This is a genomic window from Porphyromonas sp. HMSC077F02, from assembly GCF_001815465.1.
GTDB classification, from domain to species: domain Bacteria; phylum Bacteroidota; class Bacteroidia; order Bacteroidales; family Porphyromonadaceae; genus Porphyromonas_A; species Porphyromonas_A somerae.
The window spans coordinates 41,190-90,207 of sequence record NZ_KV820630.1; the positions used below are offsets into that span (position 1 = coordinate 41,190).

Sequence of the window (49,018 nt, forward strand, 5' to 3'; positions counted from 1 at the left end):
GGCTAACGCCCCTCCGACCTGTGCCTATTTAGCAGGGACCCCTCTGCCGGGGTCCTCAAACTATGTAAAAAGACGCCTTGAGATAGTCTATCCCAAGGCGTCCACTTTATTTCTTAGTTGATAGGTGGCTTATACCAATCCAGCAAAGCCCATAAAGGCCATCGCCAAGATGCCAGCCGTTACAAGGGCGATAGGAATACCAGCAAGCGGAGCAGGCACATTGGTCTTCGCCAGTTGCTCCCTAATCACTGCAAAGATCACAATCGCCATGGTATAACCAATAGCGGTAGCAATAGCATAGACGATAGACTCCCCTAGATTAAAGTCCTTTTGGATCACCGTAATCGCCACACCTAGGATCATACAGTTAGTAGTAATCAAAGGCAAGAATACACCGAGTGCTTGGAATAGAGCGGGAGAGATCTTCTTCAGAATCATCTCAAGCATCTGCACCACTGAGGCAATCACTAGGATAAAGGCAATATTCTGCATATACCCTATCTCGTAGGGGTCTAGCACCAGCTTCTGAATCGCATAAGTCACGAGTGTCGCAATGGTCACCACAAAGGTCACCGCAGCACCCATGCCCACCGCAGTATCCAGCTTCTTAGAAACACCCAAGAAGGGGCAAATCCCCAAGAACTGTGAGAATACGACGTTATTAACTAGGATCGCACTGATAAATAGTAGTAAATATTCCATAAGTCGTTAAGCTGTCTTATTGCGTTTGCGGTCAATCGCATTCTTAATTCCAATCACAAAGCCTAGCACGATAAAAGCACCAGGAGCCAGCACAAATACCAGTGCCCCATACTCCTCAGGGAAAAGGACGTGGTCAAAAGCACGGCCAGAGCCCAGCACCTCTCTCACAAATCCAATAATGGTCAGAGCGATAGTAAAGCCAAGACCGATACCGATTCCATCAAGTGCCGAATCAAACACATTATTCTTAGCTGCGAAAGACTCCGCACGACCTAGCACAATACAGTTCACCACGATCAGAGGTAAGAAGATACCGAGCGATGCATAGAGTGCAGGCACATAAGCCTCGCAAAGCATCTGCACCAATGTGGTAAAAGCCGCAATAATCACAATATAGGCTGGGATACGTACCGCATCGGGGATCAGCTTTTTCACCGAGGCCACCACCATGTTGGAGCAGATCAGCACAAACGTTGTTGCCAGCCCCATTCCCAGACCGTTATTGGCACTAGAGGTGGTACCAAGTGTCGGACACATACCTAGGAGCAATACCAGCGTAGGATTCTCCTTAATCAGTCCATTGAGTAATATCTGTAATTTCTTCATAGTCACTCACACATTTACTTTAGTTGACCATCGGCGATGGCTTGTTGCATCACACTGTAGGCGCTATTGAGGGTTTCCAAGAAAGCACGGCTCGAGATCGTTGCAGCACTAATGGCATCCACGCTACCGCCATCCTTCGACACCTTAATTGGCTCCGCTAGATTGGCACCTAGCACACTTCTCGCAGTTCCTTCCGTGCGGAACCACTCCTCCATCTTACTGCCCAGTCCAGGGGTTTCGCTCTGCTCCTGCACAGCGTAGTCGATGATATTGCCCTCCATATCCATTCCGACCAGCACGCTGATAAAGCCATCAAAGCCATTATTGGTAAAGCTCTTCACCGCCACACCGATCAATTGATCACCTTGGCGTGCAGGATAGAGGACATACTCATCCATCTCCACCCGCTCCTCGTAGGGGTCATTGTCATAGCCCTCGGGAAGTACTTTGGCGATACCAGCCTTGAGGGCTTCCGTCTTGGAGGCGTCAATCACCGGCTTAGTAGTCTCGTATACAAAGGCGAGCAAAGCTGCTGCCACTGCTGCTATAATCGTAAGCGATAGCAGCATATTGGGTAAGGTTGATTGTAACTTCTTCATCACTTTTTAGCTTTTCCAAAGAGGTGAGGTGGCATATACCTATTGATAATAGGCACGATACCATTCATAAAGAGAATCGCAAACGACATCCCCTCGGGGTAGGCACCAAAGAGACGGATCAGCATCGTAATGATACCTATCATCACTCCGTAGAGCAGCATACCGCTATTGCTCATAGGGCTGGTGACATAGTCAGTCGCCATAAAGATAGCACCGAGTAGCAAGCCACCGCTTAGGATATGGAAGAGAGGACCTGCATAGACCTCAGGGTTGGCGAGATTCATAATGCCAGCAAAGATAGCTACCGTAGCGATAATGGCTACTGGAATGTGCCAAGTGATCACCTTGCGAATCAGCAGGTAGGCAAATCCAATCAGCAGTGCCACCGCACTCACCTCACCTAGCGAACCACCCACAGAGCCGAGGAGGTTATCCACCAAGCTAGGGAGCTTATCCATCGTAAAGCCTTCCGACCCACGTACCACCCCCTTAGCAATCGCCAATGGAGTAGCACCAGAGGTAGCATCCAATGTAGCCTCCATGCCCCTAGGCATCGGATAGCTAGTCATCTGCACTGGGAAGGAGATGAGTAGCATCACACGACCCACGATAGCAGGGTTGAAGATATTACTCCCAAGGCCACCGAACGACATCTTGCCGATACCAATCGCCACCAAGGCACCGATAACGATGATCCATAAAGGAAGAGTAGAGGGCACGTTGAGCGCCAGTAGGAGACCCGTGAGGATCGCCGAACCATCCAAGATAGTTAGCTCCTTACGCCCCATCAAGAAGCAACTGATCAGCCACTCAAAGAGCATACAAGCGACCACAGAAGTAAGCGTCACCACAAAGGCGCCCCATCCAAAGAAATAAAAGGAGACCGCCAGTGCAGGAATCAATGCAATGATCACATCATACATATTGCGCTCAATCGAGTCGCCACTATGTATGTGTGGTGAGGGTGATACGAGTAGTTTATGACTAGTTGACATATCTCTATTACTTATATTCGTTTAGGACTTACGGCTTCGCATAATACCCATCACCGTCCGCTTACCTTGGCGGATATGGTCGAGCAATGGTCGATTAGCTGGACAGCTGTAGCTGCAAGAGCCACATTCAATACAGTCCACCACATGATTCTTCTCCAATACCTCCCAATCCTTAAATACCGTATCTCTCATCAAGAAGGCAGGATTGAGCCCCATAGGGCAAGCGTGTACACACTTAGCACAGCGGATACAGCTACGCATTGGCTTACGTGCAGTCTCCTCCTTCTTCAAAACTAGGATACCGCTACTACCCTTGGCAATAGGCACATCATCAGTCACCAGGGCTTTACCCATCATAGGACCACCACTGATGATCTTGCCACTCGACTCAGGAAGACCGCCGGCCGCCTCAATCAGCGTAGCCGAACTGGTGCCGATACGTACGAGGAAGTTGGAGGGCTTCGGAAGGTCCACTCCCGTTACCGTCACAATGCGCTCAAAGAGTGGCTTGTGCTTCTGTACCGCCTCATAGACAGCTAGGGTTGTCCCCACATTCTGCACAATGGCCCCCACCGTAATAGGTAGCTGACCACTCTTCACCTGGCGCTTCAGCACCGAATCAATCAGCTGCTTCTCGCCACCTTGTGGGTACTTCACCTTGAGCGGTTGGATCTCAATCCCCGCAAAAGACTTCGCTAGCTCCGTGAGGTGCTGTATCGCATCCTTCTTATTATTCTCAATACCGATCACACCTCTTGATACCCCAGCGGCCTTCATCAGGATAGAGAGCCCCACCAAGAGCTCCTCACCACGCTCCAGCATCAGCCGGTGGTCGGCAGTTAGATAAGGCTCACACTCCACACCATTGATGATCACCACCTCTGGTTGGCTTCCCTTAGGGGGCAGTAGCTTCACATTGGTTGGGAAGGTAGCACCTCCCATACCCACGATACCACACTCCTGAATACGAGCCACAATATCCTCAGGGCTCATCGTCACCTCTCGGATCACTTCGGGTGAGCGGTCAATAGTCTCCTCCCACGTGTCCTCGCCATCGGTCTTGATAGTGATGACGGTCTTGGGATAACCCGAGGCATCCACCACCTCCTCCAGCTTCTCCACCACGCCCGATACACTCGAGTGGATATTGGCCGAGATAAAACCGCCAGCCTTGGCGATAAGGGTACCTACCTTCACCGTGTCGCCTCGCTTCACAAGTGCCTCGGCAGGTGCACCAATATGCTGACCAAGCGGGATACGGACACGCTCTGGCATAGGTAGCTCCTCTATCGGACGGTCGCTAGAGAGCTTCCTCTCTGGTGGATGAATACCACCGATTCTAAATGTCTTCAACATACTCCTATATATATAAGGTATCTATATTTCGTACTGATCACGCCTCCGCTGCCTCCACTACAGGCTCCGCTTTAGGTTTGCGGGGAGGGAAATTGATCTCGTGGATCGCTCCAGTAGGGCACGCCTCTACACACTTGCGGCAGAGACGGCACTTATTGGGATCAATATAAGCAAGGTTATTAGCAATGGTGATCGCTTCAAACTTACACTCCTTGAAGCACTTCGAGCAGCCGATACAGGCATTATCACACGCCTTCTTAGCCACACCACCCTTCTCCTTATTCACGCAAGAGACAAAGACACGGCGGCCCTTAGGTCCCTTCTTGCGGAGTTCAATAATCATCTTTGGGCAAGCCTTCACACAGGCACCGCAGGCAGTACAACGCTCCTCATCCACCTCAGGCAGTCCCGTAAGCGGATTCATCTTGATCGCATCAAAGCCACACGCCAGAGTACAATCGCCTAGGCCGAGACAGCCAAAGGTACAGCCCGTCTCACCGCCATAGGTCGCTGCCGCTATCGCACAGCTACTAGCTCCATCATACTGATTGACCTTGGGGCGGGCATCGCAGGTACCATTGCACCTCACCACCGCTAGTTGGGGCTCCGCCTCTACCGCAGTACGCCCCAAGATGTCAGCCACCTTGAGCATCGTATCATTACCACCTACGGTACAAAATAGCCCCTCCATCGACTCCGCTTCCACACAGGCACGTGCAAAGCCAGAGCAGCCAGGATAGCCACACCCTCCACAGTTAGCACCAGGGAGCGCCTCATTCACCAGCTCAATACGAGCGTCCTCCTCTACGTGGAACTTCTTAGAGACCACGAAGAGAAGCAGGGCTGCAAGGGCACCTACAATGGCAAGGAACAGAATCGTCACTATCATAACTTATTGCTTATTGATATATATAATTCGCTGTGGCATACTACCGCCACCATACATTCACTTCACCAACTCCGCACGGAGCTTAAACGTCTGGTCGAAATAGCCACCCAACAACTTCAGGAGTCCCGCATAAAGCAAAAGCACCCCCACAAGCGATACCAATAGGATCTCTTCACTCACCCCCGCCATATTCATCCCGATGGAAAGCACTGCCAAGAGGATAATCGGTATCACAAAGGCAAAGAGCACCGCCTTCAGAGGGCTCCCCCCCTTAGCTGGGATCAAGCGAACCCGATCACCCACCTGCACTCCGAGGGGGTAATCCGAGACCTCAATCAACTGTTCGTCCTTATCCGAAGAGAGACAAGCGCCACGAGCGTGGCAAGCACTACAGGCCGAGCGACGCTCTATGAGCACCACGATCCTATCGTCCTTTATCTGACTAATTGTCCCCTCTTTGCAGTCCATAATGTAGGTGTGTCGTTATAGGTTGTTGTTAAGTCGCGTAGCCTTTTTATCTCTCCTCTACAAGGTCGGTGAGTAGAGGGTTCAGCTCTCCTTATGACCAAACTGTAGCAAAAGTACAAAAAAAATACAACGCCTCCTAAAATACAATGACGAATGATTTCCGTAATCACCCCAAAAGCATCGCAAAGAGCCCTTTAGGGAGTGCCTAATCGGACAAGTCGGACGCCGCACCGAATAGGGGGAGATAGGGTATTGTCCGACCTGTCCGATGAGGAAACCAACTATTGGAGGTGGCGGGGAAAACGGTCGGAGAAGAGCTTTTGTAACTCTCTGATAATCAGGACGCTCATCTGAGCAAAAACTGAGATGCAACTAAGCAATTGCTTTGTTGCATCTCGCCGTTTGCTTAGTTGCAACTCGCCAATCGCTTAGTTGCAACTCAACTTTTGCCCTGCTCCAAGGAGAAAATCTATGGGTGTGTTTATTAAGAAGAAAACCCCTCGGGAAGATGGGGATCTTTATCGGGGGCGTCTTATCGGACAAGTCGGACAGATCGGACAAGTCAGACAGGTCGGACGTCGCGCTAGATGGGGGTAGATAGGGGATTGTCCGACTTGTCCGACTTGTCCGACTTGTCCGACTTGTCCGATCTGTCCGATAAGGCACCCCCCCGACTAGGCCCCCCGACATGGGGCTTACTGGTGGTTGGCGAGGCGGTCGAGGGCGAGCTGCTCGAACTTGGTGCCGGGGCGACCGTAATTGGCGTAGGGGTGGATAGAGATGCCACCTCGTGGGGTGAAGATACCGGTCACTTCGATGTAGCGTGGGTCCATTAGCTTCACAAGGTCGTCGAGGATGACGTTGACGCAATTCTCGTGGAAGTCACCATGATTGCGGTAACTAAAGAGGTAGAGTTTGAGGCTCTTACTCTCGACCATCTTGATATCGGGGATGTAGGAGATGATGATCTCGGCAAAGTCGGGCTGGTGGGTGATAGGGCAAAGGCTGGTAAACTCTGGGCAATTGAACTTCACCCAGTAGTCTCGTCCAGGGTGCCTATTCTCGAAGGTCTCCAGAACGGTAGGATCGTACTCTGTAGGGTATTTGGTGCTGCCACTCCCGAGTAGGGAGAGGGATTGGCGTAGCTCTTGCTCTGTTGCTTGCTCTTTCATATATTTAATTGGTATATATAGAGCCACACCTCAGCTATCAGATTGAGGTGTGGCTCCTTGTATTACTTTATAGTGGAGATCTCCTCTCTATCACTTTTTCTCGGTGGTCTCCTCCTTCTTAGCAGGAGTGTAGCGGTCGTTGAGGTACTTAGTCACCTGAGTGGTGATGTCGTAGCTCTTATCGGCACAGAGGATATTATCGTGGGCCTTATTGCTCAGGATCATCTGGTACTTACCCACCTCATTATTGTACTGCTGTACATGTGCCATGATGGTGTCGGAGAGGGCTTGCATCTTATCGGCCTCTAGCTGCATCAGCTCCACCTGTAGCTTTTGGCTCAGCTCTTGGAGTTGCTGCTGTAGCTTCATGATGCGCTCCTGCTCGCGCTGTGCACGTCCTTGATCGAAGAAGGCATTATTCTCCACCTTACGCTGAAACTCCCTAGCCTCGCTCTCAAAGTTACGCTGCTTTTGATTGAAAGTAGCTTGGCGGCTCTCCATCTCGCGCATCAGCTCGTCCTGTACTTGATTGGCATACTTGTAATTGGCGAGCAGGCTATCAAGGTCTACATAAGCTATAGGGAGACGTGCAATGGTACCATCGCCTACTGGGGTAGCTGTAGCTTGGTTGTTGCTCTGCTGGTCACTCTTATTACAACTGATGGTGGCCAAAGCTAGCACGAGGGCTAGCGTGAGTGCTGATAGGGTGTTGGATTTGATCATCATTATTACTAAATCGGTAATTAAAGTGTGCAACTACTGTATACGCTCATCCTTGGCTACACGGTCGAAGAGATTCTGGTGCCGCACTGCATCTTTGTGCTGGTGGCGGTGGCAGGTGATCCCCTGCTCCTCAAGCTTTGGCTGGCCCTCTACGTGTGTATTTGGGAAGCCCCAACGCTTGGTGAAGAAGACCCTCACTCCAAGGAGTAGGACGCATATAGCAACGACTACGAGCGTTATGAGTAGTATCTTTATCATCATTTCTCAAAGATTTAACGGATACAAAGGTAAGTTATTTATCAACAGCCGCAAAGGTTTTAAGTCTTTTTACACATATCCGCTCCTCTATTAGGAGAGAAAAGGGTATCTTTACCACTGAAATGAATTATTGAACAATCATAATATAATCGTAAGACGTATGACAACACACGAACCAAAAATTGTCTTTAAGTACTTTGACGAGATCACCAAGACTCCTCGCCCAAGCAAGAAGGAGGAGAAGATGATCGCTTATCTTGAGAACTTTGCCAAGGAGCACAATATTGAATACCACAAGGATAAGGTGGGTAACATAGTGATGAAGAAGGGGGCTACCAAGGGGATGGAAGACCGCAAGAGCATCATTATGCAGAGCCATATTGATATGGTATGCGAGAAGAATAATGATGTGGAGTTTGACTTTGAGAAGGATGCAATCCGCACCAAGATTGTGGATGGCTGGCTCAAGGCAGAGGGAACGACACTGGGTGCCGACAATGGTATCGGCGTAGCTACTCAGCTAGCTGTATTGGCAAGTGATGATATTGAGCATGGTCCGATCGAGGCACTCTTCACTGTAGATGAGGAGACTGGGCTTACCGGTGCGATGAATGTGGAGAAGGGCTTCTTTGATAGCGATATCCTCCTCAACCTCGATAGCGAGGACGAAGGAGAGATGTTTGTAGGCTGTGCTGGTGGTATGGGTACCATGGCGGAGTACTACTATGAGCCTGCATATACCGACCCCAATCTCACCTATATTGAGATCAAGGTGAGCGGTCTGAGAGGTGGTCACTCGGGTGGTGATATCCACCTAGGTAGGGGCAATGCGGTGAAGATCCTTGCTCGTGCTCTCTATGGCCTGGCTGATGATGTGGACTATGTATTGGGTAGTATCCAAGGCGGTAACCTCCACAATGCGATTGCTCGTGAGGCACATGCGGTGATCGGTATTGACCCAAGTGACCGTGAGCCGGTAGCAGCTTGGATCAATACTTTCTCTAGCGAAATTCATAATGAGCTGAAGGCGGTAGACCCAGAGGTAGAGGTGCGTGCTTCTACTACGGAGCAACCTAAGTGGTGCATCGACGCTCAGACTTCTGCCAACCTGATCAATGCTCTGATCGCTTGTCCTCACGGCGTACTCGGCATGAGCCACACCATTGAGGGATTGGTGGAGACCTCTAATAACCTCGCTTCGGTGAAGATGATCGAGAGTGAGGAGGGATACCCTGTAATCTATGTAGAGACTAGCCAGCGTAGCTCGGTAGAGAGTGCTAAGCGTATGGTAGGGGATATGGTGACTGCGGTATTTGACCTCTCGGGTGCTTATGTATCGGAGCGTGACGGATATCCAGGTTGGGAGCCTAACCCTGAGTCGGAGATTATGGAGGTAGCAAAGAGAACTTACAACGACCTATTCGGCAAGGATCCAAAGATCATGGCGATCCACGCAGGTCTGGAGTGCGGTCTCTTCAAGGAGAAGTACCCACACCTAGATATGCTCTCCTTTGGTCCTACGATGCGTGATGTACACTCCCCAGAGGAGCGTCTGGAGCTGAAGACGGTAGAGATGTGGTGGAAGCATCTGCTAGCGATCCTCAAGAATGCACCACGCAAGGCGTAAACCGATATTTACAATTAGCTATCCAAAGCCACCACAAGCCTTCGTGCTGGTGGTGGCTTTGTGGCTATTAAGTGCTTTTGTAGTCCCTCCCCTATCAGCTCAAGAGGGGACGAATAGCAAGGAGACGATCGGGCGTATGATGTTTTATAATGTAGAAAATCTATTCGATACGATTGATGACCCACTCACCGATGATGATGCCTTTACCCCCGAAGGCGTCTACCATTGGACTGAGGGGCGGTACCGACGCAAGTGCGAGCACCTGGCATGGGTGATCAGCAATGTGGGGGAGTGGGGATTCCCCTCGCTGATTGGTATGGTGGAGGTGGAGAATAGTGACGTGATACGGGACCTCGTGAAGCATCCGACGCTTAGCTCGGTGGCGTACGACTATGTGGTGACGAATGGCTCTGACCCTCGTGGTGTGGATGTGGCACTCCTATGGGACCAAAAGCGGTTTGCCTATATTGAGGCATACGAGATTCCGCACTACGGAGCGACCGACTGCTTCCCTCTAGGTCAAGACCCTCGCACACCAAGCGAGGCAGGTGGAAGTGGACGAAATACGCTGTGGGTGACGCTGGAGCACAGAGCTACAGAGCGAAAGCTGGAGCTATTTGTGATGCACAACCCGAGCCGACGCGGAGGGGTACGAGCTACTTCGCGGAAGCGGGAGCGGGTGAATGCCAAGGTGCGGAAGCTCATCGACCATCTGCTGGAGGAGGAGCCTAGCCGCTATGTGGTGGTGATGGGCGACTTTAATGACAACCCCTCTGATCCCTCAATGCGACGGGCACTCAGAGCGGGGGGCATTGAGCACAACACCCAACCTAAGCAGCGCTTTCTCTACAATCTCGCCTATCCACTTTATAATGGGGGTAAGGGGACGCATCGCTTTGGGAAGGAGGTGTGGCTACCCGACCAAATCATCGTATCAGGGGGGCTTTTTCTCGGAGAGGAGCCACTACTGAGGGAGCGACGCCAGAAGATCTTTTCGCACCCGGAGCTACTGACGAAGGATGGGAAGCACCTCCATCGCACTTACCTCGGCATGCATTACACTGGGGGCTACTCCGACCATTTACCTATATATATAGACTTATACTGATGCAAGGGATCAAACTACTCTTTGTGGGCAAAACGGATAGCCCGGAGATACAGAAACTGATGCGGGAGTACCAGAGACGCCTCTCTCGCTTTGTGCCGATAGAGGTGGAGGAGCTGCCGGACCTGAAGAACCGAAAGCGGCTGAGCCAAGAGGAGCAGAAGCTGGAGGAGGGGCGGCTGATCAAGGCTGCGATAGGTCCGCAGGACCAGGTGGTGCTACTCGATGAGCGGGGCAAGGAGCCGACCTCCCTGCAACTCGCTAAGATGGTGGAGGGGTGGCAGATGACGGTGCCACGCAAACTGGTACTGGTGATCGGTGGACCTTACGGTTTTTCCGATGAGATCTACCAAGCTTATCCGGAGCGTCTCTCCTTGAGCCGTCTCACCTTTAATCATCAGATGGTGCGCCTATTCCTCATTGAGCAAGTCTACAGAGCCTATACGATTATCCACAACCACCCTTATCACCATGAGTAGATTTCTGATTGAGTTACAATACGATGGCACCGACTTTGTCGGCTGGCAAGAGCAACCCAATGGCCGTACGGTGCAGGGAGAGCTACAGGAGCGGCTCTCGACCATCCTCCGACAACCGATTAAGGTGGTGGGGGCGGGGCGAACCGATACGGGGGTTCATGCCACTTCAATGGTCGCCCACCTAGATGTGAGCGAGGAGATAGGGGAGCGACTTCCAGAGGCGATCTTTCGGCTCAATCGCTTCCTTCCGCCCGATATATTGATTCTGAAGTTGCAGAGTGTTGCCCCCGACTTTCACGCACGTTTTAGTGCCACCAGTCGGAGCTACGGCTATTACCTCACCCTCTACCCTAGCCCATTTCGGCGGAAGTACCATACGCTGGTGACCACTCCGCTCGACTTTGAGCAGATGAATCGGGCTACAAGTAAGCTCCTAGGTCGGCACGACTTCTCTTCCTTTGCCAAGAAGCACTCCGACGTCACCAACCACTTCTGCACCGTCACCCAAGCGGATTGGCAGGACTTGGGCGATGGGGAATGGGTCTTCAAGGTGACGGCCAATCGATTTCTCCGAAGTATGGTTCGGGCACTCGTAGGCACACTCCAAGAGGTGGGGATGGGCAACCTCACCCCCGAGGAGTTTGCGGCGATCCTAGAGCGTGCCGACGACGAGTACCCCTTCAATACCGCTCCCGCCACCGGTCTCCGCCTAGAGGCGGTCACCTACCCACCCCACCTCCTCGGCACCCTCCTCTTCCAAGCCACCTAATCAGGGGGGGGAGGGTGCCTAATCGGACGAGTCAGACAGGTCAGACAAGTCGGACGCCGCACCCTCGGGTGCTCTTTTTAGCCTTTGTCCGAAGAAAAGGGCCTCGCGGAGGTCATTATCTTGACCGAGTAGAGACTGTTGCACGAAGGCGTCGTCCTTGATTACTTTTGCCAAATAGTTGACATAGGGCATTAATTTTCTTATATTTGTAAAATTATTTCCCAACTCACTGTAGGTTTTCAATATAGCCACATTGAGAAGGGTCAATCCAGTATTAAGATATTCACATATCACCCACTCAGAATTAAAACATGAATAGAATGACAAAATGGAATGCTCCACGTGAGTTAATGGGCCTACTCTCAGTGGGTCTGCTACTCCTATTGCTACCTATTTCTCTACACGCTAGTAGCTCTGTGCTCCCCACTTCAGAGGAGCTAACCGAGCTACAGACCGATGGTAAGAAAGTGGTTAAGGGAGTGGTTTTGGACGATCTAGGCGAGCCTCTCCCTAGCGTCGGAATCCGCATCAAAGGGATGAAGGGCGCTTGGGGTACTAATGCCTCTGGTAGGTTTGAGATTCCTGTAACTAAGGAACGAGTAATCATGACCTTTTCGTTCGTGGGCTTTAAGACCGTAGAACAAGAGGTAAAAGCTGGTGCTGAGGTCACCATTCAGTTGGAGGAGGATGTGGATCTCCTTGACGAAGTGGTGGTGACTGGTTACATGACCAAGAATAAGAGCAGCTTTACAGGTTCGCAGACAACTGTGGATAAGAAGCAGATCATGAGCATCGGCACCAAGAACATTCTGCAGAGCCTTGAGGCGTTTGTCCCTGGTATGGTGACGATGGAGAATAGCTCTATGGGATCTAACCCTAACGCACAGCAGGAGATCAATATCCGTGGTCGTGCCACCTTTGAGGGGAAGGCCAATATGCCGGTCTTTGTGGTGGATGGCTCTATCGTCTCGAGCGAATTTGTCTTCGATATGGATATGAATGAGGTGGAGAGTGTGACGGTACTTCGTGACGCCTCCGCTACAGCACTGTACGGTGCTAAGGGTTCGGCTGGTGTGATTGTGATCACCACGAGAGCACTGGAGGGTGGTAAGCTGAAGCTCCGCTACAATGGAACGATACGTACCTCTTTCCCCGACCTTTCGGACTATCACCTCCTCAATGCATCGCAAAAACTAGAGTACGAAAGGCTAGCAGGGCTTTACAATGATGCGAACCCTGAGCGCCGCTATGAGCTAGATAAGAAGTATGCAGCCCTTGCTACAGAAGTGGCTAGAGGGGTGGATACCGATTGGCTCGCAAAGCCACTGAGGGTGGGAGTTTCGCAAAACCACAATATCAATGTGGATGGAGGTGACGACTATGCTCGCTACAGCCTTGGGCTTCGCTATGGTAAGGACGCTGGTGTGATGAAGGGCTCTGGTAGAGATCGTCTCAACTTCACCTTTAATCTCTCCTACAGTCGCGAGAATCTATTTTTCATCTCTAATCTAGCTCGTGTGAGCTTTGTGAATAGCTATGATTCGCCTTATGGTGACTTTACCAACTTCGTGAATGCCAACCCCTACGACAGTCCCTACGATCAGACTGGCGAATTGCGTCAGCTCCTGAATCATAATCTCCGCAACCCTCTCTACGAGGCGTCGGTGGGGAATAAGAGCAACTCTAGCAACTTCGACTTTTTCAACACCACCACTCTACGTGTGTGGCTTGGCGACTTCCGAATTGATGGTGATGCAACTTTCCAAAGAGGGCGCTCTAATAGTCTAAGGTTTGTCTCCCCACGGTCGGGCGAATTTGCGACGACTAAAAACTTAAGCCAAAGAGGTAGGCTCTCGGAGACTTTCCGACGCTCTACCGACTTTGCGGCGAAGCTACTGCTTTCGTACAATAAGAATGTGATTGACGACCTCTTCCTCAGCGTGATGGGCGGTAGCAACATCGAGTATCGCTCCTCTCAGCTATCGAGCTACTCCTCTATCGGTTACTTCTCTGAGAAGCTAGCCGACCCAGGCTTCTCCTCGGGATATAGTGCTGGTAGCCGCCCAGTGAGTAGTGATGAGATCGTGACGGGTGTGGGCTTCTTTGTCAACCTCAATACAATCTACAAGGAGCGCTACTTCCTTGACTTTATCTACCGCTATGAGGGCTCCTCGCTCTTTGGTAAGAACACCCGCTTCGCCCCATTCTGGTCGGCAGGTGCGGGATGGAATATCCACAAGGAGCCCTTTATGGAGGGGGTGAATGTAGACCTTCTGAAGCTAAGGGTGAGTACAGGGTATCTAGGAAATGTCTCCTTCTCGCCCTACCAAGCCCTTACTACCTACCAGTATGGTGAGCGATTTACCTATGTTAAGGGAGCTGGTTCGGTGCCTATTACGATTGGTAACCCAGATCTGAAATGGGAGCGGACCATGAATAACAACCTCGGACTGGACCTTAATATCTTCAACGGTCGCTGGGATATGTCGCTCGACCTTTACTGGAAGATCACCGACAACCTACTTCTAGATGTGACGAAAGCCCCATCAGTAGGTGTGCAGACGGCGAAGCAAAACGTGGGCGAGATAGAGAATAAGGGTATCGAGCTCAGCACTAGAGTGGTGCCTATCCGCACTAAGGATTGGAACTGGACCCTTTCTCTAACCGCTTCGCACAACCGCAATAAGATCCGCAAGATCAGTAATGCACTGAAGGCTCAAAACGAGAAGAATATGGAGAAGAATGAGGCTGGCAAGCCACTGCCAATCTATGTGGAAGGGGAGTCGCTCACCACTCTGAAGGTGGTACCTTCGGCTGGTATTGACCCAGCTACAGGTAAGGAGATCTACATCAAGCGAGATGGCTCACTCACCTTTGATTATGACCCAAGGGATAAGATCACTGTGGGAGATAGCAGTCCTGTGGTATCGGGTATGATGAGCTCTTACCTCACCTACAAAGGCTTCTCACTGACTGCAGGTCTGAGGTACCAGCTAGGAGCTATGGACTACAATACCACTCTCGCTAGCCGAGTGGAGGGTGCCGACCCTAGGAAGAATGCCGATGAGCGTGTATTTAATGACCGCTGGACAAAGCCTGGAGATAAGGCTTCGTACAAGGATATTGCTGACTCAAGGGTGCCTATGCAGACCACTCGCTTTGTGTCAATGCACAACTTCCTAGAGCTCAGTACGCTCTCACTGGCTTACGACTTTAAGCCTATTGACCTTAAGTACTTCAATATCCGCAATCTACGCCTCGAGCTGATGGCGAATGATATTTTCCACTACTCTAGCATCAAGCAGGAGCGTGGACTATCGTACCCTTATGCGAGGTCGGTGGAGATGACCATACGTTTTACCCTTTAATGAAGTTAGGATCGAATGATGAAAAAGAATAATATATACCTATTCGTCACCGCTCTGCTACTACTCTCTGGTAGCCTTGTGAGCTGCAATAAGTTTCTCGACGTCCAACCCAAGGGAACTTTGCCAGAGGATGTACAGTTTAGCGACGAGCAAGGATTCAAAGATGCCCTCTATGGAGTTTATGCATTGATGGGTGATCAGGCACTCTATGGTGAGAACCTCTCCTATGGATTTGTGGACAAGCTAGGTCAGATGTTTAAGTACATCAACACCGCCAATCTCGACAACGAGATCACCAAGTATGAGTACACGAACCTTAATGTCCGCCCTATCATAGATAATATATGGGCTTCGCAATATTCCACTATCGCCGCGGTCAATCTGATTATCAAGCATGCCGAAACGACCGACCTCACAGGTGAAACTATGGATATCATCAAGGGTGAAGCGTATGCACTGCGTGCCTTCCTTCACTTTGATCTTGTCCGCCTATTCTGCGTAAGGTACGCCGACCGCAGTGGCAAGAGTGGTATCCCCTACGCCTTTGAGGCTGACCAAAATAATAAGGAACTCTTTGATATCGAAGGGGTCTACAAGAATATCCTTGCCGACCTCGACAAAGCGGAGACCCTTTTGCAGAAGGATAATACCCTCAATGCACCACTCGGTCTATCAAAAGACCCCTATTATGATGAGCGCTATTCGGAGCTGAATAAGTATGCTGTGATGGCACTTAAGGCACGTGTCTACTACACTATGGGCGACAAGACCAAGGCTGCAGAGTATGCCCGAAAGGTCATTAATGCCGATGTGAAAGGTAATAGCGAATCAGAGGAGGTGAAAGGGCTAGCTCTGACCAAGCCCAATGAGTTTAAGAATATCAAGAACTTCCCAGGCACAGGGGAGATACTCTTTGGTATCTATGCCGATAAGCAGGCACAGAATATCTACGACCTATTCCTCACCAACCCTCAGTCGGGCAACTTCACCGAGGCACGTAAAGACCTCAAGGCTCTCTACGAGACCGATAAGTTTACCGCCACCAATACCGACCATCGTTATGCAGCCTTCTACAAGGAGGAGAGCAGAGGCACCTTTGTCTATACCCGACTTATAGAGTCTGAAAACGAATTGACTCAAAAGACCTTCAGGGGCATCCCTCTGATACGTCTGCCTGAGATGTACTACATCCTCTCGGAGAGTCTATATGACACCAATAAGGAAGAGTCCATCAAGCTACTTAATGAAGTACGTGCTAGCCGTGGGTTAGAGCCCATTACAGACAACTCTTTGGACACCAAGGAAAACTATATCCAGGAGATGCTACGGGAGCGGATGCGTGAGATGCCAGGCGAAGGACAGATCTTCTTTGCCTATAAGCTCTACAACCTACCTATCTTAGCTCACAGTAGCAATCAGAGTTTTGAGCCATCAGAGGAGATCTTTGTGCTACCATGGCCAGAGAGCGAAAAAGAGTTTGGTAACGTAAGCAAGTAAATATAAGCATATGAAAAGTACATTATATAAGTCACTACTAATCATCGGTGCCACAGGGGGCCTACTACTAGGTGGTTGCTCCACTCCCTTGTCACAAAAGACCGATGAGCTAGGGATATCCACCGATGGTGCATACCACGGTGAGGGTAAAATATACTTTGACCAACAGACCAAAGCAGATACCCTCATCAATTACTCCTTTGGCCCTAATCCGCTAGAGGAGCAATCTCACGAGGTGAAAATACCTCTCCGTGTACTTGGGGATAAGTCGGAGCAGGCTCGTAGCTACAAGGTCACTATCGTAAAAGATAAGACCACTGCAGAGGCTGGCAAGCACTTCACCCCACTCAAGGAGAGCTACCAGTTTAGAGCTGGTGAGTACACCGATACTCTCCGTATCGAGTTACTTCGTAGTGAACTATCTGCCGAAGTCGAAGAGCCTGTACAGCTTACTATTAAGTTAGAGGGGACCACGGATCTACAGGTTGCCTTTGAAAAGCAAAACCAATACACCATCACCTTCAATAACTACTTAGCTATCCCTTCCCCCTGGATCTACTTGGGACCATATTACCTTGGAGACTATCACACACTCAAGTACATCAAGCTATTAGAGGCTTATGACCACGATGAGAATAAGTTTTGGGCCGACGAGAACTTTGGTGCAAAGTTTGCCGAGTGGATGCTCAACATCAAGAATGTACGCGATTACTTCCTAGCTCACCCCGAGCTAGAGGTTCCTCCCATTCCAGATCCATCTGCCTACCTAACATTTGTAGAATAAACAGTCAACGATATGAGCAAAAGATATATTTTAATCGCCCTAGCTAGTATGCTAGCACTCTCCTCCTGCTTTAAGGATCACAGCACCGAAGCAGACGTGGCCATCACAGAGCTTGTTCCCAAAGGAGAGCTACAAGAGATCTACCGAAGAGGTCAGGGGCTACCCCTGACTATCCCTTGCCCAGAGATAGAGATGAAGGGGGTTGAGAAGCCACTCACCTACTCATGGGAAGTCAATTACAAAGAGGTCTCAAAGGAGAAAGACCTGGTATATCCCTGCAATGAATTCGGTATCTTCCCTGTACGCCTTAAGGTAACCAATGGAGAGACTACACTCTTCTTCACGAGCCAAATCGATGTACAGTACCGGTACCGCAAGGGGATTTACTTCCTTTGGGGTGATGCTTCAGAGGCAAAAGTAGGGTATATTGACCCGCTTCAGCCCAAGGAGGATATCGACCTCAACTCACTAGCTCTCAACAATCCCAAAGAGACCTTCAAGGGAGAGCCTCACGACCTTGCCTTTTATGCCAATGAGAAGTATGGCTACAAAGGCTTCCTCCTCGCCGCCGGCAAGAATCTATATAGCTTCAGCCCCGACGAGATGAGGTTTTTAAAGCCACTGAAGCTCTCCACCGACGTGGTAGGCTTAATGGGCGACCCTAATGATAAGCTAGGTCCTTTTTTCTACAATGGGCGCTTTGGCATTATGGATGCGGTACTTCTTTCCGTTAATAATCAAGACTATCGAAAAGTGCTGACCCCATTAACCAAGAAAGAGTTTGGGCAAGAGCCTTATCTCGCTCCAAGACTACTTTATTGGAGAAAGGTGGGTGAGGCTTCTACCGATGGTTATCTAGTGTACGACAATCAAAATGAAGTCCTCCTAGCTAAACACAAAAAGGCTGAAGTGTGGTTCAAGGATGAGACCAAGGGTTATGAGCTACTAGAGATGCTGTCGCTCGACCGATCGCAGCAGATGGTCCTTTACCTCCGCTCAAAGAGCGACGGTTCTATTAAGGAGCTAAAGCTCAAGCCGGGTCTGTATAAGGCGGGTAAGAAGTATAACCACGACAAGGAGCTTACCTACACTGGAATGGTACCTACAAATGTCAAGCTAGCAAAAGGGAGTATCCTAGTGGCTGCTTCACTTCGTAACCTGATTTATTACACCGACCCTGAGGGGAAAGATATCTATGGGTACAGCATCGTATCGGAAGGCAATTATCAAAGCTCACCACTTCTCAAGACCCCAGCCGGGCAAAAGGTGGTGGATATGAAGGTAGATAAAGAGAGTAAGTACCTCTATGTAGCCCTTACCGATGGCTCTAAGTCGACGATTCAGCGGATCGACCTTGAGAATCACCAGGTAGATATGGAGTGGACCGACCTTCAGGTCAAGATCGTGAAGATAGCACTCAGAGAGGACAACCCAACCAATCTATAAAATACAAACATACACAGAGTAAAGAATAATGACAAAGGAGATAAGAGTCCTTACGGCTCTTCTTCTATCAGTAGCACTTCTGTGGGGCAATCCCACTGAAGTGTCTGCTGGTGGAAAGAAGCGCAAGGAGGAGAAGTACGCCAAAGTATTTAAGGATGCCAAGGTAGAGAAAGCGGTTGATGGCTTCCTTGGACTATACAAAAAAGATGGAAAGCTCTACCTAGAGATCCCCAAGTCGGAGCTAGGGAGTGAGCTACTCCTCGGTGCCGCCCTATCGAGTGTCTCAGACGGCACCATCCTCACACTAGGCATGAAGAGCGAGGAGCCGCTCTTGATGAGCTTTGAGCTAAGAGATAGCACCGTAGTAGTCAAGAAAGCCAATACCATCGTCTATGATGAGGGAGCCGACGAACAACTAAAGAAGGCACTCTCTATCAGTTATCGTGACCCCTACGTACAGGCTTTCCCGATTGAGGCATACGCCCCCGACTCAAGCGCTTTTCTCATCGATGCCACCAATCTACTAGCTCGGGAGAATAAGCTCGTTAGCGTCATCCCCAAGCACTCAGGCGAATTCACCCTTTCCGCTACCCCCGAGAGCTCTATGTCTTTTATCAAATCACTGAGCTCCTTTGAGGATAACGTCCAAGTGCGCGTGGAGCTCAATTACAAGCTCTCCGCCACTATGCTGGGAATGGTCTCTGTAGCAAGTGATATGCCCACCACTGTAGAGGCCACCTTTACCCTCATCAAACTTCCCAAAGAGGCCATGCCGGTAAGGGTCGCCGATACACGGGTAGGCACCTACACCACTACCAAACTACAGTTCCGCCCCGACCTCGATAAGTCCTCAAGCCTCTACCTCGCCAATAGGTATCGCCTGATCCCCCGCGACCTAGAGGCCTATCAGCGTGGCGAGTTAGTAGCTCCGATAGAGCCGATCGTGCTCTACCTAGACCCCACCTTCCCCGAAGATTGGAAAGAACCCATCCGACAGGGGGTGCTACAATGGCAAGGGGCACTGGCACAGGCAGGCTTCAAGGATGCCCTTCGCGTGGTAGACTACCCGACTGATGTACCCGACTTTGACCCCGACAACCTTAAATACTCCTGCATCCGATATATCCCCAATGGAGATGAAGAGATTTATGCCCCTTCGTGGGTGGATCCTCGCACGGGAGAGATCATTGCCTCGAGCCTTCTTGTCTCCAATAATATCGAGAAGCTATTCTACAAGTGGTACTTTACGCAATCGGCATTGGTAGATCCTTCCATTCGTAATACCCCCCTTCCAAAAGAGCGTCGTGATGCCATGCTCACCATGGCAATTGCGCACGAGATAGGGCATATACTAGGGCTGCAGCACAATATGCTTGCCTCTAGTGCCTATCGCACCAAAGACCTACGAGACCCTGCATTTGTTGCTAAGCACGGTATCTCACCCAGTATTATGGACTACGTAAGGCTCAATTACGTAGCTCAGCCCGAGGATCGGGTTCCCTTTGTCCTCCCACAGGTAGGTCCTTATGATAAGTATGTAGTGGAATGGCTTTATCGCTACTTCCCCGAGCACCATGGCGATACCAATAAAGATTCCGAAGTGCTCCAAGCAATGGTCGACAAGAAGAGCCAAGAGCGTATCTACCAGTACCTTCCAGAGCAGAGCTATGCCTTTGACCCACGGGTGATTGCCAATGACCTTGGCGACGACCCGATAGAGAGTAGCACCTTGGCGATTAAAAACCTTCAGCAGATCTCTCACAACTTCCCTGCATGGATCAAAGATGATGAGGATAGCCGAAAGAAGGATGCGCTGGACCTGGTGATAGCACAGCAATTTCATCAGCTCCTCAAAAACGTGATGCATCAGATCGGTGGCATACAGGTCAATCCTGCAAAGCCCACCAAGGAGACCCCACTCTACACCGTGCTCCCTAAAGAGGTACAGCGAAGCTCCCTCCGTTGGTGCGTAGATAGAATCAAGGAATTTAAGAGCTACGGCAATCAAGATCTAGAGCGTATGAGCAATATCCGCATCAGCTACTACGACCAGCTCTTCGAATTCCTCATCAACGATCTCTACAACACCCGCATGAGAGTGCTCACCTCCTCTCACATCGTACCAGGAAGCTACTCTCAGGCAGAGTGGTTTGCCGATATGAGCCAAGAGGTCTTTCGGAACATCCGCGAGCATCGCGACCCCACGCATGCCGAGATCTTGCTACAGCGTGGCTTTATCAACCTAGGCAAGGCAGAGGTGAGTGGCACCACGATCCCTACCAAGATGATTCCTGCTGCACTCAAGGAGGAAAATACCCCTACCCTTACCTCCTTTGGCGACCCACAGCGTAGCCCCTACCCTATGATCCGGCTAGAGGATATCGACGAGTCGGGGCTCCACTTTATGATTGCCCTAGAGAAGCTGCTCCCTCAGCTAGAGCGCGCAGCGAAAGAGGCAAAGTCGGCCGAGGCCAAAGCGCACTACTCCGTATTGGTATTCAAGACTAAAAAAGCACTTGAAGGAAAGTAATGAAAAGTAATATGATACAGCACTCTAGGCTCCCCCTCCTATTGATGCTTCTCTTTCTGCTAGGGGGCCCAGAGGTCTCGGCACAGTGGCTCAAGTCCAAGCGTACCTTTGCTAAGGAACAACGTGAGGAGAAGGAGCGTGAAAGTAAGCTGAGCCCCTATGAGCGTTTCTTTGAAAAGGATAAGCCCAAGAGTAGCCAAGGAGAGTTCCTAAAGCTACATCAAAAGGAGCAAAGACTCTATATTGAACTACCCGTGGAGCAGCTACAAAAGGAGATGCTGATGGCCGCTACCGTCACCGACGTTTCCAATCCACAGCTCGCGCTCCCAGGCTTTAAGAATAATGGTCCCATCCCTATCCAATTTGTGCAGAAGGATAGCCTCATCACCATGGAGGTGGTGAATAACGACCTGATGCTCGACCAAGCCAGCCAGCACCTCCTGGAGGAGGTAAAGGGGAGCTACACCAATGTCACTCTCCACACCTTTAAGTTGGTCGGCTATGCAACGGATAGCACCAGCTTGCTTTTTGAGGTGACCGACTTCTTCCTCAAAGAGCAGCGTTTCTTTGACGGCTTGGTAAGCAACGTCGGCTCCTACCGCCTCTCCTCTAGCCCCAATTCAGGACTATCCTACATCGATCAGATCAAGTCTTTTGAAAATAATGCCGTCGTAACCGTTGAGCGCTCAGCTATGGTATCGCTAGCCAATCAGAGGGGTACCGCCCTCAAGGATTACCCCGTCACCTATCGCCTCACCTACTCCATTGTAGAGCTCCCCGAGGAGCCGATGATACCGCGACTAAGCGATACCCGTATCGGCTACTTCCTCACGGAGAAAAACATCCTACACACCGAGAGCGGTCAGATAGAGCCAGCTACCTTTGCACGACGCAGGAGGGTAGAGCCACTCCACCCCGAGGTCATTGCCCAGGGTGGCCTATCGGAGGTAAAGAAACCAATCGTCTACTACATAGAGGATACCTTCCCCGAGCGCTGGCGTGCTGCTATCAAGGCAGGGGTGCTCAGGTGGAATAAAGCCTTTGAGCGAATTGGGCTCAAGGATGTAGTGCAGGTAAGGGACTTCCCAAAGGACGACCCACAGTTCGACCCAGATAATATCAAGTACTCTTGCATCCGCTACATCCCTGTAGGGATTGAGAATGCTATGGGTCCATCGTGGTATGACCCCCGCACAGGGGAGATCATCAATGCCTCGGTGATGGTCTATAGCAATGTGATCAAGACCCTCAACAACTGGTGCTTTGTACAGACCGCACAGCTCGATCCTACCGTACGCACCAAGACGCTTCCCGACGACCGATTTATGGAGGCACTAGAGTATGTGATCGCACACGAGATAGGGCATACCCTTGGGCTGATGCACAATATGGCCGCTTCAAGTGCCTACACGGTAGAGCAACTCCGCTCTCCCGAGTTCACCAAGAAGTACGGTACCACCCCCAGTATCATGGACTATGCCCGCTGGAACTACGTGGCACAGCCCGAAGACAAAGGGGTCAACCTCAATCCTCCCTTCTTAGGCGTCTACGACTACTACGCCATTGAGTGGGGATACAAGGTGTTCCCTGAGCTAGGTGGCGACTTTATCAAGGAGAGCAAAGCACTGCAAAAGTTTGTAGCAAAGCATGAGAGCAACCGCCTCTATAAGTACGGTGCACAGCAATTGGGACTTCGCCTTGACCCCTCAGCGATTGAGGAGGACCTCAGCGATGACCCTGTAAAGGCAGGTGAGCTAGGGCTACGCAACCTACAGTACATCCTCAGCCACCTCGATGAGTGGATCCAAGACGACCCCGATGCCGACCACCGCAACGACCTCTATGAGCAGATCCTAGGACAGGCCTACGGCTATTACAATAATATCTTTGCCTTTGTCCCTGGCGTGATACTCACCCAGTCTTCGGAGCAGTCGGGAATACCCCGATACCAAGTGCTACCACGCGAGAAGCAACGCGCCGCAGCTCTTTGGCTACTCAATAATGTAGCCAACTTCCGCAAGCTAGGGGAGCAGGCACAAGCAACACACCTACAAGTGGCTGCTTTGAAACCTTTCGAACTGGCAGAGGGCGATATCATGAAGATGGCGATGCTCAATACCAGTAAGCTAGCTATCTCCAATTACTTCGACCCCACCTCCTACTCCCCACTAGAGTACCTTGAGGATGTCTACCAACACGTATTCCGTAAGACCCTTAGTAGAGACGAAAGAGTGAGTAGTTACGAGCGGCGTTTTCAGGAGATATTCGTGAGGTACCTAGTGGCAGCAATGGCCTACTCACTAGATAACATCTACCCTGTAGGCTTCAAAGGTAGTGACGACCTAGCACTTCAATTTGCCCAGAACTACCCCCACCTACGCCCCATATGCCCACATACCGAGTGTGAGGAAACATCCATCCAACTCCTAGGATTTGGCAATGACTACGGTATGGTGGACCACCTATGGGCACAGGCAATCAACCTCACCACCGACTATACACTCGACTATACCATCAAGGTGAGAAAGCTACTTGAGAAGGTCACAAAAACCACCAGCGACCCTACCCTCAAAGCCCACTACAAGCTACTTCTCAACACCATTAATCGCAGACTCGAGAAGTAGTCATCCCAACCTACATACAACCAACTGCGAAGCGAGGCATCTCCCAAAGGATGCCTCGCTTTTTATATATAATCCTCCAATTGGTTGTTGCTACTTCTTAATTTTTTTGACGCAGTAGCTTAATGGGAGCGCAATCTAATGGTTACTTAGAAACGATACTTTTGCACAAGTTATTTCAAATACAAACTAAAACGGTGGTAACCGCTTACTGTCACTAGCTACTGCATGTGTCTTAAGCGAAATGAATGATTACAGAAGTACAGATGAAGATGATTAATGATGAGATGAGGGCTGCGTGGGTACATCATTTATTACCTGTGTTGCTCATACTTCTATCCTCCTTTGGTATGGCACAAGGGCAAGAGATAGAGGTGCGTGGTAAGGTGGTGGATGAACAAAACCAACCACTTATAGGGGTGACGGTAACCCAAAAAGGTGCAGGGAAAGGGACCACGACCAATGCTGATGGTCTCTATAGGCTAAACGTCTCCAGTGACGCCCGACTGACTTTTACTTTTGTGGGCTTTCATACTGTAGAGGAGAAGGTCAATGGGAGGAGCGTGATTAATGTGGTTTTGAGGGAGGATAATCAGCTCTTGGGTGAGGTGGTGGTCATCGGGTATGGAACTCAGAAAAAGGTTAACCTAACTGGTGCGGTATCTACCATTAGCAGTAACGATCTGGAGGATAGGCTCTCACACTCCGTAGCCAATATGCTACAAGGAGCAGTGCCTGGACTAAATGTCACTACCTCTAAGGGCAAACCAGGCTCCTCAGGGGTACTGAATATTAGAGGCGTCAACTCTATCAACTCAGCTGATCCTCTCGTGGTGATAGATGGAATCACAGGGACAGCGGCAGATCTTGCACGTCTTAATCCTAGCGACATTAAAACGATCTCGATCATTAAAGATGCCTCAGCAGCAGCTATATATGGTGCCCGTGCTGCTTTTGGTGTAGTACTTGTAAGCACTAAGTCAGGCTCGGATAGCCAAAAGACGTCTGTGAGATATAGCGGCCGCTTTGGTTGGGACGAACCAACCACCTCCACAGACTTTGATAGCAGAGGATATTATTCGATACTCCACGTCAATACTTTTTGGCAGGCAGATAATGGTAAAAACTACATAAGGTATACCGACAAAGATATGGAGGAGCTCTGGGCGCGTGTCAATGACACCACTGAACAACCAGGGCGCCCTTGGGTAGTTGAGGAGATCCGCGATGGCAAGAAACAATGGGTTTACTACGGCAATAACGATTGGTGGCATCTATTATTTCGCGACAAACGCCCTGTGCAGCAGCATAATGTGAGTATCTCTGGTGGGACGGAGGCTGTATCTTATTTTATCTCTGGCAATTACAACCGTCAAGAAGGAATGCAGAGAACCTATCCTGATATATTTGATAGGTATACGCTTCGGTCCAAAGTGGGAATAAAAATCAATAAGTGGCTAGATCTTGAGAATAACACGTCATTCTACAAGTCGTCTTACTCATCCATAGGGGATGGAGATATTGAGGATTTAATTGCTTATAGTGCTAGGCATGCTTTGGCAGTTTACCCACTCAAGAATCCAGATGGATCGTGGCTCTACGGCACTCCCTATCAAAGCTATAAAGTAGGAAATGGGCGGCATATTATGCTCAATGAGAATACTCATAGACTTCTCGAGAAAGGGCTCAACTTGACGAGTACCACGAGGCTGGTATTTCATCCCATTGAGCCTCTCTCTGTGACAGCCGACTTTACCTACCGATTTAATCAGTCGCAGAAAAAGGCACGCTCCTCGGAGATGTGGTTTAGGCAGCGACCAGGTGACAAGCTGGAATCGTATAATACAGGCGCAGGGCAGAATAATCTGACTGAGACGATCTCCAACTCTGACTTCTACGCCACCAACGTCTTTGTCAATTACGATCAAAAGTTTAATGAAGTCCACTCCATCTCGGCTGTCGTTGGTATGAACTCTGAGTATTACTATCGGAAAAATATCAGTGCTTGGGGAAATGACCTCACATCAATAGACCTTGATGACCTTGACCTCGTAGGCATGAATGAGGATGGAATTACCGAAACTGGCGTAGGTGGAGGGCAAGTCGATTACGCTCTACTGGGCTTTTTCGGGAGAATCAACTACTCCTATATGGATCGGTACCTCATTGAGATAAGCTGTAGGTATGATGGCACTTCACGCTTCAAAGAGGGTCAGCGATGGGGCTTCTTTCCCTCAGCATCGGTTGGTTGGAGAGTCTCAGAGGAGCCATTTTTTAGACCCCTTAAATCGTGGGTGGATAATCTCAAACTAAGGCTATCTTTTGGTTCACTCGGTAATCAGAGTGTCTCCTCCTATTATCCCTACCTGAGGCTGGTAAAAATGGGCACACTCAGAGAGTATACCTTTGGGGAGGGTGGTTTGAAAGCTAAGTACTCAAAGCTTACAGACCCTCTCGCACCCGACTTGACTTGGGAGACTGTACAGCAGTGGAATCTTGGATTTGACCTAGCGATGCTCAATAATAGGCTAAATATTGACGCAGATATCTATCTACGCAATACGCTCAATATGCTCACCGAAGGCGTGGCACTGCCAAGTGTGTATGGAGCTAAATCGCCCGAAACAAATGCTGCAGATATGCAAACGAAGGGGTATGAAATCTCTATCGATTGGCGGGATCAACTAGTGCTTGCCGACAAGCCATTCAGATATTCACTAGGGTTTTCACTCAGTGACTACCGCAGCTATATTACTAAGTACGACAATCCCAATAAGACTTTTGCCAAGAAGTATTACGAAGGGATGAGACTAGGAGAGATCTGGGGATTTGTCACTGATGGGCTTTTCAAGACAGATGAAGAGGCAAAGCAGTATGCTAAGGAAGTAGATCTGAGCTACAGGAGCGGGCGATTGACTGGCGGGTGGCTGGCAGGCGACGTCAAGTTTGTAGACCTCGATGGTGATGGGCAATGGGGTATTGGTCAAAACACAGTGGATCACCCAGGAGATCGAAAGATACTGGGCAACTCTCTCCCCTCCTTATCCTATGGTATCAGCTCAAGCTTCAATTGGAGTGGCATAGATGTATCACTCTTTTTCCAAGGTACCGGCAATCATTACTGGTACCCTCATGGCCAGACGATGAGCTACTGGGGAGGTTTTGGTTATCCATATCTATCATACCTTCCAAAGGGGTTTATGGATAAAGTATGGACTGAAGAAAAACCCGACTCTTACTTCCCCCGCCCTCGTGCATATGGGGCAACAGGTGGTTACTTGGCCGTGGTGAATGATAGATACCTCTTAAACGCTAGGTATCTAAGGCTTAAAAACCTTACCATAGGCTATTCATTACCCCACAAACTACTCGAAAAAGTAGGCATAGAGAGCCTACGTCTATATGCTAGTGGTGAAAATATCTACTATTGGTCGCCATTAAAAAAGGTCACACAGTACATTGATCCTGAGGCAGCGTTCAATAGGTCGAGTGCCGTCAATAATAATGCCTATTACCCTTGGCCCAAAACGTATATGTTTGGAATCGATATAAAATTCTAATAAATAGGAAGTAAGTATGAAACGAAAAGATATATTGCTCGCAACTGTACTAACTCTCGTAATAGCTCTGACAAGCTGTAAGGGTCTGGACCTATCTCCGAAAGATAAAATGACAGAACCAGAGTACTTCAAAAATGCAACAGAGTTGGAGCTCTTTAGCAACCCATTTTACGATGATATCTTAGATAAGAGCCCCTATGATAAGCAGAGCGATATTATGGTACAATCTATCCTTAGCGAGGTGATGGAGGGTGGTAACCGTCGCACAGTGCCAGCCTCTGGTAAAGGGTGGAGCTGGGGTGTACTCAGAGACATCAATACACTTCTGGAATATATTGATCGGTGTGAAGATAAAGAGGCCGTTAACCATTACTCGGCCGTTGCTAAGTTTTTCCGCGCATTCTTCTATTATGATAAGGTGGTGAGATTCGGTGATGTACCATGGTATGATAAGCCTTTGGAAGATGGGGATGAAGGGCTATACAAAGCGAGAGACTCGAGAGAGCTTATCATGACCAAAATCATCGAAGACCTTGATTATGCCATTAAATACCTGCCAACCAAAAAGAGTGTCTACAGAGTGAATAAGTGGTCGGCTCTAGCACTTAAGTCGCGTGTCACACTTTTTGAGGGAACCTTTAGGAAGTACCACAATATCAATTTACCTGGGCACGATTATAAGTATTATCTAGAGCTCGCGGAGCAGTCTGCCTTGGAGGTCATCCAAAAAGGTCCTTATAAGATCTATAATACCGGACACCCCGAGCGTGACTACCTCATGCTATTTGCAACCCCCGATGCCAATAAAGAGGAGTACATCCTTGCAATTAAGTTTGACTATGCACTCGGTATTAGGAATAATACCACAGCCTTTACCATTCAGCCTTCCCAAGGCCTTCCAGGCATCACTCGTAAATTTATCAATACATTCCTGATGAAAGATGGGTCTCGATTTACGGATCAAAGCGGTTGGGAGACAATGACCTTCAATGAAGAAGTCCTTAACCGCGATCCTAGACTAGCTCAGAGTATACGCACCCCAGGATATACCCGTATCAATACATCGGAAATCCTCCCTCCGGATCTCAACGTTGCCCCAACTGGCTATCAACCTATTAAGTTTGTACAAGATCCAGCCTCCAATAGCGGGAATAACGACCGCACAGGCTCCTCGGACGTAGACCTACCCATATTCAGGCTAGCAGAGGTGATGCTGAATTATGCAGAGGCAAAAGCAGAGCTAGGCACTTTGGAGCAAGCGGACTTGGATAAGACGGTAAAAGTGATCCGTGACCGTGCAGGAATCCCCAATATAAATATGGCCGATGCCAATGCTATTCCCGATCCCTATCTCACCTCAGATATTACAGGATATCCTAATGTGGAAGGTGCAAATAAGGGCGTTATCCTAGAGATCCGCCGAGAGCGGACTATTGAGCTTCACCGCGAAGGACTGAGGTTTGACGATATTAGGCGGTGGAAAGCAGGGTACGTTATTGACCAAGCCATCACCGGCATGTACTTTCCTGGCCCTGGAGAGTATGACCTCTCTGGCGATGGAAACATTGATACCATCCTATATACAAGCCAACAAGGTAAGCCCAAGGAAAAGGAGGGGGTAGTCACCTTGGAAATCGGCAAGAAGATATTCCTAACAGGTGGTGACAAAGGGTATCTCAACCCTCATCATAATTCAGAGAGAAATGGCTTCAATGAGCAAAGAGACTACTTCTACCCTATTCCTATTGATGATAGGACACTCAACCCCAACCTGACACAAAATCCAGGATGGGTCGATGGACTAGATAAGTGACAAACTAATAAGATTACATAATAGATTAATAGACTGAGATATGAAGAAAATAACCCTAACCATAGGTACCTTACTGCTACTAGCCACAAGCACCGTAGCACAAGACAAGGTGACAGGATATGTATTTGAAGACCAAAATGCCAACGGACGCATGGATCGTAGCGAGAAAGGGATCCCTGGAATAGCTGTCTCTAATGGCGTGGACGTGGTACAGACGGATAGCAGAGGTTGCTATGAGCTACCTATTGGCGACGATACTACCATCTTTGTGATAAAACCGGCTGGCTACAAAGTGCCTACCGACCACCAATTTATCCCTCAATACTTCTATCATCACAAACCTATGGGCAAGAGTGATGCTTTTAAGTACCCTGGGGTACCAAAGACTGGGCAACTACCCAAGGAGGTCAATTTTGGTCTCACCAAGTATGATGAGCCGGTAGACTACTCCGTGATCCTATTTGGCGATCCCCAACCCTATACAGATACCGAAGTCAACTACTTCGGACGCTCCATAGTAGATAGAGTGGTCAAGAAAGAGGATACCTTATTCGGCATATCACTAGGCGATATCGTAGGCGACTCACTGCCACTAAATAAGGGGTATAAGGCCGAGCTAGCAGCTCTAGAGCTCCCATGGTACCACGTGATCGGCAATCACGATCATAATTACGATGCCCCCAATGAATGGCTCGCCGATGAGCGTTTTGAGCTTGAGTATGGCTTGGCCAACTCGGCATTCAACTATGGAAATACACACTTTATTATCCTTGATGATATCAGATACCCCAACCCCAATGGAGGGCGAGGCTATACCGCTGGATACCGCGAGGATCAGCTTAAGTTTGTGAAGAACAACTTACAATTCGTGCCAAAGGACAAGCTAATAGTCATTGCACAGCATATCCAGCTGAAAGACACCTCGGCCGACGATAAGCCCTTCGGCAATGAGGAGGAGAGACAACAATTACTGGATCTCCTGAAAGACTACCCCAAGGTACTCTTTCTCTCAGGTCACACTCACTTCCAAATGCAGCTGCCAATTACAGCCGAAGATGGGTGGAAAGGCAAGGAGACCATTTGGGAATACAATGTAGGCACCACCTCAGGCGATTGGTATAGTGGCGAGCTCGATGCCGATGGGCTACCCTGTGCTATGATGCGCGATGGAACACCCCAAGGATATGCCTACCTCAATATCAATGGTACCCAGTACTCCCTCGAGTATCGGGTAGCAGGCGCTCCATCCGAGTATCAGATCAATCTATTTATCCCGAAAGTAGTACCTCACAAAGGGCGTAGCAATTACCACTTTGTCGCCAACTTCTTTATGGGTCACGAGAATGACCTCGTAGAGTATCGCATCAATGGCGGAGCGTGGAAGAAGATGAGACATACCCCTATGGCCGATCCTTCTCTCACCGAAATGGTAATGAAATGGGATACAACCTCCGAAAAACTATCGGGAAGGCGCCCCTCCTCACCTATAGAATCCTCTCATATTTGGATCGGAAGGCTAGATAAATCGCTAGCTCCTGGACTATATGAGGTAGAGGTGAGAGCTACCGACCGATTCGGTAAAGTACATACCGCCAAAGGGCATTATAGCACCATGTAGGGGTCATAACGCCAGCCACCACACCTTTCGGTAACCAAGGATCAGACGATCATTTTCGGCGTATAGGTCAAAATGGTGGGCGAAGTAGAAGAAAAAAACAGATACCTTTGTTCGTTGACCTGAAACGTAGCCGGCTCTGCAGGGGTGCAACCGGTGAGGGATACGGTCAATGGAGTCAGAACAGTTTACACTGACAGGGGAGGGGTACTATTGCCCCTCCTCTTTTTTGGATGTAAACTGGGCGATATCCCTATGCCTAAAAAACCCATCCACGAATCGTTTCTTGTGAGCTTGGGACATTCCATTATGCGCTCTAAGACGGCTTTTGAGTGCAGTAAATAGCCCTTCAATGGCGTTATTGGTTTTAGGGATCTGTATATCCGGATGTTCCTCGTAAGTAAAGAGTGTAGGGAGGTATTGACGAAAGGAAAAGTGGGCTGATCTAAGTGATTTGTGCGTGTATTGCCATTTGCCGTTTTCATCATTTATTGTCTTCTCCTTGAGAAAAGTATCCCACTTGGTCTCCCACTTTTTGAGCTGCGAGCAGAATGTGATATGGGACATCTTTCCTACACTCATAGCAAGTGCCAGAAGCTCTTGAGACGCCGGTAGTTTGGGTCGAAGAGTAAGTTTTCGTCGGACGATTGCGATAAAGTGATACTGGCACATTTGTGTGGGAAAATGCTTCAGTGCCACATCAAGACCGACTCCTCCATCAGTTACCACTGCCAATATCTTATAGCCCCCTTCCTCTATCTTTTTAAGGGATGTTGCGTAGTCCACTTTGCTTTCGTGAGAGATCCACTCCCGATAGAGTACGCAACCACTTTTATCGTCCAACGCAACGATTAGTCCTTGGTTTCTACCCCAATACGTCTCATCTATGTGAATAACTCCATCGCTTAATATGGGCGTCTTAAAGTCAACTGAGACCTCCTGAAGTCTCCGTTTTATCGTGCTCGGACTTACTCCAAGTGCTTCCGCGATTTTAGCCTGCGGTAAGCCACTCTGGTACAAGTCCCATATCTGCTCCTTACTTATGTGCCTTTTTCCTGTGAACGATGAGCCACAGTTCTTGCACAAATATCTCTTGTGTGTACCCCTGCGTCCATGACTAATCACACTGAGGCTCCCACACTTCGGACATTTTTTGGTTCATTTTTTCGCCTTTTCAAATGCTCAAAGATACGATAAACACTGGCTTATCCCCCTGTATCACCCACCGTTTTGACCTATACATTCGCGTTGGCTCACTTTTAACACTTCAAAGCTTTTCAAACCCTTATTTGTCTCTCTATACCTAGAAAAGACCTTTAACTCACCCACCATTTTGACCTATAAGTCTCATTTTCGTTCAGCAGTGCCCTATTTTATCCATCTGCAGATGGACAAAATAGGGCACCCTCGTAGGTAAGGATTCCCTTGTGAAAATAGGTCATTGGGAATGGCTGAAAAAGCTTTCGGGATGGGATTTTGTAACTACCTGATAATCAATAGTATTATCTAATCAAAAACTGAGTTGCAACTAAGCATTTGCTTTGTTGCAACTCGTCGTTTGCTTAGTTGCAACTTGCCGATCGCTTAGTTGCAACTGGAATTTTACCCTACTATAGTGGCGGGTATTTTGTAGGCTCGGTGTTAAGATGAAAGGAGGGGGCTCCACCGCATTAAATGCGGTGGAGCCCCCTCGGGGTAAGTTAAAAGGGTAGTGGGTTAGCGGATTCTTAGTCGATAGTCCTCTACCTCTCCGTAATTGAAGACCTCATCAGGCATTGGATAGCCTTCGTTCATCTTCATACTTACTCTTACACGATAGAGCCCTGACTCCATTCTGTAAGGAAGGGTAAACCACCCGCTCACTTGCTGGTAACCGTATCTTGATGCTACCAACTCGTTATTGGTAAACTTACCGTCCTTATTGTAGTCGATCCAAATACGCCAGTAGCACCAATAGGTCTGCTGAGTTCCGAATGATGGGCTCAAAGAATAGCTAAGTGCTCGTCCAGGAGTACCAGTGATGTGATGGGTATTGATATAGGAGGCATAGTTATCTCCTCGTGAATTATTCTTCATATCGCCAATATACACACTGCTGATATAGCCATAGTTGGAGTCCTTACCGTAGGAAACTGGATAGGGGTCATCCTCTGGATCAGGAGTTGGATCGGGAGTTGGATCGGGGGTTGGGTCAGGAGTTGGCGTGTACTTATCCTTGATATTTACGAGATAGTCCTCTACCTCTCCGTGGTCAAAGACCTCGCAAGGCTCGGCCGCAGCTCCCCACTTCATGGATACCCTCATGCGGGTATTGCCCTTGGTAGCCCCTGCTGGGATAGAGATCCGCTTGGAGGCTGCCACATTGGACTGAGTGGTATTAAAGTCGGCAACTAGCTCATCACTCGAGAATACTTTATCACCATTAAAGTCGATCCATACTCTAAAGTACTCTGGGTAGCTACCATAGATAGAGCCTGGGGTAAGGGTGAGTGTATAGCTCTCCCCCTTCGTTAGCTCAATAGCCTTGCTACTAAAGTAATTGTAGCCACCAGTATCACCACGGGTAACGTTATTGACATTAGCAAGAGATACTTGTGCAATGTAGGTGCTCCGAGCATACCTACCCATAGACTTGCAGTAGTCACCCGAAGGGGTAGGAGTAGGATCTACACCGCCACCTTGGAGTAGTGCTTCTACATAAGGACGGAATATCTTGGCTCCACCTGCAGCATTAAGCCCCTTATCGATCACACCATTTTTGAGTACAAAGGTACCCTCTTTACTGATAAATAATAGGTCGGGTACCGTCTTGATACCTAGCTGCTGAGTGATGAAATCCCAATGCTCCCATTGACCACCTGGGTTCACGTCGAAGCTATAAAACTTCACCTTCCCCTTGTACTCACGGGCTAATAGCTCCACACTTGGCTGAGTATGCTCGCAGTAGCTACAATCAGTTGCCTTGAGATAAACGACCATAGGTGCGGTATAGCCACGACCAACATCTACACGATTGCCACCACGGAAGGTGAGCATCTGCTTGTATTGGTTGATGTTGAGTGGAGTGATGTCGCCAGTCTCAGGAGTAGGATCGGGATCAGGGTTGGGGTTAGGCCTCTGATTAGGCTCAATGCCGATCACGATATCCTGACCATAGTTAAAGCCTCCGCTACCGCCACCAGTACCGAGAGAGTTGGGGTCAAGGGCATGGAGTAGGAAGTATCCATCCGACATACCTCCCCACCCCCAATTGATATGGAAGTAGCCTCCGCTATAGCCATCGCAGACAAAGGAGTGACCACCACCATTGCCCGAGCCAGCATACTGTACTGGGCGCCCGTTGGCTAGCTCATTGTAGACGATATTGGTCCACTGAGCCGTATTATAATTGGAGCGATAGATATCACGGATGGTATTTTTGTAATAGAAGTGATCTCTCAATAACCCTGGCACGTAGTACTGCCATGTACCGCTACCATAAGCAGAGAACATCATATTAAGTCCCACTGCCACATCATAGGAGAGCTGTGCAATTTGGTGATTGCGTTGGCGAAGGGTAGCCGCTGGCATTTGATCCCAGAGGTACTCTTTATTAAAATTGGCATACTTTCCATCGTGGGTAGAGGTATGAGAGCCAGTACCACGAGGTGGATACTTCCAGTATCTCATAATCTGAGTAGTGGCTGTAGCAACACAGCCTACTGGATGACCGTATGGGATGTACTCATTGTAGTAGGGAGATTGATTCCAGCGGATATTGCCTAGCAATGGGGCAATATTATTATAAGCACGTAGCGACTCCTCTACCACCACGCCATTGATAGCTTGGTCGTAAGCTGCTCGGAGAGCCTTTGTCACAGGAGTTACCTGACGGAGAGAGTCAATGCTTCTGGCATAAGCTCCTAGGAAGCTAAGCACGTTGGAGGCCTCGGCTGGGCGCTCCTCTACGCTAGCATTGGCGAGCTCTGCTCCGAAAAAGCTACCATCCTCAGAATACCCTAAGATAGGGAAGGTGACATTCCACGCAGAGACCACCACAAAGCCTTTATTGATATTGAATACATAATAGGCTGGGAGAGATGACTGAGCATCGGTCTGTGCATCAGACGAAGCAGCCCGAAGAGCGGTGGAACTTGTCGGCTCGGCAAAAGCTAATTCTATTCCCGAAATCTGATCGGTATCAGTAGCCCCCTTTAGAGCACCATTTTCCGCAAAAAACCTAAGGGCAATCGCCTTGGCCTCATCTACGGAGAGGTGGCGTGCCTCAGTGGTAATGGGCTGGTCGTCACCATCGCTAGGCACTCCTCTTCCCTCCGACTTACAGCCTATCAATAGGCTGGCAGAGGCAAAGAATAGACCTGCGATGAGCAGCAGCCACAAAAAACTTCTTCTGTTCATAGTCAAAAGTTGTTTGGGTTAATTATTATTTAGTTCACATTAATATTACAGTTGAGAGATAGTGCCATCTACTTGGCGGATGCCGTTATCAGCTTGGATATCGAGCACTAGGTTAGCTTCGCGCTGGTTGGTTCGCTTCTCTTGGGTAAAGAAGTTGAATGCTCCCCTATTCGCCATCATGAGCAGCTCGCGAACGGTGCAGGTAGTGCTCTCAGAGCCGAGGTCATAAAGGTTGCGAGTACCATTGGCTACAGCATGCCCGAAGTATCCACTGATGGTCACCTCCATCTTTAGGAAGTCGGCCATACTCATACCCTGTGGACGCTTAAGAGACACCTCGAGACCCTCCGTATCAGGAAGTGCAACATCTTGCTCTGGGTCATCGATACGGATATAGTTATTCACTGGACGCTCAAAGATAGTCTGCTCGCGACCACCTGCTAGTGCGATAGTCACCTTACCATGTACATACAAAGGCTTGATATTATCCGACTTAGCTCTCAGCGTACGTGGAGTAAAGCGAAGGACTAGCTCATCCATATCTGGAACGAAGTAAGACTCGTTGCGAACAAAGTCACTCGTGAGGACTACTCTTGCTACTGAATTATCATGAACATACCTAAGAGTATAAGCCACTGGCTTAGCCGAAGAGGCGGAAAGTGGACTTGATAGGCTCTTCTTGAAACCTTCCCAACCCATAGACATACCATATCCGTGCTCTTGAGAGGTGCCACCGATGATACGAGACTTAGATACAGAGGCATCTAGGATCTCCTTGTACTTGGTTTGGAGATTGATATCAATATTCTCAGTAGGTACATTGAGGTTAAGGGCGGCTACCACATCGTGATACTCATGCTGGCTTGAGATAACAGCAAAGCCCATACGGCCGTAGAATACCTCGGATACATAGACAGGCATCACTCCGTCCATATCCTCTACATTGGCAGTCTTGAGGATAAACCCGTCAGGGATATCCACTGCGATGCTAAATACCTTTTGAATCGCCTTGACGAGCACGTGGGTCTTCATCTTTTGGTGTGAAGTGCTTAGGTTGAGCTTAGCAATAAGGTCCTCCTTTTGGTAACCGACACCCAGCTCTGCCCCGATCTCTGTAGAGCTAGAGAGTTCGTTGATTTCGTATACGGTGGTAGCTGCTAGTGGCATGTTTTGTGAGCCAAACCAACGCTGTACCGTAAGATTGTAGTCGCTAGCCTTAGGATTGATATAGCTGGCTACATAGTTATTCATAGGAGAGGCAGGGATAAGGTCTATGGCACTCCAAGTCACCTCACCAGTAGTCCCAGGAAGCTTTACATACCTACCATTGGTGATAGAGCTACCTACAAAGACACTTCCTGGGTAGATAAGGCTACCTGCTGGGTTGAATATAGAGAGCTCATCAAAGGCAAATCCCGAATTATACACCTTACGCTGGGTGATATAGATACCATGCAGACCACCGAAGGTACCTGGCTCGACTACCTCGCCATCAATCTGTGGAGCGATAGGATCAAGAGGTGGAAGATTTTGTCCAACTTCCCCTTGATCCATACCATCAGGTAGAGGCAAGGCACGTACCTGAGCCTTTAGATTAGAGGCATCTTGAGTCTCCTCTGGGGTGTTAGGCACTTCAATATTATCCTTTTTACAGCTAGCAAGTGCTATCACCATACCGAAGATGAATAGCAGTGAAATAAATATCTTTTTCATAGTTGCTTATCGTTTATTATTGTTATTTCTGATTAAAGTAAGACCGAGGCTGGCTACCTAGACACCTAGTAGTAATAGGCTCTCCATCACCAAAGGATACAGAAGTATAACCGTTGGGTACCTCTTCCACCTCCTTAACATCATGGAAAAGGTCAAATAGCACAGTAGCAGAGTAATCTCTACTAGCATTTTTGCGCGTTGTAACAGTAAGGGAGTGGTGAACTGCATTAAAGAGCAGATCCTGTAGGCGTATGCTGTACTTGCTCTCTCCGAGGTCGTCACCAGTAATGGTACCTGCTGCATTGGTATTATAGAAGTGCGTATCGATGTAAACCCTCTGATTGAGGAAGTCTTGCATACTCATTCCCTCAGGACGCTTAATGGTAATGGTGGTGTTCTCGGCACTTGGAAGCCCTGATTGCTTCTGCTTATCGAGCTTTATATACTTGCTCATTGGGATCCATACTAGTCGATAATCGGTGCTTTCCCCCGTGGTCGATAGCTCTCGTGGCACGGTAAGCACTGTGTGACCCCATACCTGGAGGTCGTCCTTGGTACCAGCATTGGCCTTGAGCTGAGCAGGGCGCAATGAGAAGGTGATCTCATCGCAATCCTTTACGAAGTAGCTCTCCGTGACTGGGTACTGACCACTCTGCACTACTCGAGCAACAGAATTATCATCGGCATACCTAAGGGTGATGGCTACGGGTACTGCCTCTGAAGGAAGGAGCTCGGTACTCATTCCTTGCTTAAAGCCTTCCCAGCCCTCCTTTACAGACAGACCGTGGTCGCCAGACTTACCGCCGGTAAAGACATACTGGGTAAAGGTCTCATCGAGAATCTTCTTGTACTTAGCAGAGAGCTCAAAGTGGAACTTAGGCACCATAATCTCTAGAGCTGCTAAGACCTCTCTATAATCATGGTCGGAAGAAATGAGTGCATACCCCATACGACCATAAAATACATCGGAGATGTATACTGGCATCACCCCACCAAGGGCGTTGGGGCTGGCACTGAGTAGATGCTGGCGATTGGGGAGGTCCATAGAAACGGAGTAGAGCTTCTGGACAAACTTCACCAATATGTGAGTGCGTAGCAAACCTCTCTTACCCTCAAATACAATTCCTGCCTTGGCATTTTCACTCTCAAAGCCCATCCCTAGTTTAGCGCTGAATTCACGGAGATCTTTGACCTCAGTCATCTCAAAGGTAGTCACTGCTGAAGTAGGCAATTGGGGTGTTCCACGCCACTCCTGCATAGTGCTCGCATAGTCGCTAAACCTTGGCTCATTCACCGTCTTAACAAACCGCATCTCCTGTGGATTGAGGGGCACCATATCGGGGCTGGACCAGGTCACTTCCCCTATTTTTTGCCCTCTTACTGGCAGATAACGGCCATTGTTGATCGAGTTACCTACTAGCACATTGCCCGGATAGATTAGGTTGCTCATAGGATTGAAGAGCAAGTACTCATTATAAACTACCCCAGCACTGTACATAGAGCTGCGACTAATGATGACCCCCTTGAGCCCGTCACGAACTGTAGGGATAACCTCACCGCCCTCCCCAGGCTCACCAATAGGCTCGGGTGGGGCGATCGGATCACCCCCTCTAAGCATACCAGGTGCTAGAGATAGCTGGCTAAGGTCTGTAGGAGCAACCTCGGGCTCCTCAGGAGCCACTTGATTCCTACTACACGACAACAGCAGTAGCACCGCAATAAACGGTAACCACCTCTGTAGACCTACAAAGGTCAGGAATTGTTGTGTTTTCATAACCAATAGTTGTTAAAATTGTTTTTAATAGCAAAGCCAACAATACGCCGTTATATACGAATTTACGTCATTATGTAAAACAATAAAGCGATAATATGGATATGATTAGCTTCGTGGCACAATATTACGAATTATTATTATAACCACAAAATAACTTGAATACATCTTTACATTAACTTTGTTTCTAACAACTTGTCATATTTAACACAACAAAAGGCGTCTTGCACTCCCTTTATTTATCAATTGCAAGCCAAACATTATAATTCCTAAGGCAAATCAGTAGGTAGTTTCTTGCAATAATCGTGAAAAATAGAGTAAAAATAGAGCTGATATCAAAGCACAAAATCGACCTTTGCAATCCACTGATATTCAACACCATATATAGCCGTCAACTGAGTTGCAACAAAGCAATCGCTTAGTTGCATCTCAGCAAAAGCTTAGTTGCAACTAAACTTTTGGCTTACTACCAATGGGATTTTTTCACGATAGAGACCAAGGAACTACCAGCTCAAAAAGTATACCTATCTACTTTACCAAATACAAATTTCTAAAGAGACACCTCAAATCACCTTCGTCTGACAGCCTATATATATTATATATGTGTAACAACTTACAAAAGGAAATAACTTGCGGTGTTTGGAAGGGCAGCTATTGGAAATATCGTAATAATTACGTAACTTGTGGAGCGGAAGGAAAAAACATCATCAAATAGCGGGAAGACCGTATATAATGACCGTTCGCAACCAAACTGAATACAGAAAACCAAGAATATACAAACCATCTAAAAAACGAACAACATGAAGGAATTTCAGACAAATGAGATCCGCAACATCGCTCTACTCGGTAGCTCGGGCTCTGGTAAGACCACGCTGATAGAGTCGATGCTCTTTGAGGCTGGCGCTATTCAGCGCCGCGGTACAGTAGAGGCTGGCAATACAGTGAGTGACTACTTCCCTGTGGAGAAGGATTATGGCTACTCAGTATTTACTAGTGTATTTTCTGTACCGTGGCAAGATAAGAAACTCAACTTTATAGACTGTCCTGGTTCGGACGATTTTATCGGCGGTACGGTAAGTGCACTCTACGTGACTGACTGTGCCCTGATGGTGATCAATGCTCAGCAAGGGCTAGAGGTGGGGACGATCAATCAATTTAGGCAGACCCGCCGTTTCCAAAAACCGGTGATCTTTATCATCAATCAGCTGGATCACGAAAAGGCCGACTTTGAGAATAGCTATCATCAGCTCAGAGAGCACTACGGCACCAAGGTAGTAGCAGTACAATTCCCAGTGACTACAGGGCCTAACTTCAATCAGATTGTGGATGTGCTGAAGATGAAACTCTATCAGTGGGGACCAGAGGGTGGCAAGCCTGAGGTGCTAGATATCCCTAATGAGCTAATGGATAAGGCGAAGGAGTATCAGCAAGCTCTGATTGAGGCGGCAGCTGAAAATGACGAGACTTTGATGGAGAAGTTCTTTGAACTTGGTACCCTCACAGAGGATGAGATGCGCGAAGGGATCCGCCAAGGCCTTATCAATAGAGATATGTACCCAGTATTCTGCGTGAGTGCGGGGAAGGATATGTGCGTTCGGAGGACGATGGAATTCCTAGGGAATGTAGTGCCTACTACAGAGAAAGTAAAGCCTATCGTAGCTAGTGACGGCACAGAGGTGAAGCCCGACTCTAATGCTCCTGTATCGCTCTACTTCTTCAAGAGTGCTATGGAGCCACATATCGGTCAGGTTGATTACTTCAAGGTAGTGAGTGGTACCCTTACAGAGGGTGTCGACCTTGTGAATCAAGACCGTAACGAGTCCAAGGAGCGACTCACCCAGTTCTTTACACCTCAAGGTGGTAACCGTACCAAAGTAAGTGTCCTTCATGCAGGAGATATTGGTGCGGTGGTGAAGCTAAAGGATGTACGTGTGGGGAATACACTGAATGCCAAGGGCGTTAGCTATACCTTCCCACCAATGGAGTACCCAGCTCCTAAGTATCGCCGTGCCATTAAGGCGGTGAATGAGGCCGACTCTGAGAAGATGAGTGAGGCACTGCACCGTATGCACTATGAGGATCCTACTTGGATCATCGAGCATAGCAAGGAGCTCCGCCAGTTGATCGTTTACGGACAGGGAGAGTTCCACCTACGTACGCTCAAGTGGCGCTTGGAGAATAATGAGAAGATTGAGATTGAGTACCTTGAGCCTCGTATCCCTTATCGTGAGACCATCACGAAGACAGCTCGTGCCGATTATCGTCACAAGAAGCAGTCGGGTGGTGCTGGTCAATTCGGTGAGGTTCACCTGATCCTAGAGCCCTATACCGAGGGTCAACCATTGCAGAGCGTCTATAAGTTTAATGGCCAGGAGTTCAAGATCAATCCTAAGGAGACTCAGGAGATTCCACTCGAGTGGGGTGGCAAGCTAGTCTTTGTGAATAGCATTGTGGGCGGTAGCATCGATGCCCGCTTTATGCCAGCTATCCTTAAGGGAATTATGGGGTGTATGGAGCAAGGGCCACTAACCGGCTCTTATGCCCGTGACGTGCGTGTGATCGTTTATGATGGTAAGATGCACCCTGTAGATAGTAATGAGGTCTCCTTTATGCTAGCCGGTCGCAACGCCTTCAATGAGGCATTCCGCAATGCAGCGCCTAAGATTCTGGAGCCGATTTACGACGTAACGGTAGCGGTGCCTGCCGACTATATGGGTGATGTGATGAGCGATCTACAGGGACGCAGAGGCATCATCATGGGTATGGATAGTAAGGCCGATTATGAGGAGATCAAGGCTAAGGTACCTCTAAAGGAGCTCTCCAACTACTCCACTGCCCTCAGTTCGCTTACCGGCGGTAGAGCTTCCTTCACCATGACGTTTGCAAGCTACGAACTAGTGCCTGGAGATATCCAAGAGGCACTCATCGAGGCTCACCACACCGACGAGGAGGAGTAATCCCCTTCCCTCAGGAGCATAATTAACAACTCCGCCACCTACAGGTCTAAGCCTACAGGTGGCGGAGTTTCTATATCTACCAGAGACTGTTGCACGAAGGATGAGATATAAGGCGCTGAGGATGAGGGCGAAGGGAGCGTACTCACGTACGTGACCTAGACCGAATTCCGAAAGCAACGCAGTAGATCGCCTTCGTGCAACAGTCTCTACCAGTTAATGTTTGATGCCGATGATTGAGATGCCTCCGGCTACGGCTAAGAGGGTGAGAAGTACGGAGAGGAGCACATAGAGGAGTGCCGAGAGGTAATGCCCTTCTGAGAGGGTGTGGAAGAGCTCTAGCCCGAAGGTGGAGAAGGTGGTAAAACCGCCACAAAAGCCAGTTATCAGGAGCAGGCTCCACCCACCCCACGTGGCACCCTCTTGCTGCGAAAGGGCATAAAACACCCCGATGAGGAACCCTCCAACTACATTGATCAGTAGCGTACCACTCCACGATGGAGCGGTAGTGATGTGCGTGGACCAAAGCGACGAAAGCCCATATCTCGAGAAGGCACCAAAGGCACCCCCTAAGGCAACTAATAGGTAATCCATCACCGAATAGAGTTAACTAATATGGGCAGAATTGCCTTCCCCCACCAACTGACTTTGGGAGAGGTAATTGGGATCTTCGGCATAGATAAAGAGAACACTGCCCCCTTTGATCGCATCAATTATCGGACGATTGAGTTGCTCCGGCAAGGCAGGGCAACCGAAGCTCCTACCCAGTCGTTGCCCCCCTCTGCAGATAGAGGGATTGGCATACTTGGCGCCGTGAATCACGATGGCTCTAGCTCGGGCATTGTCATTAAAGCCCTTCTCCAGCCCATCAAGCCGAAGTGAGTAACCATTACTCCCCCTGTAGGTCTCCCCTGTGAGGTAAAAGCCGAGCGAGCTTTGGTGGCTATTGCTTCGATTGGAGAAGTCAGTGGCATAGAGCGAACCGCTATTTCTACCGTGTGCCACCACACTCTCAAAGAGCATTGTCCCCTCCGCCATATCAATTACATAAAGTCGCTCACTATTGGAGGGCTTGGTGAAGTCAATAAGCGTAAGCAGCTCCTTGTGTCTTTGCGTCACTTTGTAGTAGCCGTGATAGGCGGTTCTAAAAGCCTTCGGACTCACCTTCCCCTCCAAGCCCAACTGACTATAGAGCAAGGCACAACTATCCACCTCAGCTACAGGCACCTCATCAGGAAGCTCGCGGCCTTGCCTACGAGGCTCTACCCCACTCATCATCACGAGCGAAAAGAGTAGAAGGGTGGAGAATACTATCTTCTTTTTCATATCGTTTGTCGTAGTAATGCCGGAATCTCATCAAGTCGAGTCACCTCGGTGACTGGATAGCGTAGCGACTGCTCTGGAAAAGGGAGCTGCTCTGGATTGAACCAGATACTGGGTAGCTTGGCATTCTGGGCACCCAAAATATCGGCGTCCCAGCTATCGCCAATCATGATCGCCTCACCCCGTCGCGTACCAGTTTTGCTAAGTGCTTGGTCAAATATCCCCTTGTAGGGCTTGCTGATCCCCACCTCCTCACTCAGCACTGTCACATCGATATAGGGAGCAATGCCCGACACCTCCATCTTACGCCGCTGTACCTCTGTAAAGCCATTAGAGACCACCACCACCTTATAGAGAGTTTTTAAGTATTGAAGCAATTCAATAGCCCCCTCTACCACCCCCTCCTTATGCGAAGAGAGGTGCAGAAAGCGGTCATTGAAGCGGAGAATCTCCTCCTCTGTAAAGTGTCGAATAGCCTCGAGGGGTCGGCGAAATCGCTCTATTGTAAGCTCGTACTTAGTAATCTCCGAGTGTCGATACTGATGCCACAGAGCTTCATTGCTCGGCCAATAGACCGACCAAAAATGGTCAAAGGAGGCATATCCACCAGCCCACCCCTCCTCGAGGTAGAGCTGATGGATAGCCTCCTTATTATTTTGCTGAGTGGCCCAGAGCGTATCGTCTAGGTCTATCAGTATGGTCTTGTACACCTTGGTTTATAGACTCACCTCTACCACTAAGTTGCGACCTAAGCTCCAGAAGCTATCGACGTCCTTAATCTTGAGGATCATATTCTTATTACCATCCTTAATCAATTCGTACGAGCTACTTGGGTGCTCGGTAAGCACCTTGGCCTTAGGCGCGAATAGAGGAATCTCCCTCACCTCACGGATATCAATGGTGATGAGATAATCCTTATTATATCCCTCAGGAAGCACCTTATCGGAGCGCAAGAAGCGACTACTGATGATGTTTTGCTCCTTCAGCTCCTCGTGAGTACCAAAGCAGTAGTGTGCTCGGTGCAGCTTACGGTCTTGATCCGAGATGGTCTTATCCTGTAGGGCAATCGTCGTCTCCTGAGCACCAGTGGTCTCATCTAGCTCACTGATTCGCTGACCCTGTTGCAAGATCAAGGAGTCCTTAGAGGCTAGCAACTGCGTCATGTGGGTAATGGCATTCTCCTTCTGTACAATCTGTTGCTGCAGCATATTGATCTTCTTATTAAGGGCAGAGATATTGATATCCTTGCGCTTCAGGTCCTCCAGCTTCCTTGCTAGTTCCTCTTTATTCTTCTCCAAAGAGGCAGTCATAGAGCGGACATCCGAGAGGAGTTGCTCCCGGTCGTTCTCAGTAAATTCACCACTTGCCTGCCCCATACGGAGTTTATTCTCAGCGTTCGAAACTTTATTGATCTCCTGCTCCACATCCATTACTAGTCCCAGCACACTCTCCAACTCCTGCTGGCTACGGGTGTTCTGAACTAGGAGCGAATCGTAGCTCTGCTGTAGCTTGGTATAGGACGAGCCCTTACCGTCACAAGAAGACAGACCTACCATAACAATTGCGGCGATAGTCGCCAATGAAAAAAGATGTTTCATACTGTTTGTTATCTAAAATTATGCTCTTTATACTTATTCACATGGACGCTCTCCTGCTTCTCTTGGGGGGCGACCATCACCACTATCTCGCCTAGTGGCTCATTTTCCTCAAAATAACTCTGAAGCTCCGACACACTTCCGCGGTGGAACTCCTCAAACTTTTTACTCAATTCACGAGCAACCACCACTTGGCGGTCACCGCCCACAATCTCTTGCAACTCCCCCAGTAGCTTCACCAAGCGCTTTGGTGATTCATAGAGGACCGTTGTCACATCACGCTCCACTAGAGCCTCTATCCGCGTCTTCCGCCCTTTTTTATTTGGCAAGAAACCTTCAAAAAAGAAGCGCTCACAAGGCAAACCCGAGCCCACCAAAGCAGGTACAAAAGCAGTTGGTCCTGGCAAACAAGTCACCTCAAGTCCCCGCTCCAAGCAGGCCCGCACCGCCATAAAGCCAGGATCGGAAATCCCAGGCGTACCCGCATCCGAGACCAAAGCTACCCGCTCGCCCCGCTCCACTCTACTTGCCAATTCCCCCGCTACAGAGTGCTCATTGTGGATATGAAAGCTCTTGAGCGGTGCCTGTATATCGTGGGCTTGAAAGAGTTTGGCAGTGGTCCGCGTATCCTCAGCATAGACCATATCCGCCTCCCTCAGCAGTCGCAACGCCCTCAGCGTAATATCCTCCATATTCCCCACAGGGGTAGGTATGACGACTAGTGGGTAGACCATAGGCTTGTTACTTACAACGATGCTCCTGAACAAACTCCAATAGGTGCTTCACCACCTCCTCATCACGCCCCAGCTTACGCACATCGTAGAGATAGCTCTCCACATGGGCCATACTGCTCAGAGGTTCCATCTCACGTAGCATATCCTCCAACGCCGCCTGATCGCCAAAAAAGAGCTCATTAGCAAAGAGGTAACGATCGGCAATGGTCAGATTGGAGAGCAGGTCAAAGCCCTTACGTGCCTCAAAGAGGTCCTCCATCGCCTCTTCCGAGCCAGCCTTAACGAAGAGATCGTCCAGAGAGTCGCTACTCTCCTTTTCGTTCTTTATCGGCTCGCCAACTGGTTCAAAAGCGATTGGCTCATGCTCCGTCGGCTCGTCATCACTCTCAAAGTCCCGAGCATAGAGCTCCTCAAGGCTCGAGATACAGGATATCTCACTTCGCTCACCACTAGGTGCTTCTGTGGAACCCGCTTCAGTCGACTCGCCTTTGGCACATAGCTCGGTATGCTTCACAAGGAGCTGAGCCACCTCTCTACGAAGTCGCTGCAAGTCGTCAGCCATCTTATCGATTCTCTGCAATATCCCTTCTGCCTCTTTATTGTACTCCATACGTTCAGTGACTTATCAAACTCCCTATTATACTGCACAAAAGTACACATAATTTTCCGAATACCCGCATTTCCACCGCCACCCCCTTCGTCCTCCTAATAAGGCGCTCCATTACTCCAATAAAGAAATCACTTAAATCAATTTAATAAGTTAGGACATTAATGTGTTCAATTTCCAAAAAAGTGGTGACTTGCACAAGGAAATAAGAAACACAAATCATATAATTAAGTACTTATGAGAAATGTATCGTATCGTGTATGGATAGTCTTTCTACTCCTTCTATCTGGAGGTCTACACCTCTATGGTCAAGAAAATGAAGGAAGGAGCTTAAAATGGAAAGTCGCTATCGGGAGGTTTTCTAATGAGACCCAATATGGCAAAGGCATCTTTTATGACCGTGAGAATGATCCAATCGCCAAGCAGGCTCAAGACATCTTAACCGCAAAATTAATTGCTTCAGGTAAATTCATCCTCGTTGAGCGCTCTGATGCCGAAGCAATCGCAAAAGAGATTGCCGATGGCAACAACGACAACAAGGTAACTGCCGACTATGTGATCCTCGGTTCAGTAACAGAATTCGGACGTAAGACTTCTGGCGAAGTAGGCCTTTTAACTGCCAAAAAGACCCAGCAGGTAGAGGCTGGAGTGAACCTTAGGCTGGTTGATGTCGCTACTGGGGTCGCAACCTATTCTGAGGAGGCTAAAGGGTATGCCAATACCACTAGCAAGTCCACTCTAGGAATGGGGGGCGTAAGTGGGTATGATGCTTCTCTAGCCGACAAAGCAATTTCTGCTGCTATAGATCAGCTAGTAGAGAACATTATCAATAAATGTGCAGACAAGCCTTGGCGTACCTATATAATCTCCATGGATGACGACGGAACTATCATTGCTGGGGGAGCCTCTCAAGGACTTGTTGCAGGCGATAGATTTGACATCTACGCAAAAGGAAAAAGGGTGAAGAACCCTCAGACAGGTGCTATGATTGAACTTCCAGGTAAAAAAGTGGGAGCCATTGAGGTGCAAATGACCTTGGGAGACACTCCGATGACTGAGTTCTCCATAGTCAATATCGTCGAAGGAGCTATTGACGGCTCTAAGCTCTCGGATTATTATATACAAGAAATAAGATAAAAAAATGAAGCATTTGAATTGGATTGGCCTCGCATTGAGTGCCATACTAGCAGTCGCTCTCCTTTCCTGTGGCACCGTAAATTCCGCAACAGGGGGCTTGGCTGATGAGGCCTATTTAAAGATAATTAGCGACAACAAGACCCTTGTTAAAGAAACCGTGGTAGTAACCATTAATGGTAGTAACCCCACAGAGACAAAGGTAATACAGACAAAAGGGAGCGAGGGGAAGAAGCCACAGTTTTATCTTAAGCCAGGCACTTATTCCATTGCTGTTAAGAGCAAAGAGGGAAGGGTGCTCTATAGTGGCAAGATATTTTTATCAACTAGAAAAACTAAATTGATAGAGCTACGATAAACATGAAACGTTTAATTCTTTTTTTGCTACCAGTAATCTTGACACTTTCCCTTTGTAGCTGTAGCACTACAAAAACCCTATATTCTTGGTACGGTTATGACAATGCTGTTCATACTTTCACTAAGGACAGAACGCCCAAAAGCGAAGAGCACCTTATTAAAGAGTACGAACGCCTTATAAACACCCCAAATGGCACTCGAAAAATGGTCCAGCCTGGAATATGTGCAGAATATGGGTATCTCCTTATCAAACAGGGGAAAAGAGAAGAGGGACTACAGCTCCTAAAAAAAGAGATTGAGCTATACCCAGAGAGCAAAGTATTTATTACAAGGATAATTAAGCAGTTTGAAAAATGAAAACTCACTACAATAGACTAGCCTTTTCAATAGCTTCGCTTCTGAGCTTGCTATTGCTACTTTCATCATGTGGGCTTACTGCCAACTATGGCAAGAAAGGGGAGGTATACAAAGAGCTATACGCCCAGAAACCTTTAAGCATACTAGTAATGCCTCCGATCAACAAGACAAATAAAGTAGAGGCTAAAGAGGCGGTGTATGCTTCACTTTTCCACCCTCTTGTAGAGAGAGGATACTACGTCTTTTCACCACTATTAGCTCAAGAACTTTTACAAAGTGAAAGCGCAGAAGATGCTGAATTATTTATTGACGGTAGCCTAAAGCCATTCAATAACGTGTTCACAGCTGACGCCGTGCTCTTTACTGTAATAAATAAGTGGCAGAAGATTGTGCTTACAAATACTATGGATGTGAATATTGAATACATCTTAAAATCTACCAAGGATAATAAAGTACTCTTTCAGAGAAGTGCTGATGTTACCGTAGATTGTAAGGTGGCTAACACCAGTAGTATGCTACTTAACTTGGTAGCAAATGCAGTAGCAACAGCCCTTTCCGACAACATAGTGGCTGCACGCAAAGCAAATGGTTTTATCCTTTCTGACATTCCTGATGGGAAATATGCTCCCCTTCACGACCAAGACCAAGATACCCCAGCAGGGCAAAAGGATATTACAGGTCGTGTAAAGCTCTAGCGACAGAGACACATTAACACTCGTAATAGGGTTCATAGGTTTCTATGAGCCCTATTACTTTTTACTGCCTGACCAAAAACCACTCGCAATACAAGGGCTACGCATTATAAGAGGTCATACCGTAGGGTATTCATAGGTGTGTCTAAAGGGGGAGGACCCCGGCTGAGGGGTCCGTGTTAAATAGGCACAGGTCAAGGCACGCAGTGCCGAAGACCTGTGTATAACGATGTACAAAACACCCTTACGACCCCGACTAAGGGGTCGGACAACCGAATCTAGAACACACCATTTTCCCTTAAAGTGTCTACATTTTCAGTAATAGAGGAGGCGGAGTGTCTACACTTTCAGGAATGCGATGATATAACGTCCACATATTCCGCATAGGGTGCGGAATGAAT

General features: G+C 48.7%; 38 protein-coding genes and 1 pseudogene. 18 read left to right on the plus strand and 21 right to left on the minus strand.

Features of this window, described 5'->3' with window-relative positions:
• Nucleotides 1-129 precede the first annotated feature (129 nt).
• The 10 genes from rsxA to HMPREF3027_RS01010 all read right to left on the minus strand — a co-directional run bounded on the left by rsxA (nt 130) and on the right by HMPREF3027_RS01010 (nt 7,771).
• Nucleotides 130-702, minus strand: coding sequence for an electron transport complex subunit RsxA (gene rsxA, locus HMPREF3027_RS00965; protein ID WP_018028413.1), 573 nt, complete (start codon nt 700-702; stop codon nt 130-132).
• 6 nt (nt 703-708) lie between these two features.
• Entirely contained in the window at nt 709-1,308 is a 600-nt protein-coding gene (gene rsxE, locus HMPREF3027_RS00970; protein WP_018028414.1) for an electron transport complex subunit RsxE, read from the minus strand.
• A 14-nt stretch (nt 1,309-1,322) separates the two neighbouring features.
• Entirely contained in the window at nt 1,323-1,907 is a 585-nt protein-coding gene (locus HMPREF3027_RS00975) for an RnfABCDGE type electron transport complex subunit G (RefSeq protein ID WP_070706379.1), read from the minus strand.
• Complete coding sequence (locus HMPREF3027_RS00980; RefSeq protein ID WP_070706380.1) at nt 1,907-2,902, minus strand: RnfABCDGE type electron transport complex subunit D; 996 nt, start codon at nt 2,900-2,902, stop codon at nt 1,907-1,909. Before HMPREF3027_RS00980 ends, HMPREF3027_RS00975 begins: the two co-directional genes overlap by 1 nt.
• Nucleotides 2,903-2,923: 21 nt before the next feature.
• Entirely contained in the window at nt 2,924-4,258 is a 1,335-nt protein-coding gene (rsxC, locus tag HMPREF3027_RS00985; RefSeq protein WP_021903815.1) for an electron transport complex subunit RsxC, read from the minus strand.
• Nucleotides 4,259-4,295: 37 nt separating this feature from the next.
• On the minus strand, nt 4,296-5,147 hold the full coding sequence (locus HMPREF3027_RS00990) for a Fe-S cluster domain-containing protein (protein WP_018028418.1): 852 nt from the start codon (nt 5,145-5,147) through the stop codon (nt 4,296-4,298).
• A gap of 57 nt (nt 5,148-5,204) precedes the next feature.
• Nucleotides 5,205-5,615, minus strand: a complete 411-nt coding sequence (locus HMPREF3027_RS00995; RefSeq protein ID WP_070706381.1) for a SoxR reducing system RseC family protein — start codon at nt 5,613-5,615, stop codon at nt 5,205-5,207.
• 695 nt (nt 5,616-6,310) lie between these two features.
• Nucleotides 6,311-6,787, minus strand: coding sequence for a preQ(1) synthase (queF, locus tag HMPREF3027_RS01000; protein ID WP_070706382.1), 477 nt, complete (start codon nt 6,785-6,787; stop codon nt 6,311-6,313).
• Between the two features lie 90 nt (nt 6,788-6,877).
• Entirely contained in the window at nt 6,878-7,513 is a 636-nt protein-coding gene (locus HMPREF3027_RS01005) for an OmpH/Skp family outer membrane protein (protein ID WP_070706383.1), read from the minus strand.
• Nucleotides 7,514-7,543: 30 nt separating this feature from the next.
• On the minus strand, nt 7,544-7,771 hold the full coding sequence (locus HMPREF3027_RS01010; RefSeq protein ID WP_246830499.1) for a hypothetical protein: 228 nt from the start codon (nt 7,769-7,771) through the stop codon (nt 7,544-7,546).
• Between the two features lie 157 nt (nt 7,772-7,928).
• Here HMPREF3027_RS01010 and HMPREF3027_RS01015 point away from each other — a divergent pair, with 157 nt between their 5' ends.
• The 13 genes from HMPREF3027_RS01015 to HMPREF3027_RS01075 all read left to right on the plus strand — a co-directional run bounded on the left by HMPREF3027_RS01015 (nt 7,929) and on the right by HMPREF3027_RS01075 (nt 30,985).
• Nucleotides 7,929-9,395, plus strand: a complete 1,467-nt coding sequence (locus tag HMPREF3027_RS01015) for an aminoacyl-histidine dipeptidase (RefSeq protein ID WP_021902523.1) — start codon at nt 7,929-7,931, stop codon at nt 9,393-9,395.
• The gene (locus HMPREF3027_RS01020) at nt 9,376-10,503 is read left to right on the plus strand and encodes an endonuclease/exonuclease/phosphatase family protein (protein WP_246830500.1); all 1,128 of its coding nucleotides are present in this window, start codon (nt 9,376-9,378) and stop codon (nt 10,501-10,503) included. The genes HMPREF3027_RS01015 and HMPREF3027_RS01020 overlap by 20 nt, the downstream gene beginning before the upstream one ends.
• A complete protein-coding gene (locus HMPREF3027_RS01025) occupies nt 10,503-10,979 on the plus strand; it encodes a 23S rRNA (pseudouridine(1915)-N(3))-methyltransferase RlmH (RefSeq protein ID WP_070706385.1) in 477 nt (158 codons plus the stop codon). Before HMPREF3027_RS01020 ends, HMPREF3027_RS01025 begins: the two co-directional genes overlap by 1 nt.
• Nucleotides 10,972-11,748 (plus strand): tRNA pseudouridine(38-40) synthase TruA, encoded by a 777-nt coding sequence (gene truA / locus HMPREF3027_RS01030; RefSeq protein WP_070706386.1) that lies wholly within the window; start codon nt 10,972-10,974, stop codon nt 11,746-11,748. The genes HMPREF3027_RS01025 and truA overlap by 8 nt, the downstream gene beginning before the upstream one ends.
• Before the next feature lie 311 nt (nt 11,749-12,059).
• Complete coding sequence (locus HMPREF3027_RS01035; protein ID WP_070706387.1) at nt 12,060-15,116, plus strand: SusC/RagA family TonB-linked outer membrane protein; 3,057 nt, start codon at nt 12,060-12,062, stop codon at nt 15,114-15,116.
• A gap of 15 nt (nt 15,117-15,131) precedes the next feature.
• Entirely contained in the window at nt 15,132-16,613 is a 1,482-nt protein-coding gene (locus HMPREF3027_RS01040; RefSeq protein ID WP_246830501.1) for a RagB/SusD family nutrient uptake outer membrane protein, read from the plus strand.
• Nucleotides 16,614-16,623: 10 nt separating this feature from the next.
• A complete protein-coding gene (locus HMPREF3027_RS01045) occupies nt 16,624-17,397 on the plus strand; it encodes a DUF4843 domain-containing protein (protein WP_018028431.1) in 774 nt (257 codons plus the stop codon).
• 12 nt (nt 17,398-17,409) lie between these two features.
• Nucleotides 17,410-18,843, plus strand: coding sequence for a hypothetical protein (locus HMPREF3027_RS01050; protein ID WP_141756204.1), 1,434 nt, complete (start codon nt 17,410-17,412; stop codon nt 18,841-18,843).
• Between the two features lie 28 nt (nt 18,844-18,871).
• Nucleotides 18,872-21,373 carry a zinc-dependent metalloprotease gene (locus HMPREF3027_RS01055; RefSeq protein ID WP_070706389.1) on the plus strand — a complete coding sequence of 834 codons (2,502 nt, stop codon included), beginning with the start codon at nt 18,872-18,874 and terminating at the stop codon, nt 21,371-21,373.
• Nucleotides 21,373-23,997, plus strand: coding sequence for a zinc-dependent metalloprotease (locus HMPREF3027_RS01060; protein WP_070706390.1), 2,625 nt, complete (start codon nt 21,373-21,375; stop codon nt 23,995-23,997). Before HMPREF3027_RS01055 ends, HMPREF3027_RS01060 begins: the two co-directional genes overlap by 1 nt.
• A gap of 245 nt (nt 23,998-24,242) precedes the next feature.
• Nucleotides 24,243-27,554: a SusC/RagA family TonB-linked outer membrane protein gene (locus tag HMPREF3027_RS01065; protein ID WP_246830502.1), complete on the plus strand. Its 3,312-nt coding sequence runs from the start codon at nt 24,243-24,245 to the stop codon at nt 27,552-27,554.
• Nucleotides 27,555-27,570: 16 nt separating this feature from the next.
• Nucleotides 27,571-29,367, plus strand: a complete 1,797-nt coding sequence (locus tag HMPREF3027_RS01070; RefSeq protein ID WP_070706391.1) for a RagB/SusD family nutrient uptake outer membrane protein — start codon at nt 27,571-27,573, stop codon at nt 29,365-29,367.
• Between the two features lie 40 nt (nt 29,368-29,407).
• Nucleotides 29,408-30,985 (plus strand): calcineurin-like phosphoesterase family protein, encoded by a 1,578-nt coding sequence (locus HMPREF3027_RS01075; RefSeq protein WP_070706392.1) that lies wholly within the window; start codon nt 29,408-29,410, stop codon nt 30,983-30,985.
• A 207-nt stretch (nt 30,986-31,192) separates the two neighbouring features.
• Here HMPREF3027_RS01075 and HMPREF3027_RS01080 read toward each other — a convergent pair whose 3' ends face one another.
• The 5 genes and pseudogenes from HMPREF3027_RS01080 to HMPREF3027_RS01095 all read right to left on the minus strand — a co-directional run bounded on the left by HMPREF3027_RS01080 (nt 31,193) and on the right by HMPREF3027_RS01095 (nt 38,867).
• A complete protein-coding gene (locus HMPREF3027_RS01080) occupies nt 31,193-31,825 on the minus strand; it encodes an IS256 family transposase, variant Zn-binding type (protein WP_246830503.1) in 633 nt (210 codons plus the stop codon).
• 111 nt (nt 31,826-31,936) lie between these two features.
• Nucleotides 31,937-32,107, minus strand: a pseudogene (locus HMPREF3027_RS09725) (helix-turn-helix domain-containing protein); the annotation flags it as partial.
• 591 nt (nt 32,108-32,698) lie between these two features.
• Nucleotides 32,699-35,380, minus strand: coding sequence for a C10 family peptidase (locus HMPREF3027_RS01085; RefSeq protein WP_070706393.1), 2,682 nt, complete (start codon nt 35,378-35,380; stop codon nt 32,699-32,701).
• Between the two features lie 45 nt (nt 35,381-35,425).
• Nucleotides 35,426-37,093 carry a thiol-activated cytolysin family protein gene (locus tag HMPREF3027_RS01090; protein ID WP_070706394.1) on the minus strand — a complete coding sequence of 556 codons (1,668 nt, stop codon included), beginning with the start codon at nt 37,091-37,093 and terminating at the stop codon, nt 35,426-35,428.
• Nucleotides 37,094-37,115: 22 nt separating this feature from the next.
• Nucleotides 37,116-38,867 carry a thiol-activated cytolysin family protein gene (locus HMPREF3027_RS01095; RefSeq protein ID WP_070706395.1) on the minus strand — a complete coding sequence of 584 codons (1,752 nt, stop codon included), beginning with the start codon at nt 38,865-38,867 and terminating at the stop codon, nt 37,116-37,118.
• A gap of 797 nt (nt 38,868-39,664) precedes the next feature.
• Here HMPREF3027_RS01095 and HMPREF3027_RS01100 point away from each other — a divergent pair.
• On the plus strand, nt 39,665-41,821 hold the full coding sequence (locus tag HMPREF3027_RS01100) for an elongation factor G (protein WP_070706396.1): 2,157 nt from the start codon (nt 39,665-39,667) through the stop codon (nt 41,819-41,821).
• 213 nt (nt 41,822-42,034) lie between these two features.
• On the opposite strand, the gene crcB is transcribed toward HMPREF3027_RS01100, so the two are convergent.
• Genes crcB through HMPREF3027_RS01130 form a run of 6 tightly spaced genes read right to left on the minus strand, consistent with a single transcriptional unit; the run spans nt 42,035 to nt 46,080 of the window.
• Entirely contained in the window at nt 42,035-42,412 is a 378-nt protein-coding gene (gene crcB, locus HMPREF3027_RS01105; protein ID WP_070706397.1) for a fluoride efflux transporter CrcB, read from the minus strand.
• A gap of 12 nt (nt 42,413-42,424) precedes the next feature.
• Nucleotides 42,425-43,144 (minus strand): murein L,D-transpeptidase catalytic domain family protein, encoded by a 720-nt coding sequence (locus HMPREF3027_RS01110; protein ID WP_070706398.1) that lies wholly within the window; start codon nt 43,142-43,144, stop codon nt 42,425-42,427.
• Nucleotides 43,141-43,851, minus strand: a complete 711-nt coding sequence (locus HMPREF3027_RS01115) for a YjjG family noncanonical pyrimidine nucleotidase (protein WP_070706399.1) — start codon at nt 43,849-43,851, stop codon at nt 43,141-43,143. Before HMPREF3027_RS01115 ends, HMPREF3027_RS01110 begins: the two co-directional genes overlap by 4 nt.
• A 6-nt stretch (nt 43,852-43,857) precedes the next feature.
• Nucleotides 43,858-44,739 (minus strand): coiled-coil domain-containing protein, encoded by an 882-nt coding sequence (locus tag HMPREF3027_RS01120; RefSeq protein WP_070706400.1) that lies wholly within the window; start codon nt 44,737-44,739, stop codon nt 43,858-43,860.
• Between the two features lie 8 nt (nt 44,740-44,747).
• Entirely contained in the window at nt 44,748-45,470 is a 723-nt protein-coding gene (rsmI, locus tag HMPREF3027_RS01125) for a 16S rRNA (cytidine(1402)-2'-O)-methyltransferase (protein ID WP_070706401.1), read from the minus strand.
• 7 nt (nt 45,471-45,477) lie between these two features.
• On the minus strand, nt 45,478-46,080 hold the full coding sequence (locus HMPREF3027_RS01130) for a hypothetical protein (RefSeq protein WP_070706402.1): 603 nt from the start codon (nt 46,078-46,080) through the stop codon (nt 45,478-45,480).
• Between the two features lie 234 nt (nt 46,081-46,314).
• On the opposite strand from HMPREF3027_RS01130, the gene HMPREF3027_RS01135 reads away from it, so the two are divergent.
• Genes HMPREF3027_RS01135 through HMPREF3027_RS01150 form a run of 4 tightly spaced genes read left to right on the plus strand, consistent with a single transcriptional unit; the run spans nt 46,315 to nt 48,620 of the window.
• Nucleotides 46,315-47,214, plus strand: coding sequence for a CsgG/HfaB family protein (locus HMPREF3027_RS01135; protein WP_070706403.1), 900 nt, complete (start codon nt 46,315-46,317; stop codon nt 47,212-47,214).
• A gap of 4 nt (nt 47,215-47,218) precedes the next feature.
• Nucleotides 47,219-47,569, plus strand: coding sequence for a hypothetical protein (locus tag HMPREF3027_RS01140; RefSeq protein ID WP_018028628.1), 351 nt, complete (start codon nt 47,219-47,221; stop codon nt 47,567-47,569).
• Nucleotides 47,570-47,571: 2 nt separating this feature from the next.
• The gene (locus HMPREF3027_RS01145; RefSeq protein WP_018028627.1) at nt 47,572-47,925 is read left to right on the plus strand and encodes a DUF4810 domain-containing protein; all 354 of its coding nucleotides are present in this window, start codon (nt 47,572-47,574) and stop codon (nt 47,923-47,925) included.
• Nucleotides 47,922-48,620 (plus strand): GNA1162 family protein, encoded by a 699-nt coding sequence (locus HMPREF3027_RS01150; RefSeq protein WP_018028626.1) that lies wholly within the window; start codon nt 47,922-47,924, stop codon nt 48,618-48,620. Before HMPREF3027_RS01145 ends, HMPREF3027_RS01150 begins: the two co-directional genes overlap by 4 nt.
• Nucleotides 48,621-49,018 lie beyond the last annotated feature (398 nt).

What these genes read in the sequence shown, in the direction of transcription:
- HMPREF3027_RS01065 (WP_246830502.1), top strand. Translation starts at nt 24,243, where the DNA reads ATGATTACAGAAGTACAGATGAAGATGATTAATGATGAGATGAGGGCT.
- HMPREF3027_RS01135 (WP_070706403.1), top strand. Translation starts at nt 46,315, where the DNA reads ATGAGAAATGTATCGTATCGTGTATGGATAGTCTTTCTACTCCTTCTA.
- queF (WP_070706382.1), bottom strand. Translation starts at nt 6,787, where the DNA reads ATGAAAGAGCAAGCAACAGAGCAAGAGCTACGCCAATCCCTCTCCCTA.
- HMPREF3027_RS00995 (WP_070706381.1), bottom strand. Translation starts at nt 5,615, where the DNA reads ATGGACTGCAAAGAGGGGACAATTAGTCAGATAAAGGACGATAGGATC.
- rsxC (WP_021903815.1), bottom strand. Translation starts at nt 4,258, where the DNA reads ATGTTGAAGACATTTAGAATCGGTGGTATTCATCCACCAGAGAGGAAG.
- HMPREF3027_RS01075 (WP_070706392.1), top strand. Translation starts at nt 29,408, where the DNA reads ATGAAGAAAATAACCCTAACCATAGGTACCTTACTGCTACTAGCCACA.
- HMPREF3027_RS01035 (WP_070706387.1), top strand. Translation starts at nt 12,060, where the DNA reads ATGAATAGAATGACAAAATGGAATGCTCCACGTGAGTTAATGGGCCTA.
- HMPREF3027_RS01100 (WP_070706396.1), top strand. Translation starts at nt 39,665, where the DNA reads ATGAAGGAATTTCAGACAAATGAGATCCGCAACATCGCTCTACTCGGT.
- HMPREF3027_RS01005 (WP_070706383.1), bottom strand. Translation starts at nt 7,513, where the DNA reads ATGATGATCAAATCCAACACCCTATCAGCACTCACGCTAGCCCTCGTG.
- HMPREF3027_RS01095 (WP_070706395.1), bottom strand. Translation starts at nt 38,867, where the DNA reads ATGAAAACACAACAATTCCTGACCTTTGTAGGTCTACAGAGGTGGTTA.
- HMPREF3027_RS01025 (WP_070706385.1), top strand. Translation starts at nt 10,503, where the DNA reads ATGCAAGGGATCAAACTACTCTTTGTGGGCAAAACGGATAGCCCGGAG.
- HMPREF3027_RS01145 (WP_018028627.1), top strand. Translation starts at nt 47,572, where the DNA reads ATGAAACGTTTAATTCTTTTTTTGCTACCAGTAATCTTGACACTTTCC.
- rsxA (WP_018028413.1), bottom strand. Translation starts at nt 702, where the DNA reads ATGGAATATTTACTACTATTTATCAGTGCGATCCTAGTTAATAACGTC.
- HMPREF3027_RS01140 (WP_018028628.1), top strand. Translation starts at nt 47,219, where the DNA reads ATGAAGCATTTGAATTGGATTGGCCTCGCATTGAGTGCCATACTAGCA.
- HMPREF3027_RS01010 (WP_246830499.1), bottom strand. Translation starts at nt 7,771, where the DNA reads ATGATGATAAAGATACTACTCATAACGCTCGTAGTCGTTGCTATATGC.
- HMPREF3027_RS01060 (WP_070706390.1), top strand. Translation starts at nt 21,373, where the DNA reads ATGAAAAGTAATATGATACAGCACTCTAGGCTCCCCCTCCTATTGATG.
- truA (WP_070706386.1), top strand. Translation starts at nt 10,972, where the DNA reads ATGAGTAGATTTCTGATTGAGTTACAATACGATGGCACCGACTTTGTC.
- HMPREF3027_RS01070 (WP_070706391.1), top strand. Translation starts at nt 27,571, where the DNA reads ATGAAACGAAAAGATATATTGCTCGCAACTGTACTAACTCTCGTAATA.
- HMPREF3027_RS01050 (WP_141756204.1), top strand. Translation starts at nt 17,410, where the DNA reads ATGAGCAAAAGATATATTTTAATCGCCCTAGCTAGTATGCTAGCACTC.
- HMPREF3027_RS01045 (WP_018028431.1), top strand. Translation starts at nt 16,624, where the DNA reads ATGAAAAGTACATTATATAAGTCACTACTAATCATCGGTGCCACAGGG.
- HMPREF3027_RS01015 (WP_021902523.1), top strand. Translation starts at nt 7,929, where the DNA reads ATGACAACACACGAACCAAAAATTGTCTTTAAGTACTTTGACGAGATC.
- HMPREF3027_RS01085 (WP_070706393.1), bottom strand. Translation starts at nt 35,380, where the DNA reads ATGAACAGAAGAAGTTTTTTGTGGCTGCTGCTCATCGCAGGTCTATTC.
- HMPREF3027_RS00980 (WP_070706380.1), bottom strand. Translation starts at nt 2,902, where the DNA reads ATGTCAACTAGTCATAAACTACTCGTATCACCCTCACCACACATACAT.
- HMPREF3027_RS01055 (WP_070706389.1), top strand. Translation starts at nt 18,872, where the DNA reads ATGACAAAGGAGATAAGAGTCCTTACGGCTCTTCTTCTATCAGTAGCA.
- crcB (WP_070706397.1), bottom strand. Translation starts at nt 42,412, where the DNA reads ATGGATTACCTATTAGTTGCCTTAGGGGGTGCCTTTGGTGCCTTCTCG.
- HMPREF3027_RS01040 (WP_246830501.1), top strand. Translation starts at nt 15,132, where the DNA reads ATGATGAAAAAGAATAATATATACCTATTCGTCACCGCTCTGCTACTA.
- HMPREF3027_RS00975 (WP_070706379.1), bottom strand. Translation starts at nt 1,907, where the DNA reads ATGAAGAAGTTACAATCAACCTTACCCAATATGCTGCTATCGCTTACG.
- rsxE (WP_018028414.1), bottom strand. Translation starts at nt 1,308, where the DNA reads ATGAAGAAATTACAGATATTACTCAATGGACTGATTAAGGAGAATCCT.
- HMPREF3027_RS01130 (WP_070706402.1), bottom strand. Translation starts at nt 46,080, where the DNA reads ATGGAGTACAATAAAGAGGCAGAAGGGATATTGCAGAGAATCGATAAG.
- HMPREF3027_RS01150 (WP_018028626.1), top strand. Translation starts at nt 47,922, where the DNA reads ATGAAAACTCACTACAATAGACTAGCCTTTTCAATAGCTTCGCTTCTG.
- HMPREF3027_RS01020 (WP_246830500.1), top strand. Translation starts at nt 9,376, where the DNA reads ATGCACCACGCAAGGCGTAAACCGATATTTACAATTAGCTATCCAAAG.
- HMPREF3027_RS01120 (WP_070706400.1), bottom strand. Translation starts at nt 44,739, where the DNA reads ATGAAACATCTTTTTTCATTGGCGACTATCGCCGCAATTGTTATGGTA.
- HMPREF3027_RS00990 (WP_018028418.1), bottom strand. Translation starts at nt 5,147, where the DNA reads ATGATAGTGACGATTCTGTTCCTTGCCATTGTAGGTGCCCTTGCAGCC.
- rsmI (WP_070706401.1), bottom strand. Translation starts at nt 45,470, where the DNA reads ATGGTCTACCCACTAGTCGTCATACCTACCCCTGTGGGGAATATGGAG.
- HMPREF3027_RS01090 (WP_070706394.1), bottom strand. Translation starts at nt 37,093, where the DNA reads ATGAAAAAGATATTTATTTCACTGCTATTCATCTTCGGTATGGTGATA.
- HMPREF3027_RS01110 (WP_070706398.1), bottom strand. Translation starts at nt 43,144, where the DNA reads ATGAAAAAGAAGATAGTATTCTCCACCCTTCTACTCTTTTCGCTCGTG.